The organism is Lentzea sp. NPDC020367 (assembly GCF_044387305.1).
GTDB lineage: Bacteria > Actinomycetota > Actinomycetes > Mycobacteriales > Pseudonocardiaceae > Lentzea.
Map to the genome: position 1 here is coordinate 587,806 of NZ_JBIRVV010000005.1, position 54,854 is coordinate 642,659.

Annotated in this window: 56 protein-coding genes and 4 tRNA genes (2 of these 60 only partly in view); 28 read left to right on the forward strand and 32 right to left on the reverse strand. The window is 68.5% G+C overall.

Annotated features, from left to right (window positions below):
* A protein-coding gene (locus tag ACH413_RS24690; RefSeq protein ID WP_360045327.1) for a hypothetical protein crosses the window boundary here: on the forward strand, window positions 1-1,999 show its 3' portion. The gene continues 1,412 nt to the left of window position 1, outside the view; 1,999 of the gene's 3,411 nt are visible here — the last part of the coding sequence; its start codon lies off the left edge, out of view; the stop codon is at window positions 1,997-1,999.
* On the opposite strand, the gene ACH413_RS24695 is transcribed toward ACH413_RS24690, so the two are convergent.
* Window positions 1,996-2,544, reverse strand: coding sequence for a YbaK/EbsC family protein (locus tag ACH413_RS24695; protein ID WP_360045329.1), 549 nt, complete (start codon window positions 2,542-2,544; stop codon window positions 1,996-1,998). The genes ACH413_RS24690 and ACH413_RS24695 overlap by 4 nt on opposite strands.
* Window positions 2,545-2,744: 200 nt before the next feature.
* Here ACH413_RS24695 and ACH413_RS24700 point away from each other — a divergent pair, with 200 nt between their 5' ends.
* Complete coding sequence (locus ACH413_RS24700; protein ID WP_360045331.1) at window positions 2,745-3,503, forward strand: MerR family transcriptional regulator; 759 nt, start codon at window positions 2,745-2,747, stop codon at window positions 3,501-3,503.
* Between the two features lie 28 nt (window positions 3,504-3,531).
* Here ACH413_RS24700 and ACH413_RS24705 read toward each other — a convergent pair whose 3' ends face one another.
* The 5 genes from ACH413_RS24705 to ACH413_RS24725 all read right to left on the reverse strand — a co-directional run bounded on the left by ACH413_RS24705 (window position 3,532) and on the right by ACH413_RS24725 (window position 6,181).
* Window positions 3,532-4,077, reverse strand: coding sequence for a type 1 glutamine amidotransferase domain-containing protein (locus ACH413_RS24705; RefSeq protein ID WP_360045333.1), 546 nt, complete (start codon window positions 4,075-4,077; stop codon window positions 3,532-3,534).
* 9 nt (window positions 4,078-4,086) lie between these two features.
* A complete protein-coding gene (locus ACH413_RS24710) occupies window positions 4,087-4,743 on the reverse strand; it encodes an alpha/beta hydrolase (RefSeq protein WP_360045468.1) in 657 nt (218 codons plus the stop codon).
* Window positions 4,740-5,033, reverse strand: a complete 294-nt coding sequence (locus ACH413_RS24715) for a DUF2516 family protein (protein WP_093605924.1) — start codon at window positions 5,031-5,033, stop codon at window positions 4,740-4,742. Before ACH413_RS24715 ends, ACH413_RS24710 begins: the two co-directional genes overlap by 4 nt.
* 102 nt (window positions 5,034-5,135) lie before the next feature.
* Entirely contained in the window at window positions 5,136-5,798 is a 663-nt protein-coding gene (locus ACH413_RS24720) for a hypothetical protein (RefSeq protein WP_360045335.1), read from the reverse strand.
* Between the two features lie 5 nt (window positions 5,799-5,803).
* Complete coding sequence (locus ACH413_RS24725) at window positions 5,804-6,181, reverse strand: helix-turn-helix domain-containing protein (protein WP_030477927.1); 378 nt, start codon at window positions 6,179-6,181, stop codon at window positions 5,804-5,806.
* A 119-nt stretch (window positions 6,182-6,300) separates the two neighbouring features.
* Between ACH413_RS24725 and ACH413_RS24730 the strand changes: the two genes are divergently transcribed.
* Both ACH413_RS24730 and ACH413_RS24735 read left to right on the forward strand, forming a co-directional pair.
* Complete coding sequence (locus tag ACH413_RS24730; RefSeq protein WP_360045337.1) at window positions 6,301-7,368, forward strand: methyltransferase domain-containing protein; 1,068 nt, start codon at window positions 6,301-6,303, stop codon at window positions 7,366-7,368.
* A 72-nt stretch (window positions 7,369-7,440) separates the two neighbouring features.
* On the forward strand, window positions 7,441-9,459 hold the full coding sequence (locus ACH413_RS24735) for an NACHT domain-containing protein (RefSeq protein ID WP_360045339.1): 2,019 nt from the start codon (window positions 7,441-7,443) through the stop codon (window positions 9,457-9,459).
* Here ACH413_RS24735 and ACH413_RS24740 read toward each other — a convergent pair.
* The 3 genes from ACH413_RS24740 to ACH413_RS24750 are packed head-to-tail and all read right to left on the reverse strand — an operon-like array spanning window position 9,395 to window position 12,821.
* Window positions 9,395-11,629: an FtsX-like permease family protein gene (locus ACH413_RS24740; RefSeq protein WP_360045341.1), complete on the reverse strand. Its 2,235-nt coding sequence runs from the start codon at window positions 11,627-11,629 to the stop codon at window positions 9,395-9,397. The genes ACH413_RS24735 and ACH413_RS24740 overlap by 65 nt on opposite strands.
* The gene (locus ACH413_RS24745) at window positions 11,626-12,300 is read right to left on the reverse strand and encodes an ABC transporter ATP-binding protein (protein ID WP_360045343.1); all 675 of its coding nucleotides are present in this window, start codon (window positions 12,298-12,300) and stop codon (window positions 11,626-11,628) included. Before ACH413_RS24745 ends, ACH413_RS24740 begins: the two co-directional genes overlap by 4 nt.
* The gene (locus ACH413_RS24750; RefSeq protein ID WP_360045345.1) at window positions 12,297-12,821 is read right to left on the reverse strand and encodes a PadR family transcriptional regulator; all 525 of its coding nucleotides are present in this window, start codon (window positions 12,819-12,821) and stop codon (window positions 12,297-12,299) included. Before ACH413_RS24750 ends, ACH413_RS24745 begins: the two co-directional genes overlap by 4 nt.
* Window positions 12,822-12,907: 86 nt before the next feature.
* On the opposite strand from ACH413_RS24750, the gene ACH413_RS24755 reads away from it, so the two are divergent.
* Entirely contained in the window at window positions 12,908-13,405 is a 498-nt protein-coding gene (locus tag ACH413_RS24755) for a CGNR zinc finger domain-containing protein (RefSeq protein ID WP_360045347.1), read from the forward strand.
* On the opposite strand, the gene ACH413_RS24760 is transcribed toward ACH413_RS24755, so the two are convergent.
* Window positions 13,378-14,625 carry a DUF445 domain-containing protein gene (locus ACH413_RS24760; protein WP_396425144.1) on the reverse strand — a complete coding sequence of 416 codons (1,248 nt, stop codon included), beginning with the start codon at window positions 14,623-14,625 and terminating at the stop codon, window positions 13,378-13,380. The two genes, ACH413_RS24755 and ACH413_RS24760, sit on opposite strands and share 28 nt — an antisense overlap.
* A 29-nt stretch (window positions 14,626-14,654) precedes the next feature.
* Between ACH413_RS24760 and ACH413_RS24765 the strand changes: the two genes are divergently transcribed.
* The 4 genes from ACH413_RS24765 (at window position 14,655) to ACH413_RS24780 (ending at window position 18,792) form a co-directional block, all read left to right on the forward strand.
* Window positions 14,655-15,818, forward strand: a complete 1,164-nt coding sequence (locus ACH413_RS24765; protein WP_360045349.1) for a pyridoxal phosphate-dependent aminotransferase — start codon at window positions 14,655-14,657, stop codon at window positions 15,816-15,818.
* Between the two features lie 96 nt (window positions 15,819-15,914).
* Complete coding sequence (locus ACH413_RS24770; RefSeq protein WP_360045351.1) at window positions 15,915-16,445, forward strand: sigma-70 family RNA polymerase sigma factor; 531 nt, start codon at window positions 15,915-15,917, stop codon at window positions 16,443-16,445.
* Window positions 16,442-16,801 carry a hypothetical protein gene (locus tag ACH413_RS24775; protein WP_360045353.1) on the forward strand — a complete coding sequence of 120 codons (360 nt, stop codon included), beginning with the start codon at window positions 16,442-16,444 and terminating at the stop codon, window positions 16,799-16,801. The genes ACH413_RS24770 and ACH413_RS24775 overlap by 4 nt, the downstream gene beginning before the upstream one ends.
* Entirely contained in the window at window positions 16,798-18,792 is a 1,995-nt protein-coding gene (locus ACH413_RS24780) for a CHAT domain-containing protein (RefSeq protein ID WP_360045355.1), read from the forward strand. The genes ACH413_RS24775 and ACH413_RS24780 overlap by 4 nt, the downstream gene beginning before the upstream one ends.
* On the opposite strand, the gene ACH413_RS24785 is transcribed toward ACH413_RS24780, so the two are convergent.
* Window positions 18,762-19,472 carry a S8/S53 family peptidase gene (locus tag ACH413_RS24785; protein WP_360045357.1) on the reverse strand — a complete coding sequence of 237 codons (711 nt, stop codon included), beginning with the start codon at window positions 19,470-19,472 and terminating at the stop codon, window positions 18,762-18,764. The two genes, ACH413_RS24780 and ACH413_RS24785, sit on opposite strands and share 31 nt — an antisense overlap.
* A gap of 383 nt (window positions 19,473-19,855) precedes the next feature.
* On the opposite strand from ACH413_RS24785, the gene ACH413_RS24790 reads away from it, so the two are divergent.
* The gene (locus tag ACH413_RS24790) at window positions 19,856-20,647 is read left to right on the forward strand and encodes a hypothetical protein (RefSeq protein ID WP_360045359.1); all 792 of its coding nucleotides are present in this window, start codon (window positions 19,856-19,858) and stop codon (window positions 20,645-20,647) included.
* A 297-nt stretch (window positions 20,648-20,944) separates the two neighbouring features.
* Here ACH413_RS24790 and ACH413_RS24795 read toward each other — a convergent pair whose 3' ends face one another.
* Complete coding sequence (locus ACH413_RS24795) at window positions 20,945-22,381, reverse strand: PLP-dependent aminotransferase family protein (RefSeq protein WP_360045361.1); 1,437 nt, start codon at window positions 22,379-22,381, stop codon at window positions 20,945-20,947.
* A gap of 61 nt (window positions 22,382-22,442) precedes the next feature.
* Between ACH413_RS24795 and ACH413_RS24800 the strand changes: the two genes are divergently transcribed.
* Window positions 22,443-23,096 (forward strand): hypothetical protein, encoded by a 654-nt coding sequence (locus ACH413_RS24800; RefSeq protein ID WP_360045363.1) that lies wholly within the window; start codon window positions 22,443-22,445, stop codon window positions 23,094-23,096.
* Here the strand turns inward: ACH413_RS24800 and ACH413_RS24805 are convergent.
* Together ACH413_RS24805 and ACH413_RS24810 are read right to left on the reverse strand one after the other, a co-directional pair.
* Complete coding sequence (locus tag ACH413_RS24805; RefSeq protein WP_360045365.1) at window positions 23,047-23,574, reverse strand: Clp protease N-terminal domain-containing protein; 528 nt, start codon at window positions 23,572-23,574, stop codon at window positions 23,047-23,049. The genes ACH413_RS24800 and ACH413_RS24805 overlap by 50 nt on opposite strands.
* Window positions 23,571-23,780, reverse strand: a complete 210-nt coding sequence (locus tag ACH413_RS24810; RefSeq protein ID WP_030473166.1) for a helix-turn-helix domain-containing protein — start codon at window positions 23,778-23,780, stop codon at window positions 23,571-23,573. The genes ACH413_RS24805 and ACH413_RS24810 overlap by 4 nt, the downstream gene beginning before the upstream one ends.
* A gap of 61 nt (window positions 23,781-23,841) precedes the next feature.
* Between ACH413_RS24810 and ACH413_RS24815 the strand changes: the two genes are divergently transcribed.
* Window positions 23,842-24,552, forward strand: coding sequence for a hypothetical protein (locus ACH413_RS24815; RefSeq protein ID WP_360045367.1), 711 nt, complete (start codon window positions 23,842-23,844; stop codon window positions 24,550-24,552).
* Window positions 24,553-24,601: 49 nt separating this feature from the next.
* Here ACH413_RS24815 and ACH413_RS24820 read toward each other — a convergent pair.
* From ACH413_RS24820 to ACH413_RS24840, 5 genes are all read right to left on the reverse strand, one after another.
* A tRNA-Phe gene (locus tag ACH413_RS24820) sits at window positions 24,602-24,675 on the reverse strand.
* 14 nt (window positions 24,676-24,689) lie between these two features.
* Window positions 24,690-24,763: transfer RNA gene (locus tag ACH413_RS24825), tRNA-Asp, on the reverse strand.
* A gap of 38 nt (window positions 24,764-24,801) precedes the next feature.
* Window positions 24,802-24,874 (reverse strand) — tRNA-Glu (locus ACH413_RS24830).
* A gap of 148 nt (window positions 24,875-25,022) precedes the next feature.
* Window positions 25,023-25,652: a ScbR family autoregulator-binding transcription factor gene (locus ACH413_RS24835; RefSeq protein WP_360045369.1), complete on the reverse strand. Its 630-nt coding sequence runs from the start codon at window positions 25,650-25,652 to the stop codon at window positions 25,023-25,025.
* A gap of 125 nt (window positions 25,653-25,777) precedes the next feature.
* Window positions 25,778-26,023: a hypothetical protein gene (locus ACH413_RS24840; protein ID WP_093605799.1), complete on the reverse strand. Its 246-nt coding sequence runs from the start codon at window positions 26,021-26,023 to the stop codon at window positions 25,778-25,780.
* Window positions 26,024-26,177: 154 nt separating this feature from the next.
* On the opposite strand from ACH413_RS24840, the gene ACH413_RS24845 reads away from it, so the two are divergent.
* The 4 genes from ACH413_RS24845 (at window position 26,178) to ACH413_RS24860 (ending at window position 29,431) form a co-directional block, all read left to right on the forward strand.
* On the forward strand, window positions 26,178-26,438 hold the full coding sequence (locus ACH413_RS24845) for a hypothetical protein (protein ID WP_360045371.1): 261 nt from the start codon (window positions 26,178-26,180) through the stop codon (window positions 26,436-26,438).
* 55 nt (window positions 26,439-26,493) lie between these two features.
* Window positions 26,494-26,700, forward strand: coding sequence for a heavy-metal-associated domain-containing protein (locus tag ACH413_RS24850; RefSeq protein ID WP_319976724.1), 207 nt, complete (start codon window positions 26,494-26,496; stop codon window positions 26,698-26,700).
* Window positions 26,700-28,883 carry a heavy metal translocating P-type ATPase gene (locus tag ACH413_RS24855; RefSeq protein ID WP_360045373.1) on the forward strand — a complete coding sequence of 728 codons (2,184 nt, stop codon included), beginning with the start codon at window positions 26,700-26,702 and terminating at the stop codon, window positions 28,881-28,883. Before ACH413_RS24850 ends, ACH413_RS24855 begins: the two co-directional genes overlap by 1 nt.
* 242 nt (window positions 28,884-29,125) lie before the next feature.
* A complete protein-coding gene (locus tag ACH413_RS24860) occupies window positions 29,126-29,431 on the forward strand; it encodes a hypothetical protein (RefSeq protein ID WP_355300455.1) in 306 nt (101 codons plus the stop codon).
* An 89-nt stretch (window positions 29,432-29,520) separates the two neighbouring features.
* Here the strand turns inward: ACH413_RS24860 and ACH413_RS24865 are convergent, their stop codons facing one another.
* The gene (locus tag ACH413_RS24865) at window positions 29,521-29,724 is read right to left on the reverse strand and encodes a cold-shock protein (RefSeq protein WP_030477903.1); all 204 of its coding nucleotides are present in this window, start codon (window positions 29,722-29,724) and stop codon (window positions 29,521-29,523) included.
* A 359-nt stretch (window positions 29,725-30,083) separates the two neighbouring features.
* Here ACH413_RS24865 and ACH413_RS24870 point away from each other — a divergent pair, with 359 nt between their 5' ends.
* Window positions 30,084-31,205 carry an Ig-like domain-containing protein gene (locus ACH413_RS24870; RefSeq protein ID WP_360045376.1) on the forward strand — a complete coding sequence of 374 codons (1,122 nt, stop codon included), beginning with the start codon at window positions 30,084-30,086 and terminating at the stop codon, window positions 31,203-31,205.
* Here the strand turns inward: ACH413_RS24870 and ACH413_RS24875 are convergent.
* Both ACH413_RS24875 and ACH413_RS24880 read right to left on the reverse strand, forming a co-directional pair.
* Window positions 31,202-32,017, reverse strand: a complete 816-nt coding sequence (locus ACH413_RS24875) for a glutamate ABC transporter substrate-binding protein (RefSeq protein ID WP_360045473.1) — start codon at window positions 32,015-32,017, stop codon at window positions 31,202-31,204. The two genes, ACH413_RS24870 and ACH413_RS24875, sit on opposite strands and share 4 nt — an antisense overlap.
* Window positions 32,018-32,099: 82 nt before the next feature.
* Window positions 32,100-32,912, reverse strand: coding sequence for an oxygenase MpaB family protein (locus tag ACH413_RS24880; protein ID WP_360045378.1), 813 nt, complete (start codon window positions 32,910-32,912; stop codon window positions 32,100-32,102).
* Between ACH413_RS24880 and ACH413_RS24885 the strand changes: the two genes are divergently transcribed.
* Both ACH413_RS24885 and ACH413_RS24890 read left to right on the forward strand, forming a co-directional pair.
* On the forward strand, window positions 32,911-33,357 hold the full coding sequence (locus ACH413_RS24885; protein ID WP_360045380.1) for a PPOX class F420-dependent oxidoreductase: 447 nt from the start codon (window positions 32,911-32,913) through the stop codon (window positions 33,355-33,357). The genes ACH413_RS24880 and ACH413_RS24885 overlap by 2 nt on opposite strands.
* Before the next feature lie 89 nt (window positions 33,358-33,446).
* Window positions 33,447-33,929, forward strand: coding sequence for a hypothetical protein (locus ACH413_RS24890; RefSeq protein ID WP_360045382.1), 483 nt, complete (start codon window positions 33,447-33,449; stop codon window positions 33,927-33,929).
* Here the strand turns inward: ACH413_RS24890 and ACH413_RS24895 are convergent.
* Genes ACH413_RS24895 through ACH413_RS24905 form a run of 3 tightly spaced genes read right to left on the reverse strand, consistent with a single transcriptional unit; the run spans window position 33,919 to window position 40,789 of the window.
* The gene (locus ACH413_RS24895) at window positions 33,919-38,337 is read right to left on the reverse strand and encodes a DNA repair ATPase (RefSeq protein WP_360045384.1); all 4,419 of its coding nucleotides are present in this window, start codon (window positions 38,335-38,337) and stop codon (window positions 33,919-33,921) included. The two genes, ACH413_RS24890 and ACH413_RS24895, sit on opposite strands and share 11 nt — an antisense overlap.
* Window positions 38,334-40,259, reverse strand: coding sequence for an SPFH domain-containing protein (locus ACH413_RS24900; protein WP_360045386.1), 1,926 nt, complete (start codon window positions 40,257-40,259; stop codon window positions 38,334-38,336). Before ACH413_RS24900 ends, ACH413_RS24895 begins: the two co-directional genes overlap by 4 nt.
* A gap of 2 nt (window positions 40,260-40,261) precedes the next feature.
* A complete protein-coding gene (locus ACH413_RS24905; RefSeq protein WP_360045388.1) occupies window positions 40,262-40,789 on the reverse strand; it encodes a hypothetical protein in 528 nt (175 codons plus the stop codon).
* A 92-nt stretch (window positions 40,790-40,881) separates the two neighbouring features.
* Between ACH413_RS24905 and ACH413_RS24910 the strand changes: the two genes are divergently transcribed.
* Together ACH413_RS24910 and ACH413_RS24915 are read left to right on the forward strand one after the other, a co-directional pair.
* Complete coding sequence (locus tag ACH413_RS24910) at window positions 40,882-41,679, forward strand: TIGR03619 family F420-dependent LLM class oxidoreductase (RefSeq protein ID WP_360045390.1); 798 nt, start codon at window positions 40,882-40,884, stop codon at window positions 41,677-41,679.
* 11 nt (window positions 41,680-41,690) lie between these two features.
* Window positions 41,691-42,599, forward strand: coding sequence for a GTP-binding protein (locus tag ACH413_RS24915; protein WP_360045392.1), 909 nt, complete (start codon window positions 41,691-41,693; stop codon window positions 42,597-42,599).
* A gap of 2 nt (window positions 42,600-42,601) precedes the next feature.
* On the opposite strand, the gene ACH413_RS24920 is transcribed toward ACH413_RS24915, so the two are convergent.
* From ACH413_RS24920 to ACH413_RS24930, 3 genes are all read right to left on the reverse strand, one after another.
* Window positions 42,602-43,624, reverse strand: a complete 1,023-nt coding sequence (locus tag ACH413_RS24920; RefSeq protein WP_360045394.1) for a serine hydrolase domain-containing protein — start codon at window positions 43,622-43,624, stop codon at window positions 42,602-42,604.
* The gene (locus ACH413_RS24925; protein WP_360045396.1) at window positions 43,621-44,739 is read right to left on the reverse strand and encodes a serine hydrolase; all 1,119 of its coding nucleotides are present in this window, start codon (window positions 44,737-44,739) and stop codon (window positions 43,621-43,623) included. The genes ACH413_RS24920 and ACH413_RS24925 overlap by 4 nt, the downstream gene beginning before the upstream one ends.
* A gap of 100 nt (window positions 44,740-44,839) precedes the next feature.
* A complete protein-coding gene (locus tag ACH413_RS24930) occupies window positions 44,840-45,913 on the reverse strand; it encodes an aldo/keto reductase (protein WP_360045398.1) in 1,074 nt (357 codons plus the stop codon).
* 208 nt (window positions 45,914-46,121) lie between these two features.
* Between ACH413_RS24930 and ACH413_RS24935 the strand changes: the two genes are divergently transcribed.
* Window positions 46,122-46,197 (forward strand) — tRNA-Lys (locus ACH413_RS24935).
* A gap of 162 nt (window positions 46,198-46,359) precedes the next feature.
* Window positions 46,360-47,091 carry a hypothetical protein gene (locus ACH413_RS24940; protein WP_093595949.1) on the forward strand — a complete coding sequence of 244 codons (732 nt, stop codon included), beginning with the start codon at window positions 46,360-46,362 and terminating at the stop codon, window positions 47,089-47,091.
* 405 nt (window positions 47,092-47,496) lie between these two features.
* On the opposite strand, the gene ACH413_RS24945 is transcribed toward ACH413_RS24940, so the two are convergent.
* Window positions 47,497-48,351 carry an acyl-CoA thioester hydrolase/BAAT C-terminal domain-containing protein gene (locus ACH413_RS24945; protein WP_360045400.1) on the reverse strand — a complete coding sequence of 285 codons (855 nt, stop codon included), beginning with the start codon at window positions 48,349-48,351 and terminating at the stop codon, window positions 47,497-47,499.
* Between the two features lie 4 nt (window positions 48,352-48,355).
* The gene (locus ACH413_RS24950) at window positions 48,356-49,801 is read right to left on the reverse strand and encodes an MDR family MFS transporter (RefSeq protein WP_360045402.1); all 1,446 of its coding nucleotides are present in this window, start codon (window positions 49,799-49,801) and stop codon (window positions 48,356-48,358) included.
* Between the two features lie 192 nt (window positions 49,802-49,993).
* Between ACH413_RS24950 and ACH413_RS24955 the strand changes: the two genes are divergently transcribed.
* Together ACH413_RS24955 and ACH413_RS24960 are read left to right on the forward strand one after the other, a co-directional pair.
* Complete coding sequence (locus ACH413_RS24955) at window positions 49,994-50,938, forward strand: serine hydrolase domain-containing protein (RefSeq protein WP_360045404.1); 945 nt, start codon at window positions 49,994-49,996, stop codon at window positions 50,936-50,938.
* 60 nt (window positions 50,939-50,998) lie between these two features.
* Window positions 50,999-51,685: a hypothetical protein gene (locus ACH413_RS24960; protein ID WP_360045406.1), complete on the forward strand. Its 687-nt coding sequence runs from the start codon at window positions 50,999-51,001 to the stop codon at window positions 51,683-51,685.
* On the opposite strand, the gene ACH413_RS24965 is transcribed toward ACH413_RS24960, so the two are convergent.
* The gene (locus tag ACH413_RS24965) at window positions 51,650-52,126 is read right to left on the reverse strand and encodes a DUF6328 family protein (protein WP_360045408.1); all 477 of its coding nucleotides are present in this window, start codon (window positions 52,124-52,126) and stop codon (window positions 51,650-51,652) included. The genes ACH413_RS24960 and ACH413_RS24965 overlap by 36 nt on opposite strands.
* Window positions 52,127-52,206: 80 nt before the next feature.
* On the opposite strand from ACH413_RS24965, the gene ACH413_RS24970 reads away from it, so the two are divergent.
* Window positions 52,207-52,752, forward strand: a complete 546-nt coding sequence (locus ACH413_RS24970; RefSeq protein WP_360045409.1) for a superoxide dismutase — start codon at window positions 52,207-52,209, stop codon at window positions 52,750-52,752.
* Here the strand turns inward: ACH413_RS24970 and ACH413_RS24975 are convergent.
* Window positions 52,749-53,429, reverse strand: a complete 681-nt coding sequence (locus ACH413_RS24975; RefSeq protein WP_360045411.1) for a DUF4241 domain-containing protein — start codon at window positions 53,427-53,429, stop codon at window positions 52,749-52,751. The two genes, ACH413_RS24970 and ACH413_RS24975, sit on opposite strands and share 4 nt — an antisense overlap.
* Window positions 53,430-53,551: 122 nt before the next feature.
* Here ACH413_RS24975 and ACH413_RS24980 point away from each other — a divergent pair, with 122 nt between their 5' ends.
* A complete protein-coding gene (locus ACH413_RS24980; protein ID WP_360045413.1) occupies window positions 53,552-54,316 on the forward strand; it encodes a macro domain-containing protein in 765 nt (254 codons plus the stop codon).
* Between the two features lie 10 nt (window positions 54,317-54,326).
* Window positions 54,327-54,854 carry the start of a tRNA dihydrouridine synthase DusB gene (gene dusB, locus ACH413_RS24985; protein ID WP_360045415.1) on the forward strand. The gene runs 597 nt beyond the window's last position, so 528 of the gene's 1,125 nt are visible here — the first part of the coding sequence; the start codon lies at window positions 54,327-54,329; its stop codon lies off the right edge, out of view.

Genomic DNA, 54,854 nt, shown 5'->3' on the forward strand with positions numbered 1-54,854 from the left:
GCAGGCGGCGGACCGGCAGTCCCGCCGGTTGCGCACGCTGGTGAAGTCACTGGCCGTGCTGACGGTGGCGTGCCTGGTGGTGACGTTCGTGGCCGTCGTGCAGGGCAACGCCGCGCTGAGAGAACAGCAGGTCGCCGAGTCACGTCAGATCGCGGTGCAGGCACAGGACCTCAGCGCGTCGTGGCCGGACGCGGCCGCGCGGCTGGCCGTGGACGCCTACCGCACGTCGGCGACCGCGGAAGCGCGCGGGGCGTTGCTCAGCACCGCGGCCTACAAGCCCGCACGGACGGTGTCGAAGGATCACCGCGGCCCGGTTCGCGCGGTCGCGTTCAGCGCGGACAGCTCGTTGTTCGCCACTGCGGGCGAAGACCACTCGGTGCTGCTGCGGTCGCCCTCTTCCGCTGCCGCGCCAGCGATTTTGACGCAGCACAACGGTCCCGTGCGGGCTCTCGCGTTCATGCCAGGCGGCACGACCCTGGTGTCCGCGGGTGACGACCGGCGAATCATCCTGTGGGACACCAGAACACACCTGCCGGTGCGGACCATCTCCCTCGACGCCGGGGTACGAGCTCTGGTGCTCTCAGCGGACGGAACGACCGCCGCAGTCGCAACAGCTGACGGCCTGATCTCCTCGTGGCGCACGGATGACTGGACGCGGACAGGCGTGGTCCTGCACGAACTGGGCGAGGTCCACGCGTTGGCGCTGAACGGATCCGTGCTCGCCGCAGGTGGTGAGAAGGGCACATTGGTGGTGGAGAACGGCGTCGCGCGCACGTTCACCGATCACGTCTCAGCCGTCCGCACGGTCGCGTTGAGCCCCGACGGCCGTGTGCTCGCGTCCGGCGGAGATGACTACCAGGTGGTGCTGCGGGTGCTGGCGACCGGCAAGACGTCCGGGCTGCGCAGGCACGTCGGCGGTGTGCACTCGGTGCAGTTCGACGCGACCGGCGCCAAGGTCGTGTCGACCAGCGACGACGGCAGCATCCGCTGGTGGACGGTGCCCGACGGCGGGTGGCTGACCGGGTTGATCACCCGCACGCACGCGTTCTACGTGGCGGCGCTCAGCCCGGACGGCAACTGGTTCGCGGCGGGCGGCGACGAGAGCGTGAGCCTCTGGAGCCTGCCGCTGCCACCGCTGACCGGGCACACGAGTCCGCCGGACGGCATCGCGCTCTCCCCGGACGGTGCGGTGCTGGCCACCGGCGGGCGCGACCGGATGGTCCTGCTGTGGAACCGCGAGGGCAGGCAGATCGGACGCATCGACGTGCCCGCGCATGTGACGGCGCTGGCGTTCCGGACCGCGACCGAGATCGTGGTCGCCGACATGCGCGGAGTGTTGTCGTCGTGGCGGACCGACGGCAGCGTCCTGCGCACCTGGCAGGGCCATCGTGGCGCGATCAAGAGCCTCGTCGTGTCGGGCGATCGGGCGGTGACCGGCGGTGCCGACGCCGCGGTCGTCGTGCAGGACCTGAACTCCGCCGAACCAGGCCGCGCGCTCCCCACCGGTCACTCGGGGCCGGTCAACACGGTGGCGTTGCTCGGCGACCTCGTGGTCTCGGGCGGAGCCGACGGCCGGGTGCTGCGGTGGTCCGGTGACCAGGTCGAGGTCGTCCGGGAGACCGGCCCCGCGGTGAAGTCGATCGCCGCCGTACCGGGTTCGGGCCTGCTGGTGGTGGGTGACGCGGGCGGGGAGGTCGCCCTGTGGGACCGCGACGGCAAGTCGCGCACGCTCGTCACCGGCAGGGGTGCCGTCGGAGCGGTCACCGCCAGCCTCGACGGCACGACCGTGGCGGCGGCCGCGAACGACAGCCTGATCACGTTGTGGCAGGTCGCCGACGGCACACAGGTCGCGACGCTGACCGGGCACACCGGCCCCGTCAACGCCGTGCTGTTCGACTCCGACGGCGACCTCACGTCGTCCGGCCCGGACCCGCGGGTGATCAGGTGGAACCTCGACCCGGACCAGGTGATCACCCGGCTGTGCGCGTCTGGTTGCTAGCGCGCCAGGTCGGGCAGCACCTCGGCGCCGGTGAGCTTCATCAGCACGTCGCCGGGGATGAGGATCTTGCTGCCCCGGATGCCGCTGCCCACGATCAGTTCGGGGGCGGCGGCCACCTCGGGCGAGACGAGGATCGGCCAGTCCGCGGGCACGCCGACGGGCGTGATGCCGCCGTACTCCATGCCGGTCAACGCCACGGCCTCGTCCATCGGCGCGAACGACGCCTTGCGCGCGTCGAGCCGCTTGCGGATGACGCCGTTCACGTCCGCACGCATGGTCGCGAGCACCATGCAGGCCGCATAACGGACGATGTCTCCGCGCTTGCCCGCGACGACCACGCAGTTCGCCGACGCTTCCAGCGGCGAGCCGTAGTGCGCGCAGAACTCGGCGGTGTCGGCGAGGGTCGGGTCGATCTCGGCCACGGCGACGCGGTCAGCGCCGTCCAGGGTCTTCAGCGCGGCCGCGACGGGTTCCGGCACGAGGTCGAGGCGCGACAGGACGGGGACGGGTTCCAACGATCCAGCGATGGTCCACACGGCGTCCATCCTGCCAGCGAGTTCGCGCTGGTCGTCCGGGCTCCCCTTCGTGTCAACCGCCGAAGGCGATTCGGCGCGAAGCGGAGGCCGGACGACCAGCTTCCAGGCGAACTCGCCGCCGTCTGCGGAGCAGCGGCCGACAAGCACTGTTTGACTTTGACGCAACGTCAACCTCTACCTTCGATTTCAGAGCGCGAAGGGAGAACCGAATGGCCTGGTCGATCGCCCAGGTGGCCCGGATGTCGAAGGTGACGTCCAGGACGCTGCGGCACTACGACTCGATCGGGCTGCTGCCGCCAGCCTGGATCGGCGACAACGGATACCGCTACTACGAGAAGGAACAGGTGCACCGCCTGCAGCAGATCCTGCTGCTGCGCGACCTGGGTCTGGGCCTCGACGTGGTGGCGAAGATGTTGGACGGCACTGACCAGCTGACGGTCCTGCGCAACCACCACCGGTGGCTGCGGGAGGAGCAGAAGCGGCTGGACCGGCTGGCGGGCACCGTCGCGCGCACCATCGCGGAACTGGAAGGAGGGGACGAAGTGAAGATCGAAGAGTTGTTCGACGGCATCGACGCGAAGACGCAGGAGCGGCACGAGGCCGAACTCGTCGAGCGCTACGGCGAGAGTGCCCGTGAGCACATCGCCGAGAGCCGCGCGAAGATGAAGGGCTGGACGCGCACCGACGCGGACCAGTTCATGGCCGAGTGGCGGGACGTCGCGCAGAAGCTCGGTGCCCTGTACACGGCGGGCACGGCGATCGACGCTCCGGAAACGCAGGAGCAGATCGACCGCCACTACCGCTGGATCTGCCTGAGCTGGACGCCCAACCGGGAGTCCTACCAGGGCCTCGGCGACCTCTACGTCGACTCGGACGAGTTCCGGGTCAACTTCGAGGTCGACGGCGGCGGCAACATGGCCGAGTGGATTCGTGACGCCATGAAGCACTACGCCGAGACGCGCCTCTAGGAACGATGCGGGAGCTGCAGATCCCGCATCACAGGCCGAATGCGCTCAAGGCCGCCCGGTTGAACGCCGGCAGGTCGTCGGGATTGCGGGACGTCACGAGCGTCCACCCGTTCATGTCGCACACCCGGACCTCCTCGTCGGCCCAGTCGCCGCCCGCGTTGCGGATGTCGGTCTGCAGGCTCGGGAACGAGGTCAGCATCTTGCCGCGCACCACGTTCGCCTCGACCAGCAACCACGGCCCGTGGCAGATCGCCGCGATCGGCTTGCCGGCGGCGACCAGCGCGTGGATCAGCTCGACGGCGTCGTTGTCCATGCGCAGCAAGTCGCTGTTGGCCACACCGCCCGGGATCACCGCACCGTCGTAGTCGTCCGCGGACGCGTCGGCGAAGGTCGTGTCGACGGGGAACGCGTCGGCGGGCGTCAGGTGGTTGAACCCGCGGACCTCACCGAGCTTCGGCGCGATGAGGCGCGGCACTCCGCCGGCCTTCTCGACGTGCGCCCACGGATCGGTGAGCTCGATCTGCTCGATGCCCTCTTGAGCGACGAGGAACGCGATCTTCTTCTGTTCAGCCATGCACTTCGGCTACCCGGCGAAGAAGGAGACCAACCGGTGCCGGATCTCGGTGCGGTGGGTGATCATCGGCGAGGGCGAGTCGATCAGCCACAGCTCACCGCGGGGAAACGCGGCGGCCGTCGCCTTGGCCACGTCCTCAGGGTGCAACGGGTCCCCGACAGCCCCGATGACCAGCACCGGAGTCGACACGGCGGCCAACGCGGAGGCGTCAGGAACAGCCACCTGACCCGGCAACTGCTCGGCCGCGGCCTCCAGGCGCCGCAACGCGGCCCGCCGCTCGGCGACGTAGATGGGCGGCCCGACCGTCAGATCCGACAGCTGCTGCAACGTGATCGGCTGCCGAGGCTGGTCCAGCACCGCGGGCAGCAGCAGGGCCACCCGCTGAAAACGATCGGGTTCGAGGGACATCAGCCGCACCAGCGCACCGGCGCCGAGCGAGACACCGACGGCGTTGTCTGCCGGAACGGTGCCCAGATCGGCCGCGATCCGGCCGTAGTCCCAGTAGCCGGCAGGAGCGTCGGGCGCGTCACCGTGGGACGGCAGCGTCACCACGACGCGGGTTCCGGGCAGCCCGGAGGCGGGGATGCGCGCCTCACCGGGCGTGGCGCCGAGCCCGTGGGCGACCAGCGTCACCGGTGAGCCGGAGCCGTACGAGTGGGTGATCACCAACGAGGGCCGCGCTGGACCTCGATCAGCTTCGGGCGCACGTCCACCATGTACACCAGCACCGCGATGAGACCGGCCAGCCAGAAGATCGACCCGACCCCACCGGGTCCGAACAGCAGCAACGCCGCCGTTCCTCCGCCGGTGATACCCATCCAGGCGGGCTTGGTCATGCGCTCGATCGCGGTGTACGCGTCCGGGCGCTGACTCAGTGCGTGGAAGAACGCGAACAGGCCGAAGATGCTGAACCCCAGGTCGGCGAAGAAGTACACGATGCCGTCGAGGTTCCAGATGCTGAAGATCGGCACGTAGAACACGCACCCAGACTACGTGGACGTACGACGGGAGGGGAGCAGCCCTGTCGGACTGCTCCCCTCCCGGAGAAATTCACAGACTCACTTGGCGGTGTTCGGGGTGGTCTTCTTCGCCGCGGTCGTCGTGGTGGTGCGGGTCGTCGTCGCCGGCTTGCGCGGCGCCGTGCGGTTCGCGGTCTTGCGGGCGGTGCTGCGCACCTCGTGCGCGGCCTCGCCACCGGCCTCGACGATCTCCTCGGCCAGCTTCTCGGCGGCGTCCTCGACCTCGAGGGCGACCTTCTCGCCGACCGAACGGGTGCGGCGGGTGACCTTGCCGAGGACGTCGTCCGCGATGACGCGGGCGTCGGCGGCAGCGGACTCGGCGCGCTTCTGCGCGGCCTCGACGGCCTGCTCGACCTGCTCCACGGCCTGCTTGACCTGCGGCTGGGACTTGATCTGCTCCAGCGTCTGCTCGCCCTGGTCGGCGAGGTAGGTGTACAGGTTCACCGCGGAGGCGGTGTAGGCGTCGACCAGCTTCTTGAGCTCGGCCGGCTGCAGCTTGTCGCGCAGGTCGTTCAGCTCGGTCGGGAGGTCCTTGGCCTGGGTGCGGGCCTCTTCGGCGCGCTCCTTGGCCTTGGTCAGGGCCTCGACGACGGCCTTCGCGGCGAGGTCACCGGCACCGAGCGCGGCGAGCAGCGCCTGGCGTGCGGCGTGGGCGCCCTGCTCGGCGGCCTTGCGAACGTCGTCCTGGGTGAGCTTCGGCATGGAGATCAGTCCTCCTTGTTGGTGGCGGTGTTCTCCCGCCGGAAAGATTCGTAAACGTCGAGCAGCACCTGCTTCTGCCGCTCGGTCAGATCGGTCGCGGCGACGATGGCGTCCGCCAACGCACCGCCTTCGCGCTGCTGGAGGATCCCGGCCTCGACGTAGAGCACTTCGGCCGAGATGCGCAGCCCCTTGGCGATCTGCTGAAGGATCTCCGCGCTGGGCTTGCGCAGTCCTCGCTCGATCTGGCTGAGGTATGGGTTGGAGACACCCGCCTGCTTCGCCAGTTCCCGCAAGGAGATCTTGGCGGTGTTGCGCTGCTCGCGGATGTACTCACCGATGTTGCGGCCGAGGTCCGCGACTGCTTTGTCGATGGACTTGTCCACTGTTCCCACTTCCCGTTCCTCGTGCCACCAACCACGTTAGCGACGAGTGCTAGCTGTTGCAAGCACCCTGCTAGCAATCGCTGCGTGTGCTCCGCCACAGGGATACCGTGGGAGGCGACATGGACGGCGCCGGGGCGTTGCGAGCCGAGCTGACGGATCACCTGCTCGGTGACGGTGTGCTGCGCGATTCCAAGTGGCTCAAGGCTTTCGGCGCCGTTCCCCGGCACGAGTTCCTGCCGCGGTTCTACCGCCAGCTGCACACCGGCGACTGGGAACGGGTCACCGCGCGCCACCCGGACTGGCTCGAACTGGTCTACGCCGACCGGGTGTGGGTTACCCAGTTCGACGGCGACGACACCGTGAGCGGCGGCACACCGACCTGCTCGTCGAGCATGCCCACGATCATGGCGATCATGCTGGAGGCACTGGACGTCCACAACGGACAGTCGGTGCTCGAGGTCGGGACGGGCACCGGCTACAACGCGGCGCTTCTGTGCCACGCCGTGGGTTCCGGCAACGTGACCACGATCGACGTCGACCCGAACATCTCGCGACGAGCACGCGAACGACTGCACGGCAACGGTTTCTTCCCCACCTGCGTGACGGGCGACGGCGCGCTGGGCCACCCCGGCCGTGCACCGTACGACCGCTTGCTGGCGACCTGCTCCGTCTCGACCATCCCGCCGGCCTGGCTGGAGCAGACGAGGCGGGGCGGCCTGGTGGTGACGACGTTGCACCGCCCCATCGGCGCAGGGCTGGTGCTGATCGCGTCCAACGGCGACGGCACCGGCGAAGGACGCGTGCTCACCGAGGACGGGCGCTTCATGCCGTTGCGCGCGCACGCACGCCCACCGGCGCTAGCTGGAGCAGGCACGTTCGACCGCCGTACCACCACGTTGAAGCTGAACTCCGTCATCGACCCGGCCAGTCCGTTCGAGTTCTTCGCGGGCATCGCGTTGCCGGAGGTGGCAGCAGGCCGCGACTGGTTGGCCCATTCGGACGGATCCTGGGTGCACCACCACGGTTCGCACGTCGACCAGGGCGGCCCGCGCCGGCTGTGGGATCTCGCGGAACAAGCCCTCGTCGACTGGAACGACCTGGGCAAACCGCGCCGCAGCCAGTTCGGGATCACGATCGGCGACGACGGCCAGCACCTGACGCTGGGCGATCTCCGCTGGCATCTGTGATCAACAACTGAACGTCACGACACGGGTCACTGAATCGACTACGGGCGGATGCGGTGCGTCATGATGCCTCGCATGTCCAGATTCCGTCAGCAGGCGCTGCTGGCCGGGTGCGTGCTGACCGCTCTGCTCACCGCGGCCGGGCTGTTCGTGACCGACCACGGCATCCATCCGCACCTGTGGCTGATCGTGCTCGCGCTGGCGTTCCTGGGCTTTCTGGCTTTGCTCGACCCGTGGGTCCGGCGCAGGCACAACGCGGCGCTCAGCACCGACGAGCACCTCGACGCGGCGTGCCGGGCGCTCGCCATCGGCCTGCAGTCGCAGTGGAACGAGGAGGTCCGCTCCCGCGGCCTCACCGACCCGGACGTGCTCGACCTGCACTGGATCGCCCCCGAGCTGGACGTCAGCGACGAGCCGGACGCGCCGCCAGGACGCAGCGACGCCGTGGTGGGCGCGTTCGAACGGCAGATCCACCGCCGGATGGTGATCATCGGCGAGGCCGGCACCGGCAAGTCGACGGTCGCGATGCTGCTGACGTGCGGCCTGCTGGACCGCTACGACGGCGGCATGGTGCCGGTGCTGCTGCCTCTGTCGACGTGGAACCCGGCGGTCGAGGACGTCCGCACGTGGCTCACGCGCAGGCTGTACGAGGACCATCCGGCGTTGCGCAACACCGAGCTGTACGGCAGCTACGCCGGTGACCTCCTGGTCGAGCAGCACCTGGTCCTGCCGGTGCTCGACGGCCTCGACGACATCCCCGCCCACCAGCGCGCGGACGCTCTCGTGCGGATCTCGAAGGCGTTCGGCGCGAACCGGCCGCTGGTGCTGACCTGCCGCACGGCCGAGTTCGCCCAGGCCGTGCACCTCGCCGGTCCGCTGCCCGGCGCCGACGTCGTCGAACTGGCCCCGCTCGACCTGGACGAGGTCGCCGCCTACCTGCGGGCGAGCGCCGACAGCTGGGGCGCGGCGCGCTGGGAGCCGGTGTTCATCCAGCTGCGCGAGGAACCGGACGGCAGGCTCGCGGACGCGTTGTCCACGCCGCTGACCATGTGGCTGGCCAGCATCGTCTACTCCGACAGCGAGGCGGAGCCGACCGAACTGCTCGACCGCGGCCGTTTCCCGGACGCGCGGGCGATCTCCGACCACCTCTGCGACGAACTGGTGTCGCGCGCGTTCGGCAACAGGGCGTTCGCGCACCACGCCAGGGCCACGCAGGTCTGGCCACGCGACAGGGCCCGCAAGTGGCTCGAGTTCCTGGCGCACGAGATGCGCGACCGCGGCATCCGCGAACTGGCCTGGTGGGAGCTGCGCCGCTCGGTCGGCAGCACGTGGCTCGCGGTGCTCGGCGCGCTGGTGCTGGGCGCGATCGGCGGGTTCGGCGTCGGCTGGCTGATGGCGTACTCGATCACGCCGTCGCTCGCCCCGATCACCGGTCTGGTCGCGGGCATCGGCGTCGGCGCGGCGGCGCTGACCGCGTCCCACGAACGCAAGGCCAAGCCGCGCCTGGGGATCTGGCGCAGTCTGCTGCTCGTGCCCGGCGTGCTCGGACTCGCCGCCGGACTCGTTTTCGGTGCGCTGTACGGACTTTCGGCCGGACTCGTCGTCGGCCTGGGGCTCGCCGTGGCGATCGCGCTGCGGTTCGCGTTGACGAGCGCGGCCGAGCTGTCGCAGGCCTCCAGTCCTCAGTGGACGATGTCCCGCGACCGGATCGCGGTGTGGACCGGATCTCTGGTGCTGGCCGTGGTGTTCGGGTCGGCGGCGGCGCTGGTGTTCGGCCCCGGCCAGACCGGCATGGTCGGGCTGGGGCTCGCTTCCGGGCTGATGCTCGGGTTCGCGCTGGCCGTGCTGCACCTGCGCTGGTGGTGGTTCACCGTCGCGCGGATCTGGTTGGCGTTGCGCGGAAAGTTGCCCTGGGAGCTGATGGTGTTCCTGGAGGACTCGCGCAAGCTCGGCGTGCTCTGCCGGGCGGGAGCCTGCTACCAGTTCCGGCACGGACTGGTGCAGGACCGCCTGGCAGAGCACGAGGCGACTACTCGCTCTGCAACCCCAGTGCTCCGGTCGCCTTTCTCAGCGAGGGCAACGTCAGAGCAGTGACCGCGAGGACCAGCGCCATCGACGCGCCGGTGAGCGCGGCGATGCCGGTCCAGTCGTAGGCCACCTCGGCGTTGAACACCCGTGTGACCATCACGCCGAGTCCGATGCCGGTGCCGACCGCGATGACCGTGGACAGCACCAGCGGCACGCCGTTCTGCCACAGCAGTGACCTCGCGAGCGTGCCGCGCGGCACCCCGGTCGCCGCCAGCACGGCGAGCGGGCGGCGCCGTTCCCTGACCTGCTCCAGCGCCATGACCAGCAGCGACGCCCCGGCCAGCAGCAACGTCAGCACCGCGCCCGCGAGCAGCGCCCTGCGGATCGAGGCGAAGATCAACTCGACCTCGGCGGTGTCGTCCTGGCCGATGAAGTACGCGTGGACCCGCCAGCCGTACCCGGCGATGGAGTTGCGCATGTGCTCGGCGGCGTCCGGCACCGCGAGGTCGAGCTCGGCCTGCAACTGGGGCCGGTTGCCGGTGAGGTCGAGGCCCTTCGCCGCGGCAGGGGTGAGGTAGATGCCGGGCATGGTGCCGGGGACCTCCTGCAGCGCGGGCAGGGTCCAGGCGCTGTTGTCCATGGTCATCACCACGTCGCCGGACTTGGCCTCAGCGATGTCCCGGGCGAACCGCACCAGGTAGGCCTTGCCGTCGACGCAGTCCGTGGCGTCCGCCTGTGCTTTCAGCGCCGCACAGGTGCCGATGGAGACCATCGTGTTGCGGCTGCCCGACTGGGTCACGAAGACGCGGTCGAGCACGTGCACGGCCCGCACACCCTTGCTGGCGGCCACCGCTTCGTTCAGGCCGGCGGTGTCAATGTCGTCCTTGGGCGTCAGGGAGACGAAGTTGTGGGTCGCGTCCCGCTTCTCCTCGGAGACGACGTCCTTCTCCACGCTCGCGAGGATGACCTGCAGCGTCACCGTGCCGGCGAGCACCACGGCCACACCACCGACGACCCGCGCCGCCGTGCCCGCGTCGAGCTGCAACCGGCGCACCGCCAGCTGCAGCGCCGGGGTCGCACCGCGCATCCAGTTCACGACCCGCTCCACCAGCCACGGCAGCAGCACCGGGATGCCCAGCATCAGCAGCACCACGCCGGCGATGACGACGACCTGGAACGTCGAGCCCTTCTCGCCGGTGTCGCCGAACTGGCTGGCCAGCAGGGCGATTCCGCCGCCCGCGGGCACCAGGCGCCACCACAGCCTGCGCCGGACCGGCTTCTGGTACCGGACCACGCCGAGCGGTTCGATGATCGTGCGCCGCATGGCGAACAACGACGTGAGGACCGCGAGCACCGGCACGGCCACGAGCACCACCGCCGTGAGCGACGGGGTGGGCATCAGGTCACCGGGGTACAGCGCCAGCTCGGGAACGGGAACGTCGTCGGCCAGCGGTCGGACCGCGAAGAAGAACCCGACGCCGAACACGAGCCCGGTCAGCGCGCCGACCAGCGTCTCGCCGGACGCGATCAGCCGCACCCGGCCCGCCGCCGCGCCGACCAGCCGCAACGCCGCGAGCCTGCGGTCGCGCTGGGCCGCGGCGAGCCTGGTGGCGACGCTGACGAACACCAGCACCGGGAACAGCAGCACGACGATGCCGACGAGGCTGAGCATCCACAGCACCGGGTCCATCCCCAGGCGCTCGTACATCTTCCCGTAGCCGTACACGGCGACGCCGGAGTCGTCCGGGATCGTGCTGTCGCCCGCGTAGAACTTCAGGTCGTGCGGCCCGATCAGACCGGCCGCGCCGATCGTGCCGATCACCTTCTGCGGGAACCGGGGCCGCAGCAGCTCGCCGTCCGGCGACGCGAGCAACTCCGCGAGGGCGGGCGACACGACGATCTCGCCGTCCCGCGGCAGCCGTTCGAGGCCCGGAGGCACGGGGGCGTCCGGCGTGCGCGCCTTGAGGAACGTGCCGGGAATGTCCTGCGAGCGGAAGTGGACGTACATCTCCTCCGCCTGGATCGGGGCCGGTCCGTCGCGGTCGGTCATCATGGTGCGCGCGTCACCGCGGTCGTCCCGCACGTCCAGCGCGTTCGGCACCGCGGCGGCGAGCAACAGCATCGCCACGCACAGACCGATGCCGACGCCCTGCAGCAGGAGCCTGCCCCACGACTTCCGGCTGCCCCCGACAGCCAGCCGGACGCCGAGCGCCAGATCGTTGATCACCTGTTTCACCGGGCGAACTCCACGTCCCTGGCCTTGCCGTCGCGCACCACGACCTCGCGGTCGGAGTAGGCGGCGACGCGGGCCTCGTGCGTCACCAGCACGACCGCGGCGCCGGTCTCCCGCGCGGCCGTCGTGAGCAGGTGCATGACCCGTTCGCCGTTGAGCGAGTCGAGCGCGCCGGTCGGTTCGTCGGCGAAGATCACCTTCGGTCCGGTGACCAGCGCACGGGCGATCGCGACCCGCTGGCCCTGACCACCGGACGTCTCGCCGGGTCGCTGGTCCGCGACACCGTCGACCTCCAGCTTGGCCATCCACTCCTTCGCGGCGTTCTCGGCGTCCCTGCGCTTCACGCCGCTGAGCCTCATCGGCAGCGCGACGTTCTCCAGGCAGGTCAGCTCCGGCACGAGCTGACCGAACTGGAAGACGAACCCGAACTCGGTGCGCCGCAGCTCGCTGCGTTCCCGGTCGGACATCGAGGTGAGCTCGCGGTCGCCGTAGCGGACCACGCCGGAGTCCGGCGCCAGGATGCCCGCGACGCAGTGCAGCAGGGTGGACTTGCCGGAGCCGGAGGGCCCCATCACCGCGACGATCTCGCCCGCGCGGACGGTCAGACCCGCGCCCTCGAGCGCGTGCGTCCTGCCGAACGACTTGTGCAGGTCCTCGGCCCTCAGAAGACTCATTTGCCGACCTCCTGGGCCAGTCTGTCGAGGCGCGCCGCGGTCAGTTCGAGCCACCGCAGGTCGGCCTCGAGGTGGAACAGGGCGAAGTCGCAGATCAGCTGGTCGGCCAGGTCGCCGTCCGCCTTGCGCTTGGTCAGGTCGCGCATCGTGGTGAGGTGCGCGGAGCGTTGGGTGTCGAGCACCTCGGTCGCGCTGCGGCCGGACAGCAGGGCCAGCACGACCTTCGCGTAGAGGGTGTTCTGCAGGTACGGCTCCGGCTTCTCCGGCGTGCCGAGCCAGCGTTCGACATCGGTGACGCCGGCGTCCGTGATCGCGTACCGCTTGCGCTCCGGACCGTCGCCCGCCTCCACGCCCGCCTCGCTCACGAGGCCGTTCTTCAGCAGCCTCGACAGGGTCGAGTACACCTGTCCGTAGTGCAGCGGCCGGTCGTGCCCGAAGCGCTCGTCGTAGGCGCGCTTGAGGTCGTATCCATGCCTTGGACCGCCCTCTAGCAGCCCCAACAGTGCGTGTCCGATCGACATGAGGAGCACTATACACACGATGTATACACCCGGTGTATTCATCAGATGCCCTGACGGGCAACCGCCGTGGCGCCTACAGTGGTGGGGTGACTGGTCTGACTGTCGGCTGGGATCACGACGTCGAGCTGCTGCTCGACTTCCTGAACACTCGACACGTACTGGACAGTGAAGCCTCCTGGCGCGCGTGGGTGACCGAGCGCGGCCTGGGGCGGAGCAGTGAAATCGCGCAGGCGCGCGCCGCTCGGGCGGCACTGCGGTCGTCCATCGAGGGCTCGTCAGGGCCTCAGACGGCAGCAGGCGTCGTCCACATCGAGCTCACCGACGGCATCCCGGTGCTGTCGAGCTCGGACGCGCTCGGCGCGGTGCTCGCCGCGTCCGCCCGCCTCGCCGTGCTGGGCTCCTGGGAACGCTTCAAGATCTGTCCCGCCGACGACTGCCTGCGTGCGTTCTTCGACCGCTCCCGCAACCGCTCGCGCACCTGGTGCTCGATGCAGGTGTGCGGGAACCGGGAGAAGGCCCGCACGTTCCGAAAACGCACCCGCGCCCAGAACCCGCCTCAGAACAGCAAGCTGGCCGCGGTGTAGATCACCAGGCCGGCGAGCGCGCCGACCACGGTGCCGTTGATCCGGATGAACTGCAGGTCCCTGCCGACCTGCAGTTCGATCTTGCGCGAGGTCTCCTCCGCGTCCCAGCGCTCGACCGTGTCCGTGATCAGCGTGGTGATCTCCGCGCGGTAGTTGGCGACGACGTACCCGGCGGCCTGCTCCAGCCAGCCGTCGACCTTGGCGCGCAGTTCGAGGTCGTCGGTGAGGTTGGTGCCGAGCGTGATCAGGCCCTGCGTGACGCGCTTGCGCAGTTCGCTGGACGGGTCCTCGGCGGCGTCGATGAGCATCTTCTTGGCCGTGCCCCAAGCGCTGCTGATCAGCTTCTGGACGTCCGGGTGCGTGATGACCTGCTGCTTGACCTGCTCGGCGCGCTGCATGGTGGCCGGGTCGGTCTGCATGTCGCTGGAGAACTCGATCAGGAACTGGTCGACGGCGAGCCGCATCGGGTGGTTGACGTCGGTCTTGACCGCCCAGGCGAAGTTGACCAGCTCCGTGTAGACCTTGTCGCCGAGCAGCGCGTCGACGAACTTGGGCGACCACGTGGGCGCACGGTCCGTGACGATGAGGCTGACCTTGTCGGAGTTGTCGCGCACCCACTCGTAGGCGCGGTCGCACATGAGGTCGACGAGCTTGTGGTGCGCGCCGTCCGTCAGGACCTGGTTGAGCAGCTTGCCCAGCGGCGGACCCCAGGGCTTCTCGGTGACCCGCTTGACGATGGCCTGTTCGAGGACGGCCTGGACCTCTTCGTCCTTGAGGACCGTGATCGCGCCCTTGATGACGTTCGCGAGCTCGTTGGTGATCCGTTCGGCGTTCTCGGGCTGCTTGATCCAGGCGCCGGCGCGTTCCGCGATGCCGGCCCTCCTGAGCTTGTCCTGCACGACCTCGGGACTGAGGAAGTTGACGCCCACGAAGTCGCCGAGCGTCTGCCCGAACATGTTCTTGCGTTCGGGGATGATCGCAGTGTGGGGGATCGGCAACCCCAGTGGCCTGCGGAAAAGGGCGGTGACGGCGAACCAGTCGGCGAGCGCGCCGACCATGCCGGCCTCGGCGGCAGCCCGCACGTACCCGACCCAGGCGCCCTCGAAGGCGTGCGTGCCGAAGAAGATGACCGTCGCGCCTATCAGGAAGCTCGTCGCGACGAGCTTCATCTTGCGCAGGTCCGTGCGCTTCTGCTGGTCAGCGGCGGTCAGTTGCTCCACAACACCATTGTCCGTGAAGATCCTGCGTTGTGCGGGTACCGGCGCTAGTTCCTCGTTTGCAGCCGTTCACGTCGACCATCTTCGCGGAGATGACGGCGCTGGCCGTGCAGCACGACGCCGTCAACCTCGGTCAGGGCTTCCCCGACACCGACGGCCCGGCGTCGATGCTCCAGGCCGCCCAGTCGGCGATCGCGTCGGGCGTGAACCAGTACCCGCCCGGCCCCGGCATGCCGGTGCTGCGGCGCGCCGTCGCCGCCCACCGCTCGCGGTACGGGCTCTCGTACGACCCGGACACCGAGGTCCTGGTGACCGTCGGCGCCACCGAGGCGATCGCCGCGTCGTTGCTGGCGCTGGTCGAGGCCGGCGACGAAGTGATCCTGATCGAGCCGTACTACGACTCGTACGCCGCCTCCGTGGCCATGGCCGGCGCGACGCGGGTGACCGTGGGCCTGCGCGAGGACGAGTCGGGCCGCCTGGCGTTGGACGTGGACGCTCTGCGCGCCGCCGTGACGCCTCGGACTCGAGCCATCCTGGTCAACTCGCCGCACAACCCGACCGGCACCGTGTTCCGCTTGGAGGAGCTCCAAGCAATCGCCTCTTTGTGCGTCGAGCACGACCTGCTGGCGATCACCGACGAGGTCTACGAGCACCTGGTGTTCGACGGACTTGTCCACATCCCGCTGGCCTCGCTGCCGGGAATGGCGCCGCGGACGCTGTCGATCTCGGGCGCCGGCAAGACGTTCAACTGCACCGGCTGGAAGATCGGCTGGGTCTGCGGTCCCGCCGAACTGGTCTCGGCGGTCCGCGCGGCCAAGCAGTTCATGACCTTCGTGGGCGGCGCACCGTTCCAACCCGCCGTCGCTCACGCACTGACCGCCGAACTGGACTGGGTCACCGGGCTGCGCGACTCCCTCGCGTCGAAGCGCGCGCGTCTGGCCGAGGGCCTGCGTGCGGCCGGTTTCGAGGTGCGTTCCTCTGAGGGCACGTACTTCATCTGCGCCGACGTGCGTCCCCTCGGCCACACCGACGGCCTGGCCCTGTGCCGCGAACTGCCCGCCCGGATCGGCGTCGCCGCCGTCCCCGTCCAGGTGTTCACCGACCGCCCCGCGGACTGGCAGCACCTGATCCGTTTCGCGTTCTGCAAGCAGGACGCCGTGATCGACGAAGCCGTGGAGCGCCTCCACAAGCTGTAGTTGTCCACAGCTGTGGATGAGTTTCTCCACAACTGTGGACAACCCACTTTCGGGTGAGCCAGGGAGCCTCAGGCCCGGGGTTCGACTCCAAATGGCATGGACTCGAACACTGAGGTTCTCGTGGCTTGGCGTTCCGGCCTGTCCGGCTGGGACGCCCTGGTCGACCGCTACTCCTGCCTGGTCTGGTCGGTGCCCAGATCGTTCCGCCTGAGCCACGCCGACGCCGCCGACGTCTACCAGTGCACCTGGCTCTGCCTGGCAGAACACCTGACTCGCCTCCGAGAACCGGAACGCCTCGGCACCTGGCTGGTCCGTACCGCCACCCGCCAGTCGATCGCCGTCCTGCGGACCCGAGGCCGCGAGGTGTCCTACGACCTGTGGGAGCCGACCTCCGTCCTGCCGACGCCCGACGAGGTCGCGATCACCACCGATCGGCAGCGCCGGCTCTGGTCCGCGCTGACGACCTTGAACGAACGGTGCCAGCGCCTCCTGCGGATCGCCGCCCACAGCCCCGAACTGAGTTATGCACAGGTTGCCGACGCCCTGGGGATGAAGGTGGGGAGCGTTGGCTCCACGCGCAGCCGCTGCCTCGCTGAGCTGCGGCGGAAGCTGGAGGACCTGCGATGAGGGACTCGCTGCTCGACGAGATCGCCGGCCTCTTCCACTCGGACGCCCCACCGGCCGCACTCACCCCGCGCCCGACCGGCCTCGAACCCATGGCCCCTGTGGACGAACCGGTCCGCGGCCCCTCCCGCCAGCTCGTCTTCCACCTCGGCACCGGCCGCCTGCACCTGCGGCTGGACCCCGGCCACCTGACCGGAGTGCTGGACGAGCGCAGCGTCTCCGTCGAGATCCACTCGCCGTCCGCCGTCCAAGCCCTGCGACCCGATGCCGAGGGCTGGTTCCGCGCCACCGTCCACCCCGGCCCGGTGTGCGTGACCGTCCCCGAACTCGGCCTCACGACGGGCTGGTTCGTCGCGTGAGCGCCAGCGCCGATCCACAGGCCACCATCGCGAAGACCGAGGTCCGCGGCACGACAGCCCAGCGCGCCGACGCGTTGCACGACCTGAGCGTCGCCCACGCCGAGCTCGGCCACCTCGACGTCGCCGCGCGGTTCGCCCAGCGCGGGCTGCGGCTCAGCGGAGAGGCGCGGTTCCACCTCACGCTCGCGTGGATCGACCTGGATCGAGGCCGCCGCAAGCAGAGCCTCCACCACCTGGACCTCGCCACACCCCATCTGCGTGGCGGGGAACTGGCGCGGGCGAGGTGTCTGCGCGGGCTGCACCTCTGTCAGTCGGCTGAACCGCGGCTGGCGATCGCCGAGCTCACCGCGGTCATCAGGGAGTTGCGCAGGTACGGCGACGAGCGGTGGCTGGCCAACGCGCTGATCGGGCGTGGGATCGCCCGGTGCAACGCGACCAAGCTGGTGCCGGCCGAGGCTGACTTCCGTGCCGCGCAGACGTTGTCGCTGGCGATGGGCGAGCCGGGACGGGCGGCGATGTGCTTGCACAACAGGGGGTTCGTGGCGATGCTCGCCGGGGATCTGCCGCTCGCGCTCCGCAGGTACGAGGAGGCCGCGAAAGCCGGTCTCGACTCGGCCAGCCGGCCGGAGGCGCTCGTGGACCGGGCCGAGGCGTTGCTCGCGGCCGGGCTCACGGCGGAGGCGCGGCGGGTGCTGGCGCCTGCGATGGAGCTGTTGCGGCGCTGCAATCGGCACGTTCCCGAGCTGGCGGTGTTGAGCGCGCGGTGTGCGTTGCGTGACGGCGATCCGGGTCCCGCGCTTCGTCACGGCGGCACGGATGTCGAGTTCCTGTTGGCTGCCGGGAAGCTTGATGCCGTTGCGGCGCATCGGTTTCGCGGGCCCGTGCAGACGCGGGCGCTCGGGTGGCTCGCGCAGGCACGACGCTCGAACAGGCGAGGCGCGCTGGCTGCGTGCAGGGCGGGGCTCAGGTTGCTCGACGCGCATCACGGCGACTGGCCTCGTCGTGAGCTGACCGGGCATGCGCTCGGGTTGGCCAGGACCGCTCGCGAGGTGCTGCACTGGTCGGAGCAGCATCGCGCCTCGGTTTCCTTGCCTTCCAACGACCCTGAGCTGGCGCAGGCGCTCACGAACCTGCGGCGGGCGAGAGCGTTCGGACTGCCGTTGGAAGCGCTGGAGAGGGATGTCCGGAGGCTGACTCTTGCTTCCCGGCGCGCAAGACCGAGCGGAACGGCCCGGGCCGAACTGCCCCTGATCAGTTTCATCGTCCACGAAGGACAGATGAGAGCGGTCACGCTGATCGACGGACATGCCCGGATGCGAGTGATTCCCGAACCCGCCGAACTCGTCCGCACCACGAAACTCGCGCTGCAGTCAGGACGCGCCATCACCACGGATCTCCTGCCGGACGCGGAGGAGGTCGTCGTGATCCCCGACGGCGTGCTCCACGAGATGCCGTGGGCAGCCCTCGGCCATCGAGTCCACGTCATCCCGTCGCTGCGGCATTGGCGGCCGGACAGCCACGGCGGGCATCGAGTCTGGGTCACCGGTCCCGGCCTGCAGAACGATGAAGTGCCCGCACTGCAGAAGAAACACGGCGGAACGATCGCGAAATCCACTGTGGAATCAACTCTCAGAACGCTGGAAGGCGCCGGGATCGCGCACATCGCGGCGCACGGGCACGTCAACCCGGACAACCCGCTGTTCTCCTACCTCGAACTCGAGGACGGCCCGCTGTACGGCTACGACATCGCCAGGATCGAGCACCCGCCCGAGATCGTCGTCCTGTCCGCCTGCGAGTCGGGCCTGGCCCGTGCGTTCCTCGACGCCGGCACGAGAGCGGTCATCGCGACCACCCTCACCGTGCCGGACGCGCAGGTCAGCGAGGCCATGGCCGAGGTCCACCGCCGCATCGGACACCCCGCCGAGGCCGCGCGAGCAGTCGCGCACCTCGGGTTCAGCTGCTACGGCACCGGGACCAAGGTGGCAGCGTGAAGCGCGGCCGCGAACGACGTGCCGGTGCACAGCAGTTGCGACGAGCCGACCGTGGCCGGCACGTCGACGCCGGACACGACCACGTCCACCCACGGCCCGTGCCCCGAGAAGGCTTCGGAAGCACCCACCGCCGTGACGTCAGGCAGGGCGGCGGGCCACCAGGGGCGCGCGGAGCCGCCGTTGCCCGCCGCGGCCACGACGTTGGAACCGCAGCCCGACAGCACGGGCGGGCACTCGTCGTTGAACGAGTAGGTGCCGGACGCGACCAGCACCACCGGCAGGTCGCGAGTGGCCTTCAACGCCGCGGCCAGGGTCAGGTCGTCGCCGAAGCCCGAGGCACCCAGGACGGGGAACGGACGCACCGAGGCGCCGTGGTGGCGGAGGACACCGGCGACCAACGCTCCGTGCGGCGCGTCAAGAGGGGTGTCGAGCAACGCGACCGTGCCTTCGCCCAGCAGGTCCGGGAGGCGCTCGCCCACCACCGGACGGGAGGTGCCGATCATGATCGGGCAGGCGAGGTGGACGTGGTTCGGCGTTGCACCCACCTCAAGCGCGATGGCGACGACGCGCTCCCGTTCGGACGCTTTCAGGTGCATGCGGAGGACGCCGGAAGCGATCTCCTCGTGGGAGTAGACGCCCCGCAAACGCTTGCGCACAGTGGGTGCGTCCGCTGGCAGCACGATCAGTTCCCCCGAACGGACCAAGCACTCGTTTGGGCCCGCTGGATCGTGCACGACCACGGGGCCGAGCGCTTCGGAGGCGTGATCGACCAGCTCAGAGAGGCTGCTGACCTGCTTTGGCGCGTCCACATCGGACACCATCCCCCGGCGCGACACGGTCCACAGGGGACCGAGGCACAAAGTCACTCGATCCGATGACGACACTGACGGTGTTCATGCCAGATCAGGGCAACACGGACAGCCGCACGAGACCGCCCTTCCGGGTGTTTCGCGCCGAGTTGGTTCGCAAAGTCACTCACCGGTGCTAGACATAGCTCTACGTCGACCTCCGACGGCGCACTGTGCGTTGAGGTGACCTGAAACGGTGGACGGGTGGTGATCCTGTGGCGAGTGGTGGAGTTGGTGCACTGCTGCTGCGGACCGCTGCGCTCGGCGGGCTGACCGCCGCCGCCTGGTTGCTGAGCGGGACGACCGCGTCCGCCAGTCCCGAGGAACCCCCGGCCGTCGAGATCACCACCGAGACCGCCGCCGAGGCCCCGAAGCTGCTGGAGGATCCCGCCGGGTGGGCCGAGGCCTTCACCGCGTCGGTGATCGAGAAGCACCAGCCGGCCAGGATCGTGCCGCCGCCCGTCGTGACGAGGCCCGCGGAGGAAGAGCCCCAGGAGGAAGAGGACGAGGGTCCGATCCTCGACTTCACCGGCGGCTCGCAGGGCAACACCCGCTCCGGCTCCGTCTCGAACGAGGCGCCGCCCGAGGTCATCGCGGCGAAGGCTCAGGTCCGCGCCGCCAAGGTCGCCGCGAAGCTCGCGGCCGAACTCCCGCCGCCGCCTCCGCCGCCCGCAGCACCTGTCGCGGCGGTCAAGAAGTCCGTGCCGCTTTTGCCCGATCTTCCGGTGTCCGCTCCCGTGAAGACCGAGCCCACACCCGTGAGCGACCTCACCTGGTCCACTCCCGGTCCCGACTCCCCGCTGCCCGCTCCCCAGCAGGCACCCGTGGTCGCCACGGCCTCCGCGTCGTCCGGCCACACCGACAACTCCGGCGGCACGCGCGGCGTGCTCGCCGTTCTGACGTCGCACAACTCGCTCTTCCCGCCCGCCACGTGGTCGGTCGAGGAGCGTCGCGACGGCACTGAGCCCGGCAGCATTCCGGGCCTGCCCAGCACGTCACCCGACTGAGTCCGACAGGACCAGTCTGCCCTCTGCGCGATTTGTGACCGTCTCGTTCCGTCGCGCCAGTAACTCCTCCTCTTATTTCCCGTTGTACGCAAGGAACCCCCAGTCTTCCTGACCTGCCAACCGCGCCCTGGCAGGTCGGGTCTGGTCCGAGTGCCGCGCTGCCCCCGCAGTCTCGGACCGCACGGGAAACCTGCGGACGGGGAACGTCAATCCCTGGGACGTTCCCCGCCGCAGGCCTCTCGTTGGCAAGTTCGTCGGCCCGGTCTCCCCCGCTGCGGGAGACCGGGCCGACGTGTTTCACGCGACCGGTACCGAGAGGTCGGCATCCGCCGGAAACCCTGTTCCTGCAACGGATGCAGCTACCACACCCAAACGGCCGATCGCTTCACGCAGCACTTCGGGCGACTGCGTGTACGGCACTCGGAGCATCTGCTCGCAGCCCCCGTGCACCGCGAACCGAGGGCCGGGGACGAGCCGCAGGCCGTGGTTCTGCGCCACCACCGCGATGCGCGTGCTCAGCGGGCCGTCGAGCGTGCACCACACCCCGAGCCCACCGGCCGGCACGTCGAAACTCCACTGTGGACAATGTTCCCGCAACGCCGCGACCGCCACGTCCCGTTGCGCGAGCGCCTCCGCACGTCGTTGCCCCAGCACGGTTTCCGGCGACTCCAGCAACGCGGCGAGCACGAGCTGCTCGAACACCGGTGTGCCCAGGTCGATCGCCGCCCGCGTGGACAGCAACCGGTGCACGATGTCCGAGGACGCCCTGATCCACCCGATCCGCAGTCCGCCCCAGTGCGACTTGCTCGCGGATCCCAGCGTCACCACCGAATCCCCGCCGAACGCGGCCATCGGCAACGGCGGCTCCGCCGAGTCCAGCGCGAGTTCCACCAACGTCTCGTCGACGACCAGCGGAGTGCGCGCCTTGCGCAGCACCGCGGAAAGCATCTCCCGCGCCTCGGACGACATCCGCAGTCCGGTCGGGTTCTGGAAGTCCGGGATCAGATAGGCCAACCGGGGACCCGCCTGACGCAACGCGGCCTCGAACCCGTCCAGATCCCAGCCGTCACTCAGCATCGGCACGGGCACCGGGATGCCGAACGACGCCCGCACCGCCTCCAGCGCGTTGGGGTAGCTCGGCTGCTCGACCAGCACCCGGTCGCCGGGCCCGACGAAGAGCCGCAGCACCAACGCCCACGCGTGCTGCGCCCCGGACGTCACCACGATCTGGTCGGGCGACGTCGGCAGCCCGCGAGCCGTGTACCGGTCCGCGATCCGTTGCCGCAGCACCGGAAGCCCCCGTTCGTCGTACCCGTGCGACGCGAGGTGCTCCGGCATCTGACCCAACGCGACGTCCATCGCGATCCGCACGGACGGCAGCGCGGGAGGCGCGGCGCGGGACAGGTCGATCAACGTGTCGTCGACCCCCGTGATGCCACCCCCGGCACCGACGGGCCCGTTGATCCACGACCCGGCTCCGCGCCGCGACTCCACGACCCCCTCGGCCCGCAGCTGGTCCAGCGCGGCGGTGATGGTGGTGCGGCTCACGGGCAGCGCTTCGGTCAGCTCGCGTTCGGACGGCAGCCGGGTCCCCACCGGCAGCCGGCCGTCCGCGACCAGCAGTTTCATCGCCGCGACGAGATCGACGACGCACTGCCGGGCCCCGCCACGACGCCATTCGCCGAGCAGTCGGGCCAGTCGAGCACCGGATATACGTCCACCTGGTGGGAGCATGAGGCCAATTATGCCGAATTGGCTATGGATTACCAGGCCAATCGAGGCGCAACATGGCCACATGGCCTCCATGACCGCACTCCACCAGGTCTCCGTCCGGATCTCACCCGCCCGTCGCCTTCCGCAGCTCTTCGCAGGGCTGTGGCTCTACGGCGCGAGCATGGCGATGCAGATCCGCGCGACCCTCGGCCTGAACCCGTGGGACGTGCTGCACGAGGGCCTCGCGAACCGCACCGGCCTGAGCTTCGGCCTGATCACCGCCATCACCGGCGTCCTGGTGCTGCTGGCGTGGATCCCGCTGAAGCAGAGGCCGGGCATCGGCACGATCGCGAACGTCGTGCTCATCGCCGTCAGCGTCGACGTGACGCTCGCGATCCTGCCCGCGCCGCAGGGGCTGCTGCCCAGAATCGTGTTCCTGACGCTGGGCATCGTCCTGAACGCCGTCGCGTTCGCCGCGTACGTCGGCTCCCGCCTCGGACCGGGCCCGCGCGACGGCCTGGTCACCGGATTCTGCCGCCGCACAGGCATTTCCCTGCGCGTCACGCGGACCGTGCTCGAACTGATCGTGCTCGGCACCGGCTGGCTGCTCGGCGGCACGGTCGGCATCGGCACGGTCCTCTACGCGCTCGGCATCGGCCCGCTCGCGCAGCTGTTCCTGCCCGCGCTCACGTGGCGCGAGCGCTCGCGGCCCGTTTGCGAATCTCCTCGTACGTGACGCCTCGCTCGATCAGCACCTCGGCCACGATTCCCTTGCCCTGCAACAGAGCCAGCACGATGTGCTCCGCACCCAGGTAGTTGTGGCCGAGGTCGCGCGACTCGCGCAGCGACTTCTCCAGCGCCTTCTTGAAGTCCGAGTCCAGTGGCATCCCGAACCACCGCCGGCGCGGGCCGGGCCGCAGCACCCCGGTGCCGAGCGACTGCTCCACCGAGTCGATCACCGCGTCGACGTCGATTCCCAAGCCCCGCAACGCTTCCGCGTCCGCCTTGGTGAGCCCGCCCTTGCGCCGGTAGTCGCGGAACGCCGTCTCCAGCTCGTCCCGCGGCAGGTCGAACCCCGCCAGCACCGGCGCGTCGAGCAGCGCCAGCAGCAGGAACTCGACGCCGACCTCACCGGCGTGGACTTGTTCCGCATCCCGCACCGCGGTCTTGACCGCCTCACGGGCTTCCTTGGTGAACCTCTCCGCGATCATCATCGACCCCCGTGCTTCTTGTGGACCGCCTGGCGGGACACCCCGAGTTCCGCCGCGATGTCCTGCCACGACCAACCCTGTGCCCGCGCGCTGCGGACCTGGGCGGCCTCGAGATGTTCCAGCAGTCGCCGCAACGCGCTGACGGCCCGCAACCCGACCTTCGGGTCACGATCCCCAGCCGCTGTGGCGAGATCCGTCGCTTCCGTCATGATGTCAACGTACGTTGACAACTCGGATCCGTCAACCAATGTTGACACGTACGGTGGGACCGTGAAGATCGAGACCGCCGAGCAGGGGGCTCCGGGCCGAGTCACCGAGGATCGGATCAGGGTTCTGCCGAACGCCGTCGTCGTGCTCGACGGCGTGACGTCGCGAACCAGACCGCCTGATCGCAACGGTGGCTGGTACGCCTCAGAACTCGCCGGCGAACTGGCCGGGCTGATCAACGCCACCGACCCGTTGCCCGGCCTTCTCGCCCGGGCCATCACGAATCTCGTCGAGAAGCACGACCTGGTCCTCGACGACTCCCCGTCGTCCACCGCGGCGATCGTCCGCTGGAACGACGACACGATCGACGCGCTCGTCCTGTGCGACACCCCGATCGTCGCGTTCGGACAGTCCACCCGAGTGCTCGAGGACACCAGGCTCGAAGACCTCCGGCCGGACCCGGACATCCTGCGGTGGAAGAACAAGCCGGGCGGTTACTGGGTCGCGGAGGCCGATCCCGTCGCGGGACACCAGGCCCTGACCGCGTCCTGGCCCCGGACGGAAGTCGACTGTGTGATCGCTCTCACAGACGGCGTCTCCTGCGGGGTGTCCGACTACGGACTCTTCGACTGGGAGGACCTGAGGCAATTGCCACTGGGCGAAGTGCTCGACCGAATCCGGGAAGCCGAGCACGGTGATTCGGAGCACAAGCGTTGGCCCCGCTACAAAACACACGACGACCAAGCCATCGCTCGAATCAACTTCAGCGCATAAACGAAAGAAGCCCTCGCAGCGTTCTGCGAGGGCTTCTTTCGAAGAAGGATGGCCAGGGGCGGGGTCGAACCGCCGACCTACCGCTTTTCAGGCGGTCGCTCGTACCAACTGAGCTACCTGGCCATGGAAAAGAAAAGCGACCCAGACGGGACTCGAACCCGCGACCTTCGCCGTGACAGGGCGACGCGCTAACCAACTGCGCCACTGGGCCTTGCTCTTGCTTGTCGTACCTTACCGTACTTTACTGCGTGCCCCCAACGGGATTCGAACCCGCGCGACCGCCTTGAAAGGGCGGGATCCTAGGCCGCTAGATGATGGGGACTAGCTGGTCTCTGGAAGCATCGTAAGCATATGCCATAGGTCCACGCATCTCCAAAACGGGGTCCCACTTATGCGTTGACCTGCCGAAACCCCCTCCGGGCCGAGATCGAGCAGATCAACAAACGCCTGTTCAGGGCCTTCGAGGCCCTTCACGGGGTTTCAGACGCAGTTTGTGATCCAGACAACTTCCAGTCCGAAGACGCCACGCAGGGCAGCACGTGCCCCAGAACCTCGCGGATCCGCGCGGGGAAGTCGGCACACGCCGTCGTCGCGGAGGAGATCAACCGCGAACCGAGCGCCGCGCTGCACAACGTCCGCGCGACGGCCTCCGGATCGGTACCGGGACGCAGGTCCCCGCGCTCGGCCGCCTCGATCACGTAGGCGGCGACGAGCTTCTCCCACATGACGTGCGTGCTCGGGACGCCCGGATACCCGACCTCGCGATCGGCGTTGAGGCGCACGCCGGCACGCAGCACCACGTCGGCGGCCATCCGGTCGGCCGACTCGGCGAACATCCCGTGCAGGGCGCTGAGCGGGTCGAGGCCACGTACCCGCCACGACTCCCGCAGCTGCGCCCACAGTTCGCTCTGCCGTTCGACCAGGGCGTCCGCCACCGCTTCCTTGGAGGGGAAGTGGAAGTAGAACGCGCCCTTGGTCAGCCCGGCGCGCGCGAGCACGGCGGTCAGCGACGTGCGCTCGTAGCCGAGCCGGTCGAACTCCTCCGCCGCGGCGCGGAGTATCGCCTCGCGTGTCGCGTACGCCCGATCCTGCTGGGGCATGGGTGAAGGTTAGCCGTTGCCGCTAAAGAGACCCGTGGGTATGTTTCGGGATGCGGCCCTGCTCCGCAGACGCGCTCCGGGGGGTGCGCGCCTGGAGTCAGGGCCGCTTTCGCGTGCGCACGCCGTCACCGTTGTGCCGGTGGCAACCCGCCGTCCTCGCCCGGTGACAGGCCCAGCATGTCCAGGAGCATCCGGCAGTCCTCGGCGCCCAGAGCGCTTCGGGCCACCGCGAGCCTGGCTCGATGAACCTGATCGTCGGAGATCCGCGAGGGTTCTCCGCTCCGCTGGGCCGGCACGTTCGGCCCGCCCTGTCGCGACATGCTGTCGTCCTGTGTGAACAGGAACTTCCGCACTTCCAGTGACCCGCTCATTGCACCCTCCCCGACTTGAGGTGTGGCGCGAGGCTAAGCGACCTGGGACAACGGCCGCAGCCCCCCGCAGAGTGATTCCACCGCCACCCAGCGTTACTTTCCGTACTGGTGCGTTGCGTACCTCGTGGGGAACAGGCCAGTGGATGATGGACCGATGACCGACCCCAAGCCGGAGCCTTCCCCCGATGCAGAGGGCCAAAACGCGTCTCAGTCACCGCCCGAGGTCGACCAGGAGGCGATCTTCCAGGCGCTCAGCGGCATCAACCTGAACACGATCGACGCCGACATCGAGTCCGCGTTCGGTTCGAGGCTGGCCGAGCTCGACAAGATGCTCGAAGGCCTCGACGACCTGGTCAACAAGATCGAGGGCGACCTCCACAACCTGGACCAGCCCAAACCCGAGAGTCCTCAGTAGATCCCTTACCCCAGGGGGGTATAGACTCGGAGCCCCGTACAGAGAAAGGGCTCTCATGTCCGTCACTGCCACCTACACCGTCACCGGCATGACCTGCGGCCACTGCGTCAGCTCCGTCACCGAGGAGCTGACCGAGGTCAGCGGCGTCACGGGCGTCGACGTCGTCCTCGAGACCGGCGCCGTGACCGTCACCAGCGACCGCGAACTCGGCCGTGACGAGGTCGTCGCCGCCGTGACCGAGGCCGGGTACAAGGTCGCCTGATGACCACCACCGAGCCTCGTCACGTCGAGCTCGCGATCAGCGGCATGACGTGCGCTTCCTGTGCGAATCGCATCGAACGCAAGCTGAACAAGCTCGACGGCGTCTCCGCCACTGTGAACTACGCGACCGAGAAGGCCAGCGTTCAGTTCCCGGACGGCCTGCGCGTGGACGACCTGGTGTCGACCGTGCGCGCGGCGGGGTACGACGCCGAGGAGCCGCGGCCGGAGGCTCCCGAGGTGGACGAGGCCGGTGAGCTGCGGCTGAGGGTCACCCTCGCCGCGGTGCTCGGCGTGCCGGTGATCGCGTTCTCGATGGTCCCGGCGTGGCAGTTCCCCACCTGGCAGTGGGTGTCGCTGGCGTTGGCGAGCGTGGTCGTGTGGGTGTGCGGCTGGCCGTTCCACCGTGCGGCCGCCGTCAACGCACGGCACGGCGCCAGCACCATGGACACCCTCGTCTCGATGGGCGTCACGGTCTCGTACCTGTGGTCGCTCTACGCGCTGGTGTTCGGCGAGGCCGGGACGATCGGCATGCGGCACGAGTTCAGCCTGCTGCCGCGGCCCACCACCTCCGGTGACATCTACCTGGAGGTCGCGGTCGGCGTGACCGTGTTCCTGCTGCTCGGGCGCTGGCTGGAGGCCCGGTCGAAGCGCAGCGCGGGCGCGGCCCTGCGGTCGTTGCTCGCGCTCGGCGCCAAGGACGTTGCGGTGCTGCGCGACGGCGTCGAGACCCGCGTGCCGATCGGCCGGCTTCGGACCGGCGAACGGTTCGTGGTCCGTCCGGGTGAGCGCATCGCCACTGACGGCCTAGTGGTCGAGGGCAGTTCGGCTGTGGACCGCTCGATGGTCACCGGGGAATCGGTGCCGGTCGAGGTCGGTGTGGGCGATTCCGTGGTCGGCGGGACGGTCAACGCCGGCGGCCGGTTGGTCGTCGAGGCCTCGAGCGTCGGCGCGGACACGCAACTGGCGCGGATGGCCAAGCTGGTCGAGCAGGCCCAGGCGGGCAAGGCCCAGGTGCAACGGCTGGCGGACCGGGTGTCCTCCGTCTTCGTCCCGGTCGTCGTGCTGATCGCCCTCGTGTCGTTCGGCGCGTGGCTGCTGGCCGGTCGTCCGCTGGAGTTCGCGGTGACGACGGCGGTGGCGGTGCTCGTGATCGCGTGCCCGTGCGCTTTGGGACTGGCGACGCCGACGGCGTTGCTCGTCGGCACCGGGCGTGGCGCTCAGCTCGGGATCCTGGTGAAGGGTCCCGAGGTGCTGGAGTCGACGCGGCGCGTGGACACCGTCGTGCTGGACAAGACCGGCACTGTCACGACAGGACGCTTGACGCTGGTCGACGTGATCCCCGCGGACGGCGCGGCACGCGACGAGGTGCTGCGGTTCGCGGCGGCCGTCGAGAACGCGTCCGAACATCCCATCGGCGCGGCGATCGTCCGCGAGGCCGATGACGTGCCGCCGGTGTCGGACTTCGTTTCCACGGACGGCGTGGGCGTCAGCGGAGTGGTCGAAGGCCGCCGTGTCGTCGTCGGCCGGGTGCGCAACGTTTCGCTTCCGCCCGAGCTGACTGAGGCCCTGGTTGCACACACAACTCGGACTGTTGTCGCGGTTTCCTTTGATGACAAGGTTGTCGGAATCGTCGTCGTGTCGGACGTCGTGAAACCCACGTCCGCACAAGCGATTGCGGAACTCAAGGGACTCGGCCTGCGCCCGGTGTTGCTGACCGGCGACAACGCCGCCGTGGCCGCCGAGGTCGCGGCCGAGGTGGGCATCGACGAGGTCATCGCCGACGTCCTGCCCTCCGGCAAAGTCGAAGCGGTCCGGAATCTCCAGGCACAGGGCCGAGTTGTGGCCATGGTCGGCGACGGCGTGAACGACGCGCCGGCGCTCGCGGCCGCGGATCTGGGGCTGGCCATGGGAACCGGGACCGACGTCGCGATCGAGGCGAGCGACCTGACGCTCGTGCGCGGCGACCTGCGCGTGGCGGCGGACGCGATTCGGTTGTCCCGCAAGACCTTGGGCACCATCAAGGGGAATCTCTTCTGGGCGTTCGCCTACAACGTCGCTGGACTTCCACTCGCGGCACTGGGCCTGCTGAACCCCATGATCGCGGGTGCCGCGATGGCCTTCAGCAGCGTGTTCGTTGTTACCAACAGCTTGCGACTACGGGGTTTCCGTCCATCGGCAGCATAAGAATCTCGTTGCGAACACTCCCCATCGAGCGCGTGCGCATGCAACAATCCAAAAGCTGACACACCCCCGGTCAGCGCCTGTGGAGATCCCCTCCGGCCCCCGCGTTCCTCCCCCTGGCGCGGGGGCCTCTCCATGCTCGGGGACGCTCCTCGGAGATCCACTCTGAGTAGAGCCATTTACACCTTGGGGTGACCCGGCTCACAGGGGTTTGGCTTCCGTGACCGAGCCGTTATCGTGTCCCGGTGCCCATTGGATCCCTCGGACGCTCCAAGTCCGGCCGTCACCGCCCCGCGGACGAACCGCAGCAACCGGAGACGTCGCACGACGAAGAGCTGACCTCTTACCTCGCCGCCCTGGCCCCGGACTCGGACAACGAGACCACCGCGTCGGGCTTCGGCAGCGCGCAGGTGTACCAGCTCAGGCTGCAGCTCATGGCCAACGAGCAGCTCAAGGAGCTCGCCGCCGAGCGCCAGACCTCCCCGCAGGCTCTCGCCACGGAGTGGGTCATGCAGCGCCTGGAGTGGGAAGCGCGGCAGCGCGGCCACTAGACCCAGACAGAACGAAGAAGGACCCTCGACCGAGCCCGGTCGAGGGTCCTTCTCACGTACGACTCAACTGCGGCGTATTACAGATCTGATCAGACCGCGCGGACGTTCTGGGCCTGCGGACCCTTGGTGCCCTGGCCGACCTCGAACTCCACTCGCTGGTTCTCCTCCAGGGTGCGGAAGCCCTGACCCTGGATCTCCGAGTAGTGGACGAAGACGTCAGCGCCGCCGTTGTCCTGGGCGATGAAACCAAAGCCCTTCTCGGAGTTGAACCACTTGACAGTGCCCTGTGCCATGTACCTGCCTCCATCGCAGGAAAGCTTGGGGCTGCACCGTGCAACCCCGGCCGTCCCGGGGGCGTTCGGCAAACTCGCTGAGAGCGCACCGCACGCCCGCGTGTCGTTCCGCGAGCGTGTGAAGCACGAACACAGAAACCACGGCCTGCGCGGGTCAGCCTAACGTGTGATTGGTCATAGCACTACAGGTCATTACTGGCCGGTTGCATGCCTCAATAGGGGGAAACCCGCTGGTCCGGGTGGGTGATCGCGATTTCGCGAGCAACGTGTTCCACCCCCGTGCGTCCTCATGTTCGTTGGACGAGGGGATCTTGGGGAGACACGTGTTCCGGCCACTGGTTTTGGCTGTACTACTGGGATTGACCGCCTGCGGCGCCGCGCCTGACGGTGCGTCGAGCGCTGGTTCGGCGACCACTGCTCCGGTCACGGCGCAGAAGGCGAAGGCGGCACTGACCGTGACGCCGGCCTCGGGCGAGGGGGTCAGCCCGGCCGGACCATTCCAGGTCGGAATGACCGGTGGCGCACTGACCGCCGTCGCGCTCACGGGCGCCGACAACAGGGTGGTGAAGGGGGAACTCACCGCCGGCCGATGGGTCGCCACCGAGGATCTGGGCTACGACAAGGCTTACACGTGGTCCGGTTCGGCGAAGGGCGAGGACGGCACCGACGTGCCGGTCACCGGCTCGTTCCGCACGATCAAGCCACAGCGCCTCACCAGCGCGTCGCTCAACGTCGGCGACCACCAGACCTACGGCATCGCGATGCCGGTCAAGGTGACCTTCAGTTCGCCGGTGCAGGACAAGGCGTCGGTGCAGAAGGCCATGACGGTCACGACTTCCGTCCCGACCGAGGGCGCGTGGGCGTGGCTGTCCGACACCGAGGCGCACTGGCGTCCGCGTGACTACTGGAAGCCGAACACCGAGGTCACCGTCGACGCCGACGTGTACGGCGTGCCGTTCGGGGGCGGCGCGTACGGCGCGTCCGACGTGCACGTGCAGTTCAAGATCGCCGACCGCGCGCTGGTGGCCAAGGCGAACACGCAGACCAAGCGGTTCGAGATCTACCGAGACGGCACGCTGCTGCACGACTTCCCCGCGTCGTACGGGATGGAGAACGACAAGCGGGCCGAGACCAGGGGCGGCATCCACGTGGTGCAGCAGAAGGAAGCGGCCCGGAAGATGACCAACCCGACGTTCGGCTACAAGGACATCCCGGTCACCTGGGCGGTGCTGATCTCGCAGAACGGCGAGTTCGTGCACGAGAACAACGGCACGACCTGGGCGCAGGGCAAGCAGAACGTGTCGCACGGCTGCGCGAACCTGTCCGGAGCCAACGCCAAGACGTTCTTCGACCTGACGATGCTGGGTGACCCGGTCGAGGTCGTCGGTTCGTCCCAGCCGTTGCAGGCGTCGGACGGCGATTACTACGACTGGGCGTTCGACTGGGCCACTTGGACGTCGAAGTCCGCGGCTACTTCCTAGGACTTCTCGGTGATCTGCGGTGGCTGCGGGATCTCGTAACCCGACGGACCGACGTTGCGTTCGAGAGCCCGCTTCCACTCGCCGCTCGAAATCATCTTCTCGATGGCGTCGTTGACGGCGTCACGCGACTTGTCGTCGCCCTTCGGCACGCCGATGCCGTAGCGCTCCTTGGAGAACGTCTTGCCGACGAGCTTGAGCAGTTCGGGGTTCTCCGCGGCGAACCCGGCGAGGATGACCTCGTCGGTCGAGACGGCGTCGACGTTGCCCGCCATGAGAGCGATCACGCAGTCGGAGTACTGGCCGTACTCGACGAGCTGCACGTTCTTGGAGTAGTCCGACTTCACCTTCTGCGCCGAGGTGGAACCCTTGACCGAGCACAGCTTGCGGCCGTTGAGGGTCTCCGGGCCCTGGACGGACTCCTCGGAGTAGCGCACCAGCATGCCCTGGCCCGTCTCGAAGTACGGGCCGGCGAAGGCGACCTTCTCCTTGCGGGCGTCGGTGATCGAGTACGAGGCGATGATCAGGTCGGCCTCGCCGTTCTCCAGCATCGACTCGCGGGCGGCGCCGCGGGCCTCCTTGAACGTGATGCCGGTGTCCTTCACGCCGAGCTCGTTCGCCACGTACTTGGCGACGTCGACGTCGAAGCCGACGTACCTGCCGTCGAGGCGGCGCTCGCTCAGGCCCGGCTGGTCGTAGCGGATGCCGATGGTCAGCTTCCCGGAGTCTGCACGTCCGATGACTGTGCTGCTGTCACCGCTCCCACAGGCGGTGGCGAGCACCGCAACGGCGGTCAGGAGCGCGGCACGACGGATCACGACAGGCCTTCCGGGGGTGTTGTGGATTCGTGCGCAATGCTACGGACCTGCGGCGATGATCGACTGTGATGTATGACAACTACGGAAGCCTCGCTTTACCAGGTGTCACATGCCTGCCGTGTCGCTCGATCGCGCGCCTGAGATGGTCGGGCGGAGCGAGTCTCCTGATCTTGCCGGGTATCAAAAGCGCAGCTCGGCGCATCATTCGCAGCCAACGATCGGCGTGCGCGTAGGGCTCGCGGCCGTGTAGTTCGATGGCCCACTCGGGTAGCACCGAGTACGCCAGGTGGCCGACAAGAACCCGGTACACGGGCAGTCCGTGGCGGACCCACCCTTGCACCGGAGGGCCGTGCAAGAAGTCGTAGATCACATCGGAATCGGGCGTTCGGCGCAGAATCGGACGCATCCGATCGAAGTATTCGGCCATTTCACGCCTGGATCCCGGTACTTCATCCGGGTGCAATCCGACCAAAGCGGCTGCGGTTCGCTGCTCGGCGTAGTAAAGGTCCTTCTGCCTCCCGGACAGCCCGTACCCAGCGCGGTCGAGCACTGTTTCGAAGCAGGAAACCTCCGAGCAATGAACCCACAACAGCAGTTCGGGCTCGTCGACGCGGAACGTCCGGCCGTCGACGACGCCGCGCAGATTGCGATGCGTGGCCCGGACCCGTGCCGCGGCGGTGGCGATCTCCTCGTCGGTGCCGTAGACGCCGAGGCCGACGAAATCCGCCGTGCGCTTGAGCCTGCCGAGCGGATCTGCCTGGAAGTTCGAGTTCTGCACGACACCCGCGACCGCCTTGGGGTGCAGTGCCTGCAGGTAGAGGCTCGCGATTCCGGCGATCCACATCGTCGGGTCCGCGTGCAGCTGCCAGCTGACGGAGTTCGGATCGGGCATGCGGACATCGTCCCGCCTGGCCAGGATGAAGACCATGGACCTGGACCAGGCACGGGGAGTGCTCCGCAGCCAGCACCGCGCGGTGTTCTGCGCGGTGAAGTCAGACGGCACGCCGGCCATGTCGCCGGTGCTCGTCGCGCTGGCCGACAACGGTGATGTGCTCGTTTCCACGCGAGCGACGGCCTACAAGACGAAGCAGGTCCAGCGCGATCCGCTCGTCTCGTTGTGCGTGCTGCCGGACAGCTTCTTCGGGCGCTGGATCCAGATCAACGGCACCGCGACGATCGTGCCGTTGCCCGATGCGATGGACCTGCTGGTCCAGCACTACCGGGCGATCTCCGGCGAGCACGCCGACTGGAACGACTACCGCGCGGCGATGCGACGAGAGCAGCGCGTGATCCTGCGGATCTCGTTGACCGGTGCGGGACCGGACAAGACGGGCTGATTTCCCGATTCCGTAACACCGTTAGCGGGCACAACGATTCCACGGGGACGGCGGCTACCGGGCAGGCGGAACCTGGGGAGCGAGAAGCGATGACTGGTGTCAGACGCCGCGGCTACTTCACAGCCGCGGTCGCGGTGATGGGCGCTGCCCTCATCGCGGCCTTGTTCTCGGCACCGCCGGACAAGCCCGTCGACATCCGCCTGGTCGCGCCGCCGCCCCTGCCGCCCCAGGTGATCACCGCGACCGCCACGACCACCGTCTCCGCGATCGGTGCCGAGCGGCCGCCGCCCCCTCCGCCTCCGCCGCCACCCCCTGGCGCCAACCCGCCGCCCCGGCACCGGCCCGACCACCGGCCGCCCCCGCCGCCGCCTCCGGGAGCGCCCCAGCCCAACCTGTTCGACCTGCTGCGCTGCGACTCGAAGCTCTTCGGCGACGAGTTGAAGCGCTGCCTCGAGTGGCCGATGAGCGACGAGTTCTGCGACCTCCTGAAGGAGTACCACCTGCAGCCGGTCGACCTGCGCGGCCCTGACGGCAAGCCGTTCGTGCTGAACTGCGACAAACCTAGGCCTTGAGCTCCCTGAGCCTCGCGAGGTTCGCCTCCGCCAGCGAGCCGAGCAACTGGGCCTCGCCGAGGTAGTGGTCGTCGATCAACGCCTCGACCTCGGCGTCGTTCATCGCCGGCACGATCCGCGCCGCCATCCTGATCATGTTGCGATAGCTGCCCTGCAACAGGAACGGCTGCCCGGACGGGTCCGCGGCGGACGCGATGTAGGCCTGGTTGACCTTGAGCACGACCTGCTGGATCCGTTGCAGCTTCCGGACCACCGATAGCATCCGTTCCAGCTCGACGGCTTCGTGGTCGTGCCGGACGCTCTCGCCGTTCGCCAGACGCACCAACGGTTCCACGTCGACTCCGCCCAGAGTCGGGTTCGAGCCGGACGCGTTCTCCAGGTAGCTCAACGCGAACAGCGCGTCGCGGCCGGACAGCACGTCACCGAGGTTCCACACGTCCGCGCGGTTCGCGAGCATGTCCGGGACGCGGAACGCGCGACCGGTCTCGGTGTACGGGTTGCCGGCCATCGACACCGCGAAGCGCTTGCCCCGCAGGTCGAACGTGCGTGCCTCGCCGTCCCAGACACCGTCCACCCGTCGCTGGGCGTCGCAGAGCGAGATGAACTTCTGCAGCAGCTCGGGTGAGGTGTGCTGGATGTCGTCCAGGTGCAGGAGAACGTTGCTGCCCAAGGCGAACGCGAAGTTGATCCGCTCGACCTCCTGGCGCGCGGTGGCGTTCGGTGCCTCCGCCGGGTCGAGCGAGGTGACGCCCGTGCCCAGCGCCGGACCGTTGACCTTGACGAACACCATGCCCAGGCGGTTCGCGACGTACTCCATGAGCGTCGTCTTGCCGTAGCCGGGCGGGGAGATCAGCATCAGCAGACCGGTGCCGTCGTTGAGCTGCTTGGAGAGGTTGTCGCCGATCAACGGCAGGTAGACCTCGTTCAGCAACCTGTTGCGCACGAACGTGTTCAGCACGGCGGGCTGGTAGTCGTCGAGCCTGAGCCTGCGGCGTTCCCCGGCCAGCAACTCGTCGCGCTTGCGCTGGTAGGCGCGGAACGCGGGCACCTGTTCGGTGGTGAACCTGCGGAGCCTGGTCAGGGCCTCGTCCAGGCGCAGGTCCATCGACTGGTCGTGCACGCGCGGGTGCGTGCCGAGCAGTCCGGTGACGGTCTCGGTCAGCGACGCGCTGGAGTCGTAGCGCGGCAGGTCGGTGAGCAGGATCGCGACGACCTCGGGGAACTCCGGGCAGTCCTCGTCCTTGAGGAACGCGCTGAGCCACGCCTCGATCAGGTCGCGGTCGTGGAGTTCCTCGGTGACGACCGCGCGGAACCGGTCGATCACCGCGCGGGCGGCCTTGCTGGTGACGAATCCCCTGGGCTCGCAGGCGAGTTCCTCGAACAGGTACTCGGCGCTGAGGTTCTCCAGCCCGAACTGCCTTGTCAGCTCTGGAATGCCGTGCGTGCCACCGAAGATCGTGCGGGCGCGGGCCAGCGACTCGGCCTTGCGCGTCCACACCGCGCGTTGGTCTTCCGGCTGTTCGGACCAGAAGACCTGCGCCTTGGCACGGGTTTCCGGCGGGTACCTGAGCAATCCGGCACCGGCGTGCAGTCGTTGCAGGACAGCGAGGATCTTCTCGGCGTCGTGGTCGTGGACGCCCTTCTCGTAGCCCTCGTCGTAGCGTTCCGCGGCGGCGTTCGTGACGTCGGTGCGGCCCTCGTCGAGCAGGCATCCGGCGAGGTGTTCGGACCGGTAGACGTGCTCCGTCTCGGAGACCAGCAGCTGGTCCCAGAACGGCCTGGTGGCTTCGAAATCCGGGGCGGTGACCTCGCTGCGGTAGTCGGTTCCGGTGACCGCGTAGTAGAGGCGGCCGTCGCGCGGTACCAGGGTGAGGTTCATCGGCTCGGTCGTCACCGGGAAGCGATGACGACCGAGCACGATCGACGCGCCGTCGTACAGATCGGCCCGGTCCCGCAGTGCCCGGCCTCCCTCTTGCCGGGCATCGCGCAGACTCGCGTCGAGTTCGTCGGCCCGGACGTCGCCGAGTTCCCTGAGCTGCTCGGCGACCGTGCGGACCTTGGCGACCATCGGGTCGCCTGCGAAGTACGTGTTGATCTCGTCGGTCGAGGTCAGCTTCCCGACGCGACGGCGGATCGTGCCGAGCACCCGTTCCGCGGACTGCACGAGCCGGTCGGACCTGCGGGCGCGTTCGTCGAGCAGCGTCTGCTTGCGGGCGGAGAAGGCCTCGTAGACGTCCGTGCGCTTGGCGCCGACCTGGGCGAGGAAGTCGTCGAACTCGCCGAAGCGCGACTCCAGGTTCTCCAGTTGCAGCAACAGCCTGCCGAGCTGGTCGTCGCACCGCTGCGGGGTGTCCGCGACCGACAGCGCGCCGGTGATGGCCTGGCCGAGCAGCGCGAACTCCGCGGCGAACTCGGCGCGGCCCTCGGCGTTCGCGAGCTGGGCGCGGCGACCGTCCACAGTGGCCCGTGCGCGGTTGACCGCGGCCAGCACCTCGCCGATGCTCGCCAGGATCTGCGTGCGGGTCGTCGTGTCCGCGGCGTCGAGGGTGCTGACGACCTCGGTCAGCACCTCCAGGCCGGTCTGCTGCTGCGCGAGCCGTTCGCGCAGCGGCTTCGCCTCGGCCGCGGTCTTCAGCTCCGCGGCCGCGATCTGGTCGATCTCCTCGTGGTACTGGGAGAACGCGCCCTCACCGCTGAGGAACGCGACGGCCCTGCGTGCGGACGCGCCGAGTTCCTCGACCAGTTCGGCCTCGCGGCGGTCGATCTCTTCGAGGTCGACGTACTTGAGGTCCTTGAGGGTGATCAGCCGGCCCTGGGCGGACCGCAGATCGGCCAGCAGCCGCACCCACTCGTCGGCGCTGCGCGGTGCGGCCGACCTGGCGAGCCGGACGAGACTCGCCAGCTTCTCGCCGGCGGCGTGGAGCTGCTGGGCGGCGTGCTCGGTGAGCGTGCGGACGGCCTCGAACTCGTCCAGCACCTGCTCGGCCGTGGCGCGCACGGCCTGGACGTCCTGCTTGAGCCCCAGTTCGTCTAGCCAGAACACGCCGTCGATCACCCTGGTGCACAGGGCGATCAGGCCCTCGAACACCGGCGCGCTCGGCGTCATCTCGGCGCTCATCCTGGTGATGGACAGGCAGTCCGAGATGCCGCGGACGAGGTCGGCGTTGCCGATGCGGGCGAGCGGGCCCGCCTGGTCCGGCAGCACCTCGTCGTGGACGAACGGCGTGCGCCACACCTGCATCGGGTGCACGCGCACGGCTTCCGCGCCGGTCTCGCGGAAGACCACCAGCGTGCCGTCGGCGAAGAGCGAGTAGCCGTGGCAGGTGATGGGGGTCGCGACTTCCTTGCGGATCACGTTGTAGGGCAACAGGAGGCTGCGGCCCTCGCGGCGGGCGTGGAAGACGTAGAGCACGTCCTCGCCGTTCGCGGACCGGACGACCCGTTCGAACTCCAGCTCGTCGGTGTCGACGTCGAACGTCTTGTCCGCGCCCGTGACCAGGTAGTAGCCGCCGGGGAAGATGATCCCCTGGTCCTCCGGCAGGCGCTGGCAGGCCTGGCCGATGCCGTCGAGCCTGGTGACCTCCTTGGTGCGGGTGTTGAACACCAGGTGCCGCCACGCCGTCTCCTTGTACGGCAGGATCCGCAGCAGGATCAGCGGGCCGACGCGGGCGTAGTGCACGTCGGCGTCCGCGAGGCTCTGCAACGGCTCGTCGACGGGCTCGTCGTAGACGCCCTCGCCCGACTCGGTGTTGTCCTCGATCTTGACGGTCAGCGTGCCGCCGACCGTCTCGACGAAGACCTCGTTGTCGATGGCGATGTGCGGGTGCCGGCCCAGCACGTGCTGCTCGCGGGTCGTCTCGACCCACGTGAAGTCGTGCGAGGGCGGGAAGACGTGGTCCCGGTCGCCGCGGTTGTCGACGTACGTGACCGTGCCGTCGACCTTGATGTCCCAGCGCAGGACGCGGATGTCCTCGATCCGCGCGCCGGTCTGGAACACCGCGAGCAGCCGTGACTCGACCGTGCGCAGCTGGAGCAGCCGCGTTTCCCGGTAGTACCGGTACAGCTCAGCGAAGTCGTTGCGGAACCTCGGGTCCCGCAGGAACTCCGCCTCGACCGTGGCGAAGTCCCTGCCGTGCGCCGCGAAGACGTCGTTGACCGTCGTCTCGGGCTTGAGGCCCATGAAGACGTTGTAGCCGAACAGCATCACGTCGCCGAGCGCGACGATGTCGCGCGGCACGCAGTTGTTCTCGGTCCGGATGCGTTCGGTGGCAACGAGTTCGAGGGCCGTGCTGCCGAACGTCTCGACGCGCCGGTCGTTCAGCGCCTCGGTGCTGCGGGCGAGCGCGGTGGCCTGGTCGGCCAACCTCGCCCGCAGCACCTCGTAAGTGCCCGCGTCGAGCTGTGTCATGCGGTCTGGCCGTTGTTCTTGGCCATCTGGGTCAGCGCGATCGCCGCGGCGATGTTCTGCGCGTCACCCGTGGTGAACGAGCTGAGGATCTTGGTCAGGTCCTCCGGGAAGTTCGCCGACCCGTCCATCCACTTGGACCCCAGCGCCTGCACCACGTCCGAGCCGCCGACGAACCCGTCGACCTGCTTGCCCGCGGTGATCGAGCTGGCGATCCGGTCGAAGAACATCGTGTCGCCACCGATGATGTCGATGTCGGCCTTCTCCAGGCCGGCCGCGAGCACCATGGCCTGGGCCTCGGCGATCTCGCGCTGCACGTCGATGCCCCTGAGCCGGATCTCCTTCTCGGCCTCGAGACGCAGTCGGTACTCCTCGTGCTCGCGAGTGGCGGTGTCGAGCGCGGCCATCGCCTCCGCCTTGTGCGACAGGCCTTCCGCCTCGCCCTTGAGGCGTTCCTTGATGCCCTCGGCGTCGGCGAGCGCCTTCTCGCGGTCGACCACGGCCTCGGCGCGACCCAGCGCCTCGGACGCGGCGGCGTCGCGTTCCTTGACCAGCGCGTCGGCCAGGCCCTTCGCCGCGGCCTCGGCCTGCGTGCCCTCGGCGAGACGGATCTTGGAGCGGGTGTCCAGCTCGGCGGCCTTGTTGCGCGCCTCGGCGAGCACGACCTCCTCGCGGGCCTTGTGCTGCGCGGACTGCTCCGCGGCCTCGGCGGCCTTGATGTCCTTGACCAGCGACTCCTGCGCCTCGGCCTCGGCGCGGATGATGACCTGCTGGCGGTCGCGCTCGGCTTCCTCGACCGCGCGCAGGCGCTTGATGTTCTCCTCCTGCTCGGCCACGGTCTTCTCGACGGCGACCCGCTCGCGCACCAGGTCCGCGATCGCGCGGCGTTCGTGCTCGAGCTCCTTGTCCTTCTCGATCATGCGCAGCGACGTCTCGCGTTCGCGGGCGATGACCTCGAGCATGCGGTCCTTCTCGATGCGCTCGGTCTCGACGGCGATCACGCGCTCGCGGTTCTTCTCGGCGACGGCGATCTCGCGAGCCTTGTTCTCGGTCTGGATGCCGAGCTGTTCCTCGGTGCGGATGAAGGCGGTGTTGGCCTTGAGGCGTTCCTCGGCCTGGACCTTCTGCGTCTCCGCCTCCTGCTGCGCGCGGGCGGTCTCGATCTCGCGCTTCTGCTTGATCTCCGCGTCGGCTTGACGCCGTTCGAGCTCGAGGATCGCCTCACGCGCGCTGACGTTCTGGCGCGTGATCTCCTTCTCCTCGTTGCGGGTGAACTCGTTGGTCTTGACGTGCTCGATCGCGGTCAGCTCGGTGATCTTGCGGATGCCCTGCGCGTCCAGGATGTTCGCCGGGTCGAGCTGCTTGAGCGGCGTCTGCTCCAGGTAGTCGATGGCCGCGTCCTCGAGGCTGTAGCCGTTGAGGTCGGTGCCGATGACCTGCACGATCCGGTCGCGGAACTCGTCGCGGTGGGTGTAGAGGTCCACGAAGTCGAGCTGCTTGCCGACGGTCTTGAGCGCCTCGGAGAACTTGGCGTTGAACAGCTCCTGCAGCGTCTGCTCGTGGCTCGCCCGCTCGGTGCCGATCGCCTGCGCGACCTTGATGACGTCCTCGACGGTCTTGTTGACCCGCACGAAGAACGTGATGCGGATGTCCGCGCGGATGTTGTCGCGGCAGATCAGGCCCTCGTTGCCGGCCCTGCGGATCTCGATGGTCTTCACCGAGATGTCCATCGTCTCGCAGCGGTGCAGCACCGGGAGCACAACGGTTCCCGTGAAGGTCACGTCGACCTTGCGCATCTTCGAGACGATCAGCGCCTTGCCCTGCTCGCACTTCTTGAAAAGTCTGCTCAGCGTGATCAGTGCCAGGATCAGCACCAATGCGATCACGGCGATCAGCACGATCAGCCCCGTAGAGATCGCACCCATGTTCAGCCCCCTGTGGTGATGTCCACGACCCAGAAGAACTCGCCCTCTGCGTCGTAGTCGAAGATCAACGCGGTCTGGCCCGCCTTGAGATCGGTGCTCTGCGCCGCACGCACCTGAACGACCGCCGTACCGCCGTCGTCGGCGGTCACCTCGGCCTGCCCGTACCGCTCGGTGACCCTGGTCGTCCTGACGATCGCGGTGCGACCCACGAAGTCGTTGCGGGACGCCGGTTTCTCCGGTTTCGTCCAATTCCTGACCGGGATGAGAAGGATCTTCGTGACGAGCGCGCCCACGAGCAGCGATCCGGCGAGGATGGCGTACCGGAGCGAGCCCTCCGGCGTGAGCACCGTGCCGACCAGCGCGGCGAACCACGTGATCACGACGAACATCGAGATGGAGATCGGCAGCACCGGGGCGTCGAAGTCCAGACCCACCAACGCCACCGTGAGCCAGTAGGCCAGCACTATCAGCAACGAAAAGCTGAACACCACGGTCGGAAACGCCAGCGCGGCAGCCAGGAACTCGGTCATCATCGCCCCCCTTCTCGCCATTCTGATGCGCGAAGTGCCTGTTCCGTTGCACTTTCGGGAATGATCGATGCAAATCGATGGTTGGCCCGATCATGGACATCGGGGTGCAGGGGCTCAACATCGGCGACCACGCGGGACCGGACGAGACGCGACGACTCGCCCAACTGGTCGAATCACTCGGCTATCGATCGTGGTGGGCGTCCGACCACGTGGTGCTGCCGTCACCGCGCGTCGACCCGTCACCGTCCGAACCGGACGCCGTGATCGTGGATCCGCTGACGCACCTGGCTTATGTGGCGGCGGTCACGTCCACGCTGGAGCTCGCCACCGGCATCGTGATCCTGCCGCAGCGCAACCCGCTGGTGCTCGCGAAGCAGGTGGCGTCGCTGGACCTGCTCAGCGGCGGCCGGTTCACGCTCGGCGTCGGAGCCGGCTACCTCGAGCCGGAGATGACCGCGGTCGGCGTGTCGTTCGACGACCGCGGCGCGCGGACCGACGAGTACCTGGATGCGATGGACCAGCTCTGGCACGCGCCCTCGCCGGCGTTCACGGGCAAGTTCGTGTCGTTCTCCGGGATCGACGCGCATCCCCGGCCGTCCAACGTGCGCGTGGTCGTGGGCGGGCACAGCGGCTCGGCGTTCCGGCGGGCTGTGACGCGTGCGCAGGGGTGGTTCGGCATCGGGACGCCTGAGGAGATCCGCGGCCACCTGGCCCGGTTCCCCGAGCGCCCCTCCGGTTTCCGGATCAGCGTGTCGGCGTCCGTGCCGCTGTCCGCGTCGGTCGTGCGCGAGTACGAGGACCTCGGCGTGGACGAGCTGGTCATCTACCCGCCGATGTTCGACGGCACCGTGGAAGAGGTGTTGCGCCGCAACGCCGAGTTCACCGGCTAGCCTCGGACGTCGTGATCCCCGTCGTCGTGCTCGCCGGCTTCCTCGGTTCCGGCAAGACCACCCTGCTCAACCACCTGCTGCGCACGTCCGGCGGCACGCGGATCGGTGTCGTGGTGAACGACTTCGGGCGGATCAACATCGACGCGTTCTCCGTCTCCGCCCAGGTCGACTCGATGGTGTCGCTGTCGAACGGCTGCCTGTGCTGCGCGGTCGACGGCACCGAACTGGACGGGATGCTGACCCGGCTGGCCGCGGCGGACCTGGACGTCATCGTGATCGAGGCGTCCGGGCTCGCCGAGCCGGCGGCCATGGTCCGGATGGTGTTGCAGGCGCCCGGAGTGTCCTACGGCGGGCTGATCTACGTGGCCGACGCGGTGGAGCTCGATGCCGTGCCGCATCTGGAACGCGATCTCACCCTGGCCGATCTGGTGGTGCTGAACAAGGTCGACCGGGTTTCCGAACTGCCTTCGCTGCCTTGTTCGGCGCCGGTGCTGCCGGTCTCGTTCGGACGGATCGATCCGGCTTTGCTGTTCGAGGTGCGGCCGCCGGACCTGGGGCCGCGGCAGCTGTCGTTCGACGATCTGGACGACCACTCCACGCACACGCACGCCTCGTACGACAGCATGTCCTTCGAGCTCGAGGATCCGTTGCACCCCAAGCTGTTCATGGACTTCCTGAGCGCGCGGCCGGAGGGGTTGTTCCGCGCCAAGGGTTTCGTGCGGTTCCCACTCGGCACGTTCATGCTGCACACCGTCGGCGCGTCCGTCTCGTTCACGCCGGTCGACGACGCCCCGACGCAGCTGGTGCTGATCGGGGCGGGCATCGATCCGGAGGCGCTGACGGACTGGCTGACGGCGTGCGTCGCGGACGGACCGGTCACCGAGCAGGACATGCTCTGGGTGCTCCGGTACGCCCGCTGACGTCACTTCCTGCAGAGCGCGGTGTCGATCACGTCGAACACCTGCTGGAACTTCTTCATCGGGTCGTCGCCGAACGTGCCGGGCAACGCGGTGAGCGTGACCGCCGCGCTCTTGCCGCTGTCGGTCGCACCGCCCAGCGACGCCCAGCCGTGGATCGACCCGCCGTGGCCCCACCAGACCCCGCCGCAGCTGAGCTTGGTGCTCTCGAGCCCGAGGCCGTAGGCGCTCTTCTCGTCGACCGTGACGGCCTTGCGCATCTCGTCGAGCTGCGCTTTCTCGAGCAGTCCGCCCTTGAGCAGCACCTCGAAGAACTTGGCGACGTCAGCGGGCGTGGAGACCATCGCGCCGGACGCCCACGCGGCGGACGTCTCGATCTCCGTCGCGTTGACCACTTTCGACTTCGGGTCGAGCAGGTCGCTCAGCGCGTAGGCCTGGGCGTGGCGGCCGCGGATGCGCTGCTCGCCCTGGTTCGGCCAGTACGTGTCCTTGAGACCGGCCTTGGTGATGACCTTCTGGATCGCCTCGCCGACGGGGCGTCCGGTGACCTTCTGGATCAGCAGCCCGGCGACGACGTAGTTCGTGTTGCTGTACTCGTACTTCTCACCCGGCTGGAAGCTCGGCGGCTTGGCCAGCGCGGCGTCCAGCAGGTCATGAGGCGCGAAGTACCTGTCCCGGATGTCGGCGATCTTGGGGACCCCGACGTCGAGCACGTAGTCCGGCAGTCCGCTGGTGTGCTGCAGGACCTGGCGCACGGTGATGCGGCCGTCCTTGATGTGCGGCACGTACTTGTTCGCGGGCCCGTCCAGCTCGACCTTGTTGTCGGCGACCAGTTGGAGCGTCGCGACCGCCACGAACGACTTGGTGATGCTCCCGATGCGCACCTGCCCGTTGACGGGAGCGTTGCCCCGCGCGTGGTCGTGCCCGTTCACGTGCGCCTCGACGCCGGGCGTGCCGTCCTTGACGATCTGGTCGAGTTGCTGGGGGACAAGAAGAGTCAGCGCCGTGAGCGCCGCGACCGCGATCACTTGGCACCGCACAGAGCAGCGTCCACAGTGGCCAGAACCGCTTCGTGGGCCTTGCCGGCTTCTTCAGCCGTGTCCTGGAAAGTGCCCGGCAACGCCGTGACAGCAACGGAGAACGCCCTGCCGCTGTCGGTGACCCCGCCCCGTGTCTCGTAACCGTGGATGTCGCCACCGTGACCCCACGACCGTCCACCACAGGACAACGGCGCACTGGCGATGCCGAGCCCGTACTCAACGCCCGGCCACATCTCACCCGCGGTGTCGACGGTCTTCTTCATCTCCGTCAGCTGAGCCTGAGGCACCAGCTTGCCGCCCAGAAGTGCCTGGTAGAAGGCGTTGAGGTCCTTCGTCGTCGAGATGATCTGGCCGGCCGCCCAGCCCCAGCTCGGGTCCATCTCGGTGACGTCCTCGATGCCGTTGCCGGTCCTCGCATACCCCTGCGGGTGCTTGCCCTTGATCGTCTGGTCACCGACACCGGGCCAGTAGGTGTCCTTGAGGCCGGCCTTCCTGATGACCCGCTGCTCGACGTTCTCCGCGATCGGCCGCCCGGTGACCTTCTGCGTCAACAGGCCGAGCAGCAGGTAGTTCGTGTTGCTGTACTTGAACTTCACGCCCGGCTCGCCCGTCACGGGGTGCGCGTTCGCGATGTCCAGCAACTCGCGCGGCTCGAAGTACCGGTGCCGCTGCTCCTCGAACTTCTCGAGCCCCATGAACTCGGTGTAGTTCGCGAGCCCGCTGGTGTGGTTGAGCAACTGCCGGACCGTGATCCGGTCGTCCTTGATCGCTCCCGGCAGGTAGTGGTTGATCGGCTTGTCGAGCTCGACCTTCCCCTCGCCGACGAGCTGCATGACCACCACGGCAACGAACGCCTTGGTGTTGGACCCCGCCCGCACCTGCCCGTTCCTGGGCACCGGAGTCCGCTTGTTCAGCTCGGACGTGCCCGACGTGTAGGCGCTGGTCCTGCCGTTGCCTTCGGTGATCGTGGCCAGCGCCGCCGGGAACTCGTGCTGCTTCGTGAGCCCGTCGAGCTGCTTCTGCACATCGCTCGCCGGCGCGGCCATCGCCGTTCCGCTGAACAACATGGCCGCTGCCAGCACTCCTACCAGCGTCTTCTTCATCCTGTGCCTCCCCTTGCCGTGGTGAGGACAAGATTTCCAATTAGGCACCGGTTGTCGCAGTCACGCACGCTTCCGTTCTAGGGGTGGAGCAGGCTCTACCTCAGTACCGAACGTCGCTCTGCAGCAACGGCGGATAGACGTTCGACGCCTCGCCATCAACGGTCGTACCGGCGAACTGCAACATCGCCCGCAACTCCCCGTGAAGACCGGCGGGGTAGTTGAGCGCGGGCTGCGAGACGCCGCTGAGCCTGGCGACGTGCTCCTGCGTCAGCACGACCTCGTCGAGGTTGCTCTCCAGGTGTTCCAGCTTCCGCGCCCCGATGATCGGCACGACAGTTCCAGCCTGCGCCCGCAACCAGGCCAACGAAACAGCCGCAGCACTCGCATCCGTCTCCGCCGCGATCTCCGCGACCACGTCGATGACCTTGAACTCCTCCTCACTGGGCTTGTTTATGAACTTGACCCGCTCCGAGTCACTGACCTGCACGTTCCGCCGGTACTTGCCCGACAGGAACCCGTTCTTGAGCGGACTCCACGGCACCAGCGCCATCCCCAGGTCCCGGGCCATGGGCGCGATCTCACCCTCGACCGTCCGCGCCAGCAACGAGTACTCGACCTGCAACGCGACCAACGGCGTCCACCCGTTGAGCAGGGCCATGGTCTGCGCCTGAGCCGTCACCCAAGCAGGCACGTTGGAGAACCCGACGTACCCCACCTTGCCCGATCCCACCAGATCGTCGAGGGTCCGCATGGTCTCCTCGATCGGGGTGTTCCGATCCCAGTTGTGCATCCAGTAGAGGTCGAGGTAGTCGGTGTTCAACCGCCGCAACGTCTCGTCGAGCTGCCGGCGAATCGATCCCCTTCCACCCCCGCCGCCATTCGGATCGCCGGGGAACATGTTGAAGAAGAACTTGGAAGCCAGCACCACCCGCTCCCGATTCCCGTGATGGGTGAAGAAGTCGCCGAGGATCTTCTCCGAGTGCCCGTTCGTGTAGAAGTTGGCGGTGTCGATGAAGTTCCCGCCGCGGTCGAGGTAGGCCCTGAGGATCTTCTCGGACTCCTCCACACTGCACCCGGCGGCCCCGGGATCCTCACCGAAGGTCATCGCGCCAAGAGCGAACGGGCTGACCCGCAGGCCGGAGCGGCCCAGGGTGACGTAGTGGTCGAGCGGCATCGTCTCGGCTCCTCTGACTCGTCGTTCTGACACCTCCAATTCCAGCCTCGCCGCCTTCCCAGCGGTACGACGATCCGGCTCTCCTCTTGCCCGATCCTCTCCTCTGCTCGTCGTTGGGCCTGGTCCAGCCGTGGCGGCGGTGCGTCAACCGTGAGGTTGGCAACCCGGAGGACATGCGGAGGTGGAGATCGGTAGGCTGTCCCGGCGAGGGCTGCTAGCTCAATTGGCAGAGCAGGAGACTTTTAATCTTCGGGTTCAGGGTTCGAGTCCCTGGCGGCCCACCAAACCCCCAGGTCACAGGCCTGGGGGTTTCGCATCTCCAGATCACCGATACACCTTTGACGTGCTTTACGTGGCCGCGGGCCCCTCACGGCGGCCGGCTGAAATCGGGTGCAGGCACGGCTTTCCGGCACGTAGGGTGCCGCGAGACCAAAGGGGGGTGCGGCATGACGAAGCTGAACCAGATCATCGCGGTGGAGAAGAGTGTCAAAGGGGGCACGCTTCGGGACCTCACCGACGCGCATCACGGGTTGCAGAAGCCCGCGCTGCTGGCCGGTATCTCCCGGACGTACCAGCCGAAGGACGAGGACGGCGAGGTGTTGCCGCCGGAGTCCACTCGCGTGCAGATCAAGGCCGAGGACGTGCTGCGGAAGACCGCCGGGGTGATGACTCGGCTCTTCGACGTCACGGCGACCAAGGACTGGGCCAACTGCGTCGCGAAGGCCGATGTGGTGGTCGACGGGCAGACGTTGCTTCGCGACGTGCCGGTGTCGTACCTGCTGTTCCTCGAGAAGCAGCTGACCGACCTGCACACCTTCGTGAAGAAGTTGCCCTTGCTGGACGCGGCGGAAGACTGGAACTTCGACGAGTCCGCCGACTACTGGCGCACCGAGCAGGTTCGGACTATCCGCACCAAGAAGGTGCCGCGCAACCACGTCAAGGCTGAGGCCACGGAGAAGCACCCGGCGCAGGTCGAGGTGTACTACGAGGACATTCCGGTGGGGTACTGGACCACGGTGAAGTTCTCCGGTGCGCTGCCTGCCCGGCGGGTGAACGAGCTCGTCGACCGGGTGGAGAAGCTCCAGCACGCGGTGAAGTTCGCCCGCGAGGAAGCCAACAACATGGAGATCACCGACCAGCGCGTCGGAGAGGTCGTCTTCGACTACCTGTTCCGGTAGCGTCCACAGACTCCCCCGCTGGAGCGCGGGGGTGCGCTCCCGATTGGGAGCGTGAAAGCTGAAACTGAAACGTCAGCCTGAACCACTCGGTCACAAGTGCAGGTTCGAATCCTGCTCCCGGCACCATCGCGCCGGGGTAGCCCAATCGGGAGAGGCAAGCCGGGATCAAGCTCAGACTCTCGCTCCAGAATCAGCATTTCCGCCGAACGCCAGATCAAACGAGAACGGACAAGACTCGCCGAGGTGCAGGTTCAAATCCTGCTGGCCGCTCTACCCATGCGGCCGTAGCTCAACGGCAGAGCGCGGCGACCTAAGGACTGATCCGACTCTTAAACGTCGCTGGTGTGCGCAAATGGGCGGCAAACCGGGGCCCTGGACTGGACATGTCCGGGGCCCCATCCGCGTTCAGGTGCCGCGTATCGCGTTCAGGACGTGCGGCCAGGCAGCCGTTCCCAGGGCCCTGTCTTCGGCGTCGGTGCCGCCGTAGCAGAGGTACGTCGACGGGCTGGCGGGTTCTTCTCCCGGCAGGCGGGGGCGATGGCCCGCGGCGGGCCGTTCGACCAGCACGGTGGGGAGTCCGGCGGCGAGCCTGCGGTCTCGCAGTGTTCTCGCGGCGGGCAGGGAGGGCCAGGTCTGGTCGTCTCCGCCGGCTACCAGGACCAGTTCGGCCTTGGTTTTCTCCGCTGGGATGGCCGCGGCCTCGTAGTGGTCGGGGTAGTGCTCTTGGCTGTGTTCGTACCAGCCCCGCAGAGGTACGAGGCCGTCCTCACGTGGTTTCGGCTCCCAGGTCTTGTCGCGGGGCACGAACGGGAGCGGTTCGCCTTGCCAGGTCCACGACGAGCGCCACGGGTGGCTTTCGCCGTCTGTTCCCGCGCCCAGGTTCGCCCAGGTCACTGAAGGTGGCGACAGGGCCACCACGGCGGCGGTGCGCTGGTCCAGGATGGACAGCCATAACGCTGCTTCGGCGCCCTTGGACAGGCCCAGCGCGGAAAGTCTCTCGGCGCCCTCGGTCTGGAGGAGGTCCAGGCCTGCGCTGAACGTTTCCAGTGGGACCTCACAGATCCCCGGCGGCTGGTCCTCGCCGCCGTACCAGCGAAGTCCCAACGCCATCAGACCGGCGCGGGCCAGGAGCCTGCACCGGTCGAGCGTGCCGGGGCCGTAGGAGCCGTGCAGGACCAGCACTCCCGCACGGCTTCCGGTACGAGGGCGCACGAGCACGCCCTGCACGGCGCCGGTGATCTGCTGCTCGACGACGTCCAAGAACTCAGTGGGCCATCACTTCGCCGGACGTCGTGGTCCGGCTCGGCAGCATGGCCGCCACGACGATCGTGGCCGCGGCCAGGACGGTGGCGATCACGAACGCCAGCTTCATGCCGCTCAGCTGCGCCAGCGCGGCGGTGGTGCCTTCTGCGACCAGGTGGCCGGTGCGGGCGGACATCACGGTCACGACCAGGGCGGTGCCCAGGGCTGCCGCCACCTGCTGGAGCGTGCCGAGGATCGAGCTGCCGTGCGGGTACATGTTCGGTGGGAGGGCGCCCATGCCGAGGGTGAAGATCGGCGTGAACGTCGCTGCCAGGCTGACCATCAGGAGTGCGTGCAGGGCGAGCACCTGCCAGTACGGCATAGTCATCGAGACCTGGGTGAAGCCGGCGAGGGAGAGCACGATGCCGATCGAGCCCGGCAGGACCAGCGGGCGGCTGCCGAGGCGGTCGTACAGGCGGCCGACGGTCGGGCCCAGCAGTCCCATGGCCAGGCCGCCCGGCATGAGGAGCAGGCCGGTCTGCAACGGGGTGAGGCCTCGCAGGTTCTGCAGGTAGAGGGGGAGCAGGATCATCGAGCCCATCATCGCCAGGAACGCGATGCACATCAGGGCCAGCGCCAGGGCGAAGGTGCGGTGCGTGAGGGTGCGCAGGTCCATCAGCGGGGCGCCGGTGCGCTGCAGCTTGAGCTGGCGGAGCACGAAGAACGCGATGGTGGCGGCGCCCGCGATGACGATGCCGATGCTCGGGCCCAGGTTCGACTCGCCCTCGCCGAAGAGGCTCAGGCCGTAGACGAGGCCGCCGAAGCCGAGGGTAGCCATGGCCGCGCTGGCCCAGTCGAGGGTGCTGACCTGGGGTTCGCCGATGTTGTCGAGGTGGCGCAGGCCGAAGTACGTCACGGCGCCGGCGATCGGGAGGACGGCCACGAACAGCAGGCGCCAGGAACCCAGCTGCAGGATCACGCCGGAGATGGCCGGGCCGAGGGCCGGGGCCACGGAGATCGCCAGCGTCACGTTGCCCATGACGCGGCCTCGGTCCTGCTCCGGCACGACGGTCATCAGCGTGGTCATCAGCAGCGGCATCATCACGGCGGTGCCCGCGGCCTGCACGATGCGGCCCAGCAGCAGGATCGTGAACGACGGCGCGGCGGCGGAGATGGCGGTGCCGGCCAGGAAGACGCCCATCGCGATCGCGTAGCCCTGGCGAGTGGTGACGCGCTGCAGGAACCAGCCGGTGACCGGGATCACGGCGGCCATGGTGAGCATGAACGCGGTGGAGACCCACTGCGCGGCCTGTTCGGTGACGTGCATCGACTCCATCAGGCGCGGAATCGCGTTGATCATGAGCGTCTCGTTGAGGATCACGACGAACGTGGCCAGCACCAACAGGCGCACGACCAGGGGTGTCTTGCCCCCTTGCACGGTCGGCCGGTCTTGGATCGCAGCAGGCATGTCAGGCCCTCACTAGGTTGCTGGCATCAGGTTCTTCGCGACACCGGAGGAGACCTGCAACGCTGTAGGAACTCATCGGTACACCCGAGTCTTCCTCATCGCCGCCCCGGTCTCACCCGGTTTCTCGTCCGTCTACCTGTACGTCGAAGGGCGAGACCGCGAATCGACATGCCGGTCCGTAGTTTTTTCGGGATGAGGTTGAAGCTGGGCGAACTGATCGCCGAGTACGACGTTCCGGGTGCTCAGGTGGCCGTGCTGGCCGGCGGGGAGATACGGGACGAGGCCGCGGGCGTGCTGAGCGCGCACACTCAGGTCGAGGTGACGAACGACTCGGTGTTCAAGGTCGGTTCGATCACCAAGATCTGGACGGCCACGCTCGTGCAGCAACTGGTGGACGAAGGGCTGCTGGATCTCGATCGTCCGATCTGCCACCACCTGCCTGGGTTCACCGCTTCGCTCACGGCTCGTCATCTCCTCACGCACATGGGCGGGATCGCCGCCAACCACTTCTTCGACACCGGGCGCAACGGCGACGCGATCGAGAGGTTCGCTAACGCCATCGCGGCGGAGGAGCACCCCGTTCCGCCCGGCACTGGTTTTTCGTACTCCAACAGCGGGTTCGTGGTGCTGGGCAGGTTGGTGGAGGTGCTGCGCGGCCGGCTGTTCCAAGACGTGCTGCGCGAACGACTGGTGACGCCGCTGGGATTGCGGGCCGTTGCCACCGACGCGGACGAGGCGATCTTCCACCGGGCCGCGGTCGGGCACCGCGAGGACGGATCGCCGGTCACCGAGTGGGCGGTCGCTTACGGCACGGCGCCGAGCGGGTCGCATTTCGCGATGAGCGCGCGTGAGTTGATGGAGTTCGTGCGGCTGCACCTCGACGACCCGAAGCTCGCGGTGTTGCGGGAGACCCAGGTCGACGCCGTGCCGGACCTCGGGATCGGGGTGGTCGGCTGGGGACTCGGATGGATGCTGCACCAGGACGGCGTCGTCGGGCACACCGGGGTTTCGAAGGGGCAGAAGGCTTTCCTGCGGGTGGCGCCGGACGCCGGGGTCGCGGTGGCCGTGCTGACCAACAGCGTGCTCGGCGAGCCGTTGGCGCACAGGATCTTCACCGAGGCTCGGACCACGGGCTGAGGGCGGGGTCGGACCTCGGGCCGATCACAGGCGGTCGCGGCGCTGGCAGCGTCATCGACCATGAGGTTTCCGAACGGGTGGGTTGGTGGCACGGCTCTCGTCGTGGGGCCGGTGCTGTTGCTGGTGGGCACGCTGTTGCGGTCGCCGTTCAACTTCTTCTTCCCCGACCAGCTGAAGGCGGTGGCCGAGCATCCGGAGCTGATGCGGGCGGCATACACGGCGTTTCTGGCCGGGAACGTCGTGATGTGGGCGGCGGTCGCCTGCCTGGTGCAGCGGATGGGCACCAGGTGGGCTGCCTGGGGCGGGATGCTGGTGACGGTCGGGTTGTTCGAGCGGACCTTTCACGCCGGGGTCGATCAGGCGGCGTTCAGCGCCGTCAGGCAGCTGGGTGTCGAGGGGGCGACGGACCTGGTGGCGAAGGGATATGGAGAGCTGCACCTGTTCAGCTTCCTGTCCTTCACGATCATGTTCGGCTGGTTCGTGCTGGCCTTCGGGGCGTACCGGTCCGGGGCACTCGGCAAGGTCAGGTCGGTCGCGCTGGCGACCATGGGGTTGTTGCCGCTCGGTGTCCTGAAGGGGACCGAGGTGCTGTCGATCGTCGGCACGGCCGGGTTGTGCGTCGCGTTGGTGCCGCTGGGGGTTCTGGTGTTGCGCGAACAGCCTCGGCCCACAAGGAAGAACGTGCTGACGGCGGTGCCGGTGGCGCTCGGGCTAGGGGCGCTCGCGGTTCTGAGCACGCTCGGATGAGGCGAACGGCACCGCGAACCAGAGGCCGGTGAAGACGACGAACGCCGACACGCCGACCACGATCGCGGGCCAGCCGCCCAGGACCACCTCGGCGAGCAGCAGGACCGTGCCGGTCATCGCCAGGGCCAGGAAGGCCAGGCCCACCAGGGCGGACGTGTTGCCGTAGCGGACCACGTCCTCGCGGCGGCCCTGGCGGAACAGGACTCGGTGCCACGCGGCGGGAGCGGTGAGGAAGGCGACGGCCGCCGCCGCGCACAGCACCGTGACGAGGTGGGTGACGCGGATGTAGCCACCCACGGTCGTGTACTTGTCGGTGAACGCGATGGAGAGCAGGAAACCGAACAGGATCTGCACGCCGGCCTGGGCCACGCGCAGCTCCTGGAGCAGCTCGTTCACGTTGCGGGCGAGTCTGCGCTGGCGAGATTCCTCGGCTTCGCTCACCACGCTCGCGTACCCGCGTCTGAGCAGTTGAAACGCCGAAAAATGGCGGAGCTGGGCCGTTGGCACTAAGCAGGTGATCCATGAAGACGCTTGCAGTCGCGGTCGCCGCCGCGCTCCTGTTCACCGGTACCGCGCACGCCGAACCCGCGAGGGTCGCTCACACGTCCGCGAAGTTCGGGAGTTACAGCGCCACGGCGAAGGCCGTCACGTACGACGCCAAGGTCCCGGCCGGAGCCAAGGTCACCGTCGTGGGAGTGCCGACGGTCACCGGCGGCACGACGGTGTTGTTGGTGCTGAACGGATTGCAGCCGCACCGGGCCTACGGCGCGCACGTCCACGTGAAGAAGTGCGGCGCGGCTCCGGCCGATTCAGGGCCGCACTTCCAGAACGTCACCGACCCGGTCCAGCCGTCCGTCGACCCGGCCTATGCCAACCCCCGCAACGAGATCTGGCTCGACGTGCACACCGACGGCCGCGGGTTCGCCCACACCGAGTCCACTGTGGACTGGCAGTTCACCGAACGGCACGCGCAGTCCGTGGTGCTGCACAACGAACACACGCACACCAAGCCCGGCGAGGCAGGCACCGCCGGGCCACGACTGGCGTGCGTGAACGTCGAGTTCTAGACCCGGTTGATGACAAAAAAGTCAGTGACGAACGCGACCGGCTCGCCCGCGGTGTTGCGGCCGACCCAGGTCGGGTAAACGCCGTCGCCCCAGCCGGTCGAGAACGCCACGACGTTCAGGCCGGTCCGGGCGTCGGTCACGTTGGCCGGACCACGGCCGCCACCGACCGCGCCGAGCGCGTCGATCAGCTCGCAGTTGCCCAGCTCGTCGTCGCCGGCCAGGCGGTCCAGCGCCGTGGCGGCGGCGAGGTCGAAGAACGCGCCGGTGCTCGACTTCACCTCGTAGCCGAACTCCGGCATCACCGGCAGCATCGGCACGTGCTCGCCGGGGACCACCGCCGGACGCCACGAGTACGCGGGCTCGTCCTTCACCGTCACCTTGGCGGCCGCGACGCGATAGCCCTGCCGCTCGTCCGGGCACCCGTCGCCGTCGATGTACGAGACCAGCGAGACCGACACCGGGTACGTGCCCGGCTCGACCTGGTCGGTGAACGCCTCGGCGTCCTCCGGCCACACGACGAACGGGTCGGCCGCCACGAGTCTGCCGGTCGGCAAGGCCAGCTCACCGACCTGCTGCACGGCGATGACCTGCTGTTCGCCGCCACCGGTCTGCTTGCCCACCGGTCCGTCGACGAAGAACCGCTCGAACCCGGACCTGATCAGTGCAACCGCCCCCATGAGCTAGGCCACCTCCAAGGGCATGTTGGCAGAAGGCCCTGACACCCGATCGGGGCACCGGGGGTGTTCGCGCTCGGTGAAGTCCGCGATACCGCAAGGAATCCGCTGCCACGCTGGTCAGCATGGGGACGATCGAGGTTGTGCTCGGCGACATCACGCAACAAGAAGTTGACGTCATCGTCACGGCGGCCAACGAGTCGTTGCTCGGCGGGGGCGGGGTGGACGGCGCGATCCACCGCGCGGCCGGGCCGAGGCTCGCGGAGGCGGGGTCGACACTGGCGCCGTGCGAACCGGGCCAGGCCGTGGCCACGCCGGCGTTCGGCCTCGCGCCGGTCAGGCACGTGATCCACACGGTCGGGCCGGTCTGGGAGGACGGCGAGCAGGGCGAGGACCTGGTGCTCACGAGCTGCTACCTCAACTCGCTCCTGCTCGCGGAGGAGCTCGAAGCCGAGAGCATCGCCTTCCCCGCCATCGCCACCGGCGTCTACGGCTTCCCCGTCGAACGGGCTGCGGAGATCGCCGCGCTGACGATCCGCTCGCTGGCGATCATCGAGGAGATCCGGTTCGTGGCGTTCGACCAGGAGACCTTCGACGCGCTGACCAGGCAGCTGGCCAAGCCGGTCGAGGTGTCGTGCCCGACCTGCGCGGCCAGGGCGATCCCGATCGCGTACGGGACGTTGGCCAACCCGCGGTTCGAGGGGAAGGGAGCCGGGTTGTTCGCCCCCGACGGTTGCTTCAAGCTGGGCGACGGCACCGATCCGCAGTGGGAATGCGCGAACGGCCACCGGTGGACCAACGGCGAACGTGACGAACGTCGCCACCAGGTCGCCGTCCTGGACGCCTTCACGGTCACTCTCGGTGAAGATCACGGCAGGTCAGTGCCGTAACCTGAAGGGCGTGTCCGTTCCCTCCACGCTGAAGATCGGCCCGTTCGCCGTCGACCCGCCCGTTGTGCTGGCCCCCATGGCCGGCATCACCAACGTGGCGTTCCGGCAGCTGTGCCGTCAGTACGGGGCCGGGCTCTACGTCTGCGAGATGATCACCGCCCGCGCCCTCGTGGAACGCGACGCGATGACCATGCACATGATCACGTTCGACGAGGGGGAGAGCCCCCGGTCGATGCAGCTCTACGGCGTTGATCCGAAGAACGTCGGCGAGGCCACGAAGATGATCGTGGACGAGAACCTCGCCGACCACATGGACATGAACTTCGGCTGTCCGGTGCCCAAGGTGACGCGCAAGGGCGGTGGCGCGGCGCTGCCGTACAAGCGCGAGCTGTTCCGGCAGATCGTGCGGGCCGCGGTGCGCAACGCCGGGGACATGCCGGTCACCGTGAAGTTCCGCATCGGCATCGACGACGACCACCTGACGTACCTCGACGCGGGACGTATCGCGCAGGACGAGGGCGCACAGGCCGTGGCACTG

Excerpts from the sequence above, each read along its gene's own strand:
- ACH413_RS24775 (WP_360045353.1), top strand. The coding sequence starts at position 16,442 with ATGAGGGACTCGCTGCTCGACGAGATCGCCGGCCTCTTCCACTCGGAC.
- ACH413_RS24700 (WP_360045331.1), top strand. The coding sequence starts at position 2,745 with ATGGCCTGGTCGATCGCCCAGGTGGCCCGGATGTCGAAGGTGACGTCC.
- ACH413_RS24940 (WP_093595949.1), top strand. The coding sequence starts at position 46,360 with ATGACGAAGCTGAACCAGATCATCGCGGTGGAGAAGAGTGTCAAAGGG.
- ACH413_RS24975 (WP_360045411.1), bottom strand. The coding sequence starts at position 53,429 with ATGGGGGCGGTTGCACTGATCAGGTCCGGGTTCGAGCGGTTCTTCGTC.
- ACH413_RS24705 (WP_360045333.1), bottom strand. The coding sequence starts at position 4,077 with ATGGCTGAACAGAAGAAGATCGCGTTCCTCGTCGCTCAAGAGGGCATC.
- ACH413_RS24880 (WP_360045378.1), bottom strand. The coding sequence starts at position 32,912 with ATGCCCGATCCGAACTCCGTCAGCTGGCAGCTGCACGCGGACCCGACG.
- ACH413_RS24720 (WP_360045335.1), bottom strand. The coding sequence starts at position 5,798 with ATGCCGAAGCTCACCCAGGACGACGTTCGCAAGGCCGCCGAGCAGGGC.
- ACH413_RS24805 (WP_360045365.1), bottom strand. The coding sequence starts at position 23,574 with ATGATGATCGCGGAGAGGTTCACCAAGGAAGCCCGTGAGGCGGTCAAG.
- ACH413_RS24890 (WP_360045382.1), top strand. The coding sequence starts at position 33,447 with ATGACTGGTGTCAGACGCCGCGGCTACTTCACAGCCGCGGTCGCGGTG.
- ACH413_RS24885 (WP_360045380.1), top strand. The coding sequence starts at position 32,911 with ATGCGGACATCGTCCCGCCTGGCCAGGATGAAGACCATGGACCTGGAC.
- ACH413_RS24960 (WP_360045406.1), top strand. The coding sequence starts at position 50,999 with ATGAGGTTTCCGAACGGGTGGGTTGGTGGCACGGCTCTCGTCGTGGGG.
- ACH413_RS24970 (WP_360045409.1), top strand. The coding sequence starts at position 52,207 with ATGAAGACGCTTGCAGTCGCGGTCGCCGCCGCGCTCCTGTTCACCGGT.
- ACH413_RS24950 (WP_360045402.1), bottom strand. The coding sequence starts at position 49,801 with ATGCCTGCTGCGATCCAAGACCGGCCGACCGTGCAAGGGGGCAAGACA.
- ACH413_RS24745 (WP_360045343.1), bottom strand. The coding sequence starts at position 12,300 with ATGAGTCTTCTGAGGGCCGAGGACCTGCACAAGTCGTTCGGCAGGACG.
- ACH413_RS24810 (WP_030473166.1), bottom strand. The coding sequence starts at position 23,780 with ATGACGGAAGCGACGGATCTCGCCACAGCGGCTGGGGATCGTGACCCG.
- ACH413_RS24770 (WP_360045351.1), top strand. The coding sequence starts at position 15,915 with ATGGACTCGAACACTGAGGTTCTCGTGGCTTGGCGTTCCGGCCTGTCC.
- ACH413_RS24795 (WP_360045361.1), bottom strand. The coding sequence starts at position 22,381 with ATGCTCCCACCAGGTGGACGTATATCCGGTGCTCGACTGGCCCGACTG.
- ACH413_RS24730 (WP_360045337.1), top strand. The coding sequence starts at position 6,301 with ATGGACGGCGCCGGGGCGTTGCGAGCCGAGCTGACGGATCACCTGCTC.
- ACH413_RS24835 (WP_360045369.1), bottom strand. The coding sequence starts at position 25,652 with ATGCCCCAGCAGGATCGGGCGTACGCGACACGCGAGGCGATACTCCGC.
- ACH413_RS24895 (WP_360045384.1), bottom strand. The coding sequence starts at position 38,337 with ATGACACAGCTCGACGCGGGCACTTACGAGGTGCTGCGGGCGAGGTTG.
- ACH413_RS24980 (WP_360045413.1), top strand. The coding sequence starts at position 53,552 with ATGGGGACGATCGAGGTTGTGCTCGGCGACATCACGCAACAAGAAGTT.
- ACH413_RS24695 (WP_360045329.1), bottom strand. The coding sequence starts at position 2,544 with ATGGACGCCGTGTGGACCATCGCTGGATCGTTGGAACCCGTCCCCGTC.
- ACH413_RS24855 (WP_360045373.1), top strand. The coding sequence starts at position 26,700 with ATGACCACCACCGAGCCTCGTCACGTCGAGCTCGCGATCAGCGGCATG.
- ACH413_RS24845 (WP_360045371.1), top strand. The coding sequence starts at position 26,178 with ATGACCGACCCCAAGCCGGAGCCTTCCCCCGATGCAGAGGGCCAAAAC.
- ACH413_RS24900 (WP_360045386.1), bottom strand. The coding sequence starts at position 40,259 with ATGGGTGCGATCTCTACGGGGCTGATCGTGCTGATCGCCGTGATCGCA.
- ACH413_RS24925 (WP_360045396.1), bottom strand. The coding sequence starts at position 44,739 with ATGAAGAAGACGCTGGTAGGAGTGCTGGCAGCGGCCATGTTGTTCAGC.
- ACH413_RS24910 (WP_360045390.1), top strand. The coding sequence starts at position 40,882 with ATGGACATCGGGGTGCAGGGGCTCAACATCGGCGACCACGCGGGACCG.
- ACH413_RS24850 (WP_319976724.1), top strand. The coding sequence starts at position 26,494 with ATGTCCGTCACTGCCACCTACACCGTCACCGGCATGACCTGCGGCCAC.
- ACH413_RS24800 (WP_360045363.1), top strand. The coding sequence starts at position 22,443 with ATGGCCTCCATGACCGCACTCCACCAGGTCTCCGTCCGGATCTCACCC.
- ACH413_RS24735 (WP_360045339.1), top strand. The coding sequence starts at position 7,441 with ATGTCCAGATTCCGTCAGCAGGCGCTGCTGGCCGGGTGCGTGCTGACC.
- ACH413_RS24840 (WP_093605799.1), bottom strand. The coding sequence starts at position 26,023 with ATGAGCGGGTCACTGGAAGTGCGGAAGTTCCTGTTCACACAGGACGAC.
- ACH413_RS24905 (WP_360045388.1), bottom strand. The coding sequence starts at position 40,789 with ATGACCGAGTTCCTGGCTGCCGCGCTGGCGTTTCCGACCGTGGTGTTC.
- ACH413_RS24865 (WP_030477903.1), bottom strand. The coding sequence starts at position 29,724 with ATGGCACAGGGCACTGTCAAGTGGTTCAACTCCGAGAAGGGCTTTGGT.
- ACH413_RS24750 (WP_360045345.1), bottom strand. The coding sequence starts at position 12,821 with ATGTCGATCGGACACGCACTGTTGGGGCTGCTAGAGGGCGGTCCAAGG.
- ACH413_RS24930 (WP_360045398.1), bottom strand. The coding sequence starts at position 45,913 with ATGCCGCTCGACCACTACGTCACCCTGGGCCGCTCCGGCCTGCGGGTC.
- ACH413_RS24955 (WP_360045404.1), top strand. The coding sequence starts at position 49,994 with ATGAGGTTGAAGCTGGGCGAACTGATCGCCGAGTACGACGTTCCGGGT.